General features: G+C 41.4%; 53 protein-coding genes and 1 riboswitch (2 of these 54 cut by a window edge). Of the genes, 37 read left to right on the top strand and 16 right to left on the bottom strand.

The features are described from left to right. The 3 genes in view from BBP83_RS02915 to BBP83_RS02905 are tightly spaced (at most 51 nt apart) and all read right to left on the bottom strand, a layout consistent with a single transcriptional unit that may run on beyond the window. Positions 1-417: the 5' portion of a DUF445 domain-containing protein gene (locus BBP83_RS02915; RefSeq protein ID WP_068885965.1), read on the bottom strand. Its footprint begins 903 nt before the window's first position; only the first 417 of its 1,320 coding nucleotides appear in the window; it begins with the start codon at positions 415-417; the stop codon falls past the left edge of the window. 22 nt (positions 418-439) lie between these two features. After that, a complete protein-coding gene (locus BBP83_RS02910) occupies positions 440-1,006 on the bottom strand; it encodes a CC0125/CC1285 family lipoprotein (RefSeq protein ID WP_068885894.1) in 567 nt (188 codons plus the stop codon). Between the two features lie 51 nt (positions 1,007-1,057). Beyond that, positions 1,058-1,597 (bottom strand): DUF924 family protein, encoded by a 540-nt coding sequence (locus BBP83_RS02905; RefSeq protein ID WP_068885893.1) that lies wholly within the window; start codon positions 1,595-1,597, stop codon positions 1,058-1,060. Positions 1,598-1,809: 212 nt separating this feature from the next. On the opposite strand from BBP83_RS02905, the gene gshA reads away from it, so the two are divergent. Together gshA and BBP83_RS02895 are read left to right on the top strand one after the other, a co-directional pair. Next, on the top strand, positions 1,810-3,387 hold the full coding sequence (gene gshA, locus BBP83_RS02900) for a glutamate--cysteine ligase (RefSeq protein WP_068885892.1): 1,578 nt from the start codon (positions 1,810-1,812) through the stop codon (positions 3,385-3,387). Between the two features lie 18 nt (positions 3,388-3,405). After that, entirely contained in the window at positions 3,406-3,933 is a 528-nt protein-coding gene (locus tag BBP83_RS02895) for a disulfide bond formation protein B (RefSeq protein WP_068885891.1), read from the top strand. A gap of 87 nt (positions 3,934-4,020) precedes the next feature. Here BBP83_RS02895 and BBP83_RS02890 read toward each other — a convergent pair whose 3' ends face one another. Next, positions 4,021-5,352, bottom strand: a complete 1,332-nt coding sequence (locus tag BBP83_RS02890; RefSeq protein WP_068885890.1) for a PGAP1-like alpha/beta domain-containing protein — start codon at positions 5,350-5,352, stop codon at positions 4,021-4,023. 241 nt (positions 5,353-5,593) lie between these two features. Between BBP83_RS02890 and BBP83_RS02885 the strand changes: the two genes are divergently transcribed. The 3 genes from BBP83_RS02885 to BBP83_RS02875 all read left to right on the top strand — a co-directional run bounded on the left by BBP83_RS02885 (position 5,594) and on the right by BBP83_RS02875 (position 9,060). Continuing rightward, the gene (locus BBP83_RS02885; RefSeq protein ID WP_068885889.1) at positions 5,594-6,184 is read left to right on the top strand and encodes a YqiA/YcfP family alpha/beta fold hydrolase; all 591 of its coding nucleotides are present in this window, start codon (positions 5,594-5,596) and stop codon (positions 6,182-6,184) included. A gap of 254 nt (positions 6,185-6,438) precedes the next feature. Next, positions 6,439-8,319 carry a DNA topoisomerase IV subunit B gene (gene parE / locus BBP83_RS02880; protein ID WP_068885888.1) on the top strand — a complete coding sequence of 627 codons (1,881 nt, stop codon included), beginning with the start codon at positions 6,439-6,441 and terminating at the stop codon, positions 8,317-8,319. Positions 8,320-8,568: 249 nt separating this feature from the next. Then, positions 8,569-9,060 (top strand): DUF1877 family protein, encoded by a 492-nt coding sequence (locus BBP83_RS02875; protein WP_068885887.1) that lies wholly within the window; start codon positions 8,569-8,571, stop codon positions 9,058-9,060. A 140-nt stretch (positions 9,061-9,200) separates the two neighbouring features. Here the strand turns inward: BBP83_RS02875 and BBP83_RS02870 are convergent, their stop codons facing one another. Next, the gene (locus tag BBP83_RS02870) at positions 9,201-9,947 is read right to left on the bottom strand and encodes an outer membrane protein OmpK (protein WP_068885886.1); all 747 of its coding nucleotides are present in this window, start codon (positions 9,945-9,947) and stop codon (positions 9,201-9,203) included. 492 nt (positions 9,948-10,439) lie between these two features. Between BBP83_RS02870 and BBP83_RS02865 the strand changes: the two genes are divergently transcribed. The 5 genes from BBP83_RS02865 (at position 10,440) to BBP83_RS02845 (ending at position 14,801) form a co-directional block, all read left to right on the top strand. Continuing rightward, positions 10,440-10,820, top strand: coding sequence for an HPF/RaiA family ribosome-associated protein (locus BBP83_RS02865; RefSeq protein WP_068885885.1), 381 nt, complete (start codon positions 10,440-10,442; stop codon positions 10,818-10,820). Positions 10,821-10,951: 131 nt separating this feature from the next. Then, complete coding sequence (locus BBP83_RS02860; protein ID WP_068885884.1) at positions 10,952-11,497, top strand: ankyrin repeat domain-containing protein; 546 nt, start codon at positions 10,952-10,954, stop codon at positions 11,495-11,497. Positions 11,498-11,510: 13 nt separating this feature from the next. Next, positions 11,511-12,278, top strand: coding sequence for a transporter (locus tag BBP83_RS02855; RefSeq protein WP_068885883.1), 768 nt, complete (start codon positions 11,511-11,513; stop codon positions 12,276-12,278). A 43-nt stretch (positions 12,279-12,321) separates the two neighbouring features. After that, positions 12,322-14,133, top strand: a complete 1,812-nt coding sequence (dsbD, locus tag BBP83_RS02850) for a protein-disulfide reductase DsbD (protein ID WP_068885882.1) — start codon at positions 12,322-12,324, stop codon at positions 14,131-14,133. A 2-nt stretch (positions 14,134-14,135) separates the two neighbouring features. Then, positions 14,136-14,801, top strand: a complete 666-nt coding sequence (locus BBP83_RS02845; protein WP_068885881.1) for a glutathione S-transferase family protein — start codon at positions 14,136-14,138, stop codon at positions 14,799-14,801. On the opposite strand, the gene BBP83_RS02840 is transcribed toward BBP83_RS02845, so the two are convergent. Then, positions 14,798-15,997 (bottom strand): GGDEF domain-containing protein, encoded by a 1,200-nt coding sequence (locus BBP83_RS02840; protein ID WP_068885880.1) that lies wholly within the window; start codon positions 15,995-15,997, stop codon positions 14,798-14,800. The two genes, BBP83_RS02845 and BBP83_RS02840, sit on opposite strands and share 4 nt — an antisense overlap. 250 nt (positions 15,998-16,247) lie before the next feature. Here BBP83_RS02840 and BBP83_RS02835 point away from each other — a divergent pair, with 250 nt between their 5' ends. Then, complete coding sequence (locus BBP83_RS02835) at positions 16,248-16,814, top strand: FMN-dependent NADH-azoreductase (protein ID WP_068885879.1); 567 nt, start codon at positions 16,248-16,250, stop codon at positions 16,812-16,814. Between the two features lie 109 nt (positions 16,815-16,923). Here the strand turns inward: BBP83_RS02835 and BBP83_RS02830 are convergent, their stop codons facing one another. Then, positions 16,924-17,835 carry an alpha/beta hydrolase gene (locus BBP83_RS02830; protein WP_068885878.1) on the bottom strand — a complete coding sequence of 304 codons (912 nt, stop codon included), beginning with the start codon at positions 17,833-17,835 and terminating at the stop codon, positions 16,924-16,926. A 156-nt stretch (positions 17,836-17,991) separates the two neighbouring features. Here BBP83_RS02830 and BBP83_RS02825 point away from each other — a divergent pair, with 156 nt between their 5' ends. Continuing rightward, positions 17,992-18,429: a DUF2147 domain-containing protein gene (locus BBP83_RS02825; RefSeq protein WP_068885877.1), complete on the top strand. Its 438-nt coding sequence runs from the start codon at positions 17,992-17,994 to the stop codon at positions 18,427-18,429. A 98-nt stretch (positions 18,430-18,527) separates the two neighbouring features. On the opposite strand, the gene BBP83_RS02820 is transcribed toward BBP83_RS02825, so the two are convergent. After that, positions 18,528-18,881 (bottom strand): Spx/MgsR family RNA polymerase-binding regulatory protein, encoded by a 354-nt coding sequence (locus BBP83_RS02820; RefSeq protein ID WP_068885876.1) that lies wholly within the window; start codon positions 18,879-18,881, stop codon positions 18,528-18,530. 578 nt (positions 18,882-19,459) lie between these two features. After that, entirely contained in the window at positions 19,460-20,278 is an 819-nt protein-coding gene (locus BBP83_RS02815) for an exodeoxyribonuclease III (protein WP_068885875.1), read from the bottom strand. 39 nt (positions 20,279-20,317) lie between these two features. Here BBP83_RS02815 and pyrE point away from each other — a divergent pair, with 39 nt between their 5' ends. After that, positions 20,318-20,968, top strand: coding sequence for an orotate phosphoribosyltransferase (gene pyrE / locus BBP83_RS02810; RefSeq protein ID WP_068885874.1), 651 nt, complete (start codon positions 20,318-20,320; stop codon positions 20,966-20,968). 412 nt (positions 20,969-21,380) lie between these two features. On the opposite strand, the gene BBP83_RS02805 is transcribed toward pyrE, so the two are convergent. Both BBP83_RS02805 and BBP83_RS02800 read right to left on the bottom strand, forming a co-directional pair. After that, entirely contained in the window at positions 21,381-22,520 is a 1,140-nt protein-coding gene (locus BBP83_RS02805; protein WP_068885873.1) for a catalase family protein, read from the bottom strand. 185 nt (positions 22,521-22,705) lie between these two features. After that, complete coding sequence (locus BBP83_RS02800; protein ID WP_068885872.1) at positions 22,706-22,903, bottom strand: DUF3565 domain-containing protein; 198 nt, start codon at positions 22,901-22,903, stop codon at positions 22,706-22,708. Positions 22,904-23,017: 114 nt separating this feature from the next. Here BBP83_RS02800 and gshB point away from each other — a divergent pair, with 114 nt between their 5' ends. The 8 genes from gshB to lpxC all read left to right on the top strand — a co-directional run bounded on the left by gshB (position 23,018) and on the right by lpxC (position 32,368). After that, positions 23,018-23,962 (top strand): glutathione synthase, encoded by a 945-nt coding sequence (gene gshB, locus BBP83_RS02795; RefSeq protein WP_068885871.1) that lies wholly within the window; start codon positions 23,018-23,020, stop codon positions 23,960-23,962. A 292-nt stretch (positions 23,963-24,254) separates the two neighbouring features. Further along, positions 24,255-25,352, top strand: coding sequence for an undecaprenyldiphospho-muramoylpentapeptide beta-N-acetylglucosaminyltransferase (murG, locus tag BBP83_RS02790; protein ID WP_068885870.1), 1,098 nt, complete (start codon positions 24,255-24,257; stop codon positions 25,350-25,352). A gap of 12 nt (positions 25,353-25,364) precedes the next feature. Further along, positions 25,365-26,813, top strand: coding sequence for a UDP-N-acetylmuramate--L-alanine ligase (murC, locus tag BBP83_RS02785; protein WP_068885869.1), 1,449 nt, complete (start codon positions 25,365-25,367; stop codon positions 26,811-26,813). 60 nt (positions 26,814-26,873) lie between these two features. Next, a complete protein-coding gene (locus tag BBP83_RS02780) occupies positions 26,874-27,803 on the top strand; it encodes a D-alanine--D-alanine ligase (RefSeq protein ID WP_068885868.1) in 930 nt (309 codons plus the stop codon). 3 nt (positions 27,804-27,806) lie between these two features. Next, complete coding sequence (locus BBP83_RS02775; RefSeq protein WP_068885867.1) at positions 27,807-28,661, top strand: cell division protein FtsQ/DivIB; 855 nt, start codon at positions 27,807-27,809, stop codon at positions 28,659-28,661. A gap of 67 nt (positions 28,662-28,728) precedes the next feature. Beyond that, a complete protein-coding gene (gene ftsA / locus BBP83_RS02770; protein ID WP_068885866.1) occupies positions 28,729-29,991 on the top strand; it encodes a cell division protein FtsA in 1,263 nt (420 codons plus the stop codon). A gap of 157 nt (positions 29,992-30,148) precedes the next feature. Further along, a complete protein-coding gene (gene ftsZ / locus BBP83_RS02765; protein WP_068885865.1) occupies positions 30,149-31,342 on the top strand; it encodes a cell division protein FtsZ in 1,194 nt (397 codons plus the stop codon). Positions 31,343-31,465: 123 nt separating this feature from the next. Then, entirely contained in the window at positions 31,466-32,368 is a 903-nt protein-coding gene (gene lpxC / locus BBP83_RS02760; RefSeq protein WP_068885964.1) for a UDP-3-O-acyl-N-acetylglucosamine deacetylase, read from the top strand. Positions 32,369-32,464: 96 nt separating this feature from the next. On the opposite strand, the gene BBP83_RS02755 is transcribed toward lpxC, so the two are convergent. Next, a complete protein-coding gene (locus tag BBP83_RS02755) occupies positions 32,465-32,905 on the bottom strand; it encodes a DciA family protein (RefSeq protein ID WP_068885864.1) in 441 nt (146 codons plus the stop codon). Positions 32,906-33,014: 109 nt separating this feature from the next. On the opposite strand from BBP83_RS02755, the gene BBP83_RS02750 reads away from it, so the two are divergent. The 10 genes from BBP83_RS02750 (at position 33,015) to recJ (ending at position 46,673) form a co-directional block, all read left to right on the top strand. Further along, positions 33,015-33,704 carry a M23 family metallopeptidase gene (locus BBP83_RS02750; RefSeq protein WP_068885863.1) on the top strand — a complete coding sequence of 230 codons (690 nt, stop codon included), beginning with the start codon at positions 33,015-33,017 and terminating at the stop codon, positions 33,702-33,704. 328 nt (positions 33,705-34,032) lie between these two features. After that, positions 34,033-36,735, top strand: a complete 2,703-nt coding sequence (gene aceE, locus BBP83_RS02745) for a pyruvate dehydrogenase (acetyl-transferring), homodimeric type (RefSeq protein ID WP_068885862.1) — start codon at positions 34,033-34,035, stop codon at positions 36,733-36,735. A gap of 2 nt (positions 36,736-36,737) precedes the next feature. Beyond that, positions 36,738-38,696 (top strand): 2-oxo acid dehydrogenase subunit E2, encoded by a 1,959-nt coding sequence (locus BBP83_RS02740; RefSeq protein ID WP_068885861.1) that lies wholly within the window; start codon positions 36,738-36,740, stop codon positions 38,694-38,696. 230 nt (positions 38,697-38,926) lie between these two features. Beyond that, positions 38,927-39,093: riboswitch (yybP-ykoY riboswitch) on the top strand. A gap of 51 nt (positions 39,094-39,144) precedes the next feature. Then, a complete protein-coding gene (locus BBP83_RS02735) occupies positions 39,145-39,723 on the top strand; it encodes a TMEM165/GDT1 family protein (RefSeq protein ID WP_068885860.1) in 579 nt (192 codons plus the stop codon). A gap of 185 nt (positions 39,724-39,908) precedes the next feature. Continuing rightward, positions 39,909-40,706, top strand: coding sequence for an oxygen-binding di-iron domain-containing protein (locus tag BBP83_RS02730; RefSeq protein ID WP_068885859.1), 798 nt, complete (start codon positions 39,909-39,911; stop codon positions 40,704-40,706). Positions 40,707-40,791: 85 nt separating this feature from the next. Beyond that, on the top strand, positions 40,792-41,157 hold the full coding sequence (locus BBP83_RS02725) for a YkgJ family cysteine cluster protein (RefSeq protein ID WP_068885858.1): 366 nt from the start codon (positions 40,792-40,794) through the stop codon (positions 41,155-41,157). A gap of 219 nt (positions 41,158-41,376) precedes the next feature. After that, positions 41,377-42,843, top strand: a complete 1,467-nt coding sequence (gene guaB, locus BBP83_RS02720) for an IMP dehydrogenase (protein ID WP_068885857.1) — start codon at positions 41,377-41,379, stop codon at positions 42,841-42,843. 128 nt (positions 42,844-42,971) lie between these two features. After that, complete coding sequence (gene glmM, locus BBP83_RS02715; protein ID WP_068885856.1) at positions 42,972-44,303, top strand: phosphoglucosamine mutase; 1,332 nt, start codon at positions 42,972-42,974, stop codon at positions 44,301-44,303. 9 nt (positions 44,304-44,312) lie between these two features. Beyond that, on the top strand, positions 44,313-44,969 hold the full coding sequence (gene pdxH, locus BBP83_RS02710; protein WP_068885855.1) for a pyridoxamine 5'-phosphate oxidase: 657 nt from the start codon (positions 44,313-44,315) through the stop codon (positions 44,967-44,969). Next, complete coding sequence (gene recJ / locus BBP83_RS02705) at positions 44,970-46,673, top strand: single-stranded-DNA-specific exonuclease RecJ (RefSeq protein ID WP_068885854.1); 1,704 nt, start codon at positions 44,970-44,972, stop codon at positions 46,671-46,673. A gap of 56 nt (positions 46,674-46,729) precedes the next feature. On the opposite strand, the gene BBP83_RS02700 is transcribed toward recJ, so the two are convergent. The 3 genes from BBP83_RS02700 to BBP83_RS02690 form a co-directional block, all read right to left on the bottom strand. Next, positions 46,730-47,566 (bottom strand): putative porin, encoded by an 837-nt coding sequence (locus tag BBP83_RS02700; RefSeq protein WP_068885853.1) that lies wholly within the window; start codon positions 47,564-47,566, stop codon positions 46,730-46,732. A gap of 172 nt (positions 47,567-47,738) precedes the next feature. After that, on the bottom strand, positions 47,739-48,527 hold the full coding sequence (locus BBP83_RS02695; RefSeq protein ID WP_068885852.1) for a putative porin: 789 nt from the start codon (positions 48,525-48,527) through the stop codon (positions 47,739-47,741). Between the two features lie 322 nt (positions 48,528-48,849). Then, on the bottom strand, positions 48,850-49,683 hold the full coding sequence (locus tag BBP83_RS02690) for a putative porin (protein WP_068885851.1): 834 nt from the start codon (positions 49,681-49,683) through the stop codon (positions 48,850-48,852). Positions 49,684-49,862: 179 nt separating this feature from the next. On the opposite strand from BBP83_RS02690, the gene prfB reads away from it, so the two are divergent. From prfB to BBP83_RS02665, 5 genes are all read left to right on the top strand, one after another. Then, positions 49,863-50,958, top strand: a protein-coding gene (prfB, locus tag BBP83_RS02685; protein WP_141689941.1) for a peptide chain release factor 2 whose coding sequence is annotated in 2 segments (ribosomal slippage) — positions 49,863-49,934 and positions 49,936-50,958 — 1,095 coding nt in all. Because the reading frame shifts where the segments join, the coding sequence is not laid out codon by codon here. A 159-nt stretch (positions 50,959-51,117) separates the two neighbouring features. Beyond that, positions 51,118-51,417, top strand: coding sequence for an ArsR/SmtB family transcription factor (locus BBP83_RS02680; protein ID WP_068885849.1), 300 nt, complete (start codon positions 51,118-51,120; stop codon positions 51,415-51,417). A 27-nt stretch (positions 51,418-51,444) separates the two neighbouring features. Beyond that, a complete protein-coding gene (locus BBP83_RS02675) occupies positions 51,445-52,533 on the top strand; it encodes an alkene reductase (protein WP_068885848.1) in 1,089 nt (362 codons plus the stop codon). 87 nt (positions 52,534-52,620) lie between these two features. Next, positions 52,621-53,901 (top strand): 3-deoxy-D-manno-octulosonic acid transferase, encoded by a 1,281-nt coding sequence (locus BBP83_RS02670; RefSeq protein ID WP_068885847.1) that lies wholly within the window; start codon positions 52,621-52,623, stop codon positions 53,899-53,901. A 31-nt stretch (positions 53,902-53,932) separates the two neighbouring features. After that, positions 53,933-54,643 carry a 16S rRNA (uracil(1498)-N(3))-methyltransferase gene (locus BBP83_RS02665; RefSeq protein ID WP_068885846.1) on the top strand — a complete coding sequence of 237 codons (711 nt, stop codon included), beginning with the start codon at positions 53,933-53,935 and terminating at the stop codon, positions 54,641-54,643. On the opposite strand, the gene BBP83_RS02660 is transcribed toward BBP83_RS02665, so the two are convergent. Beyond that, positions 54,629-55,600, bottom strand: a complete 972-nt coding sequence (locus BBP83_RS02660; protein ID WP_068885845.1) for a mechanosensitive ion channel family protein — start codon at positions 55,598-55,600, stop codon at positions 54,629-54,631. The two genes, BBP83_RS02665 and BBP83_RS02660, sit on opposite strands and share 15 nt — an antisense overlap. Before the next feature lie 698 nt (positions 55,601-56,298). Between BBP83_RS02660 and acs the strand changes: the two genes are divergently transcribed. Then, positions 56,299-57,671: the 5' portion of an acetate--CoA ligase gene (acs, locus tag BBP83_RS02655; protein WP_068885844.1), read on the top strand. It continues 571 nt past the right edge of the window; the window shows 1,373 of its 1,944 coding nt (coding positions 1-1,373); its start codon is at positions 56,299-56,301; its stop codon lies beyond the right edge, outside the window.

Below are 57,671 nucleotides of genomic sequence, written 5' to 3'. Positions count from 1 at the left end.
GGCTAACCATTTCCCTACGGCCAGTGAAAGATCTGTATTTTGTAGACTGCGCTCCACCACTTGTGGCGATAAAAAATTTTCTTGGACAAAACGACCCATAGACTCTGCGATACGGGCCTTATTGCGTGGAATAATTTCCGTATGATCGCGTAAAAATCGTGGAATCGGCATTTTACCGAAGGGATTGCGAAACAATACAGTAATGGCATACCAATCTGCTAAACCACCGACCACACCTGCTTCTGCAGACAGCATTAAAATATGGATCAGCCAAACATGCTCTGGCAATACTTTGGCAACCACCATTAAGGCCAGCCAGGCCAGTACTGCCATTACAAGAGCAATCATGGCAAAGCGTTTACTGCGCTGTAAATTTGGCGAAGTCGTAACGTGATCCTGATCCTGATCCTGATCCATATCCATTTGGTGGTCTATGCTCCTATTTTGATGGCGCTGGGGCAGTGGCAGTCGGGGCAGGTAGAATCTCGCCAGTTGGACTTAACCCATATTTTGGCCCTAAAGATTGTAAGATCAAGCGCGCATCAAAAGCGTCTTTGGGTGCCGTTTTTTCAGTTTTAAAGCACTCAATGGTATAAGCGACTTGAACAGGATCAAGCGTGACCACTTGAGGCATGTCATAAAATGGGTCAGGCCAAAATCCTGGATAACGACGGTAATAGCCATATGGGTAGGGCGGTGGAGAAGGATAAACCACAGCTTGTCTTGGCGGTTGTTGGCTACGATTGCTTGGATCATCCAACACTTTAAAAAACAGAAAACCTTTTTGCACGGTGGTTTGGGCTGCTTTAACCAAGGTGATTTCTTCAGCTGTTCCATAGCTCATATTTGGGCTGGTTTTAAAACCAATCCGGAAGGTCTGGGCATTGAGTGGTGTATTACTGAATTGGCCCAATTGATCAAAAGTTAAAGGTTTAGATGGCGTTGTGGCACATCCTGCAAGCGTTAAGCTGGCAACAACGGCTGTAGCGAGTAATAAATTCTTCATGCTCAACCTCCTAAGAGTGTTTATACGCAAGGGGAGTAGAAATAACATGCCCTAAAAACTGGAATTTGGTTGCATTAAAAAGGCAGTTTCTTCGGCAGTGGAACACCGCCCTAAAATCTGGTTACGGTGCGGGTATCGACCAAAGCGGTCAATAATGACTTTGTGTCTTTTTTCAAAATCCAAGTTAATTGGATTATTCAGTGCTTCGAATAATTTTAACGCATGTTGATGTATTAGAGGGGATTCACTGTGCATAAAAGGCATGTACAAAAATGCACGCTGTTCTGCAGTCAAGGGTTGATCTAGCCCCAAGCTGATGGCTTCTTGGGCCAAGACCACAGCCTGTGCATCTTGTGCAAAGGCCAAGGGTGAATCGCGGTATAAATTTCTAGAAAATTGATCTAACACAATAATTTCAGCCAAACGACCTTCTGGCGTAGTCCGCCAGTGCCAAAGTTCGGCTTTTGAAGCACTGAGTAATGTGGTTTTAAATTGCATTTCAATGCTTTGATCGAACGCATCACTTTGATTAAACCAATTTTTCTGGTTTTCAGTCGCAAACCAAAAGTCTAAAATATCTTGATAATTCATATGTTTTACATGTTGTTAGCATTTATTATTCAATAAGATCACAAATTTTGAATGTCATATAGTGGTACTTTGTGATAAAAATTTGAAAAAATCAAATAGTCGATTGCCTGAACCACACGCAGAGTATAATGTGCAGCAGATAAATCACGTTATACTGCTATAAATTGATGATTTTATTTTATTAGTCGTTCTTCCATTTAAGCGAGATTGCAATGAGTCAACCCGAATCGACCTCTAAAGATACATTACCGGCTTGGGTAGATTCTTCGCATATAAGCGGGATGCTTCGGGGGATTGAGCGTGAAAGCTTACGTATGCAAAGTACGGGTTTTCTATCTCAAGCGGATCATCCAAAGGCATTGGGTGCGGCGTTGACACATTCGCATATCACCACCGATTATTCAGAAGCCTTGATGGAATTCATCACGCCACCGAAAGAAACCATTGGTCAGGCGTTAGATGAATTAAAAGATATTCATACTGTAGCGCATCGTTATTTAGAACATGACGAAAAATTATGGCCGTTATCGATGCCATGCATGTTGGATGATCACGACGAAAATATTCGTTTAGCACAATATGGTTCTTCGAATATTGGTCGTTTCAAAACCTTGTACCGCCATGGTCTTGGTGTGCGCTATGGTCGTCGGATGCAAACCATTTCTGGTGTACATTATAATTTATCTTTCCCTGATCATTTTTTTGAAGCACTACAAGCGCATGAAACGGATGAACAGCTCAAAACACTCAGCTTGCAAGATTATCGTAGCCACCGTTATTTTGGCTTAATTCGTAATTTTATTCGTTTAACCCCGTTGGTGATGTTTGCAGTGGGTGCAAGTCCTTCGGTTTGTCAATGTTTTATGACAGGACGTGAACATCATTTGTTGCCGTTATTGAGGGGCACCTTATATTTGCCTTATGCGACTGCGTTAAGAATGGGGCGTTTTGGTTATCAAAATTCGGCGCAAAAACAGTTGGGTATTCACTACAATAATTTAAATGATTATTTAGATGGTTTGCAAAAGGCCGTGAAAACCCCGTATGCGCCGTTTACTCGTTTAGGTTTAAAGAATGCGCAAGGCGAACCGATTCAAATTAATGATCATGTCTTACAAATTGAAAATGAATATTACAGCTTAGTTCGTCCTAAACAGGTGCCACAAGATGGTGAAACACCTTCAGAAGCCTTGAAAAATCGGGGGGTAAGCTATGTTGAACTACGCGCAGTCGATGTCAACCCGTATAGCTCGATTGGGATTGACGAAAATACGGCAGGCTTTTTAGAGGCGTTGGCATTGTATTGCTTACTCAAAGACAGCCCGAATTTATATGATGATGAACAAGAAGTTATTGAAAAAAATCAGGCTGAAGTGGTTAATCGCGGGCGAGCACCCAATGCTGAAATGCTAGAGAATGGCGAAAAACATTTCATTGAAGACTGGTGTCGTCATTATTTAACAGAACTGCAGCCAATGGGCGCTTTACTGGACAGTGCTTATCAGACAGAGTTGTACCGCAATGCTTTGGAAACCATGCTGAAGCGAGTCAATGACGTTGATACAACCCTATCGGCAAAAATGATTGAAGATACTTTAGCGCTAGGTGGTACATGGAGTTTTGGCAGTCATATGGCGCAGCTTCATGTTGCCGAGTATGAACAACACCAACTCAGTGCTGAAAAATGGGCATATTTTGATGATATTGCTCAACAATCGTTAAAACGCCAGCAACAACTCGAACAAGATAATCAAATTAGTTTTGAACAATATCTTACCCATTTTAGATAATAATTAAGAGGATACGCCATGCAATGGAGTTATCGCTTGGTCAGTGGTTTTTTATTTTTAGCCAGTGTTGTGGGTATGGCATTTGCGCTGTATTTAGAGCATGGTCAAGGTTTAAACCCTTGTCCACTTTGTGTTTTTCAGCGCATTGGTTTAATCGGATTAGGCTTAATTTCACTGATTGCCTTTTTACATAACCCAGTTTCTAATGTTTTGAAACGGCTCTATGCCTTTTTAGGTACGCTGGCAATTTTATGGTCTGCAGGTGTGGCTGCTCGGCATGTTTGGCTACAAAGCTTGCCACCTGAAGAAGTACCCAGTTGTGGTCCTGGTTTAGATTACTGGCTAGATACACTGCCACTGAAGTCGGTATTTCAACAGGTGTTAACAGGGTCAGGCGAGTGTGCTCAAATTGATTGGATGTTGTTCGGTCAGTCTTTACCTGTTTGGTCTTTGGTTTTCTTTAGTGTATTGGCTGTGATGAGTTTATGGCAGTTATTGCGTAAATATCAGAGCGCACCTGTAAAACGCCTCAGAGATAAATACTAAGAAGCGCTGGATTAAAACTAAAAAAAGCTCTACTGTTAGAAAAGCCAGTCCATTTCTAAATGGACTGGCTTTTCTTTTTTAAATTTATTAGGTTAAAGCAATGCCTTCAATGCTGTTTAAATCCATCATAAATTCATGAATCTGTGTGCGTTTTAGGTCTTCAGCGTTTGGATAGAACCAATGCACAATTTGTTCTGCAACCAAGGGATGATGATGAATGTCAAAATGATTGATCCCATAAAAAATGGCTTTATGTGCTTCGGGAACTTTAAGCTGATAGCGTACATTGGGATGTTCACCCAAAGCACTTTTCACACTGACTAAATAGTCGCCAATCGCTTGTCTAGTACGGTTTTTACGATGTGGAAATTCGATGGTTCCCGCCACTAAATAGGTGTTGATGTGAGAAGGCAGTGGGGCAGGTTTACGGTTATCATCAATAAGACCAATCCGAATATTATTGTGTTCCCAATCGTCGTCGCGCACGCTACCGTAACGTAAATCTAAAATACCGTTACTACGAATATTGGCAATATGGCCAAAAATTTTACCAAGAGGAATATGACGTAGGTTCCGTTGCAAACTAAAACCAAGACGTTCTAATACAGCACCATGATGCGGTGAACCTAAACAGACTAAATTTTCTACCCGATGCATCCAACTGTATACGTTCTGCTTACCGTAAAACAACGCACTACGTGAAACAAGCCCGCCCATACTATGCCCAATCAAATCAATGCTGGTAATATCAGGGTTACGTCGCACAAGATCTTCTAAGGTATTCGACAAACTGCGTCCATTTGCAGAAATACGTCGGCCAGTATTGTAGTTCAAATACAGCATGGTGTTATGGTCACGCTGTGCAAGAAGCTTTTCTCCAATACCGCCATATTTTCGAGTTGTCCAATCCAAATGGTTCATACATAAACCATGAACGAGCAAAGTAATACGACCCGTCAATTCACCTTTTTGCACTGCACCATAATGGTCATAGACCACCATAGGTAAGGCCATCGGGCTATGTTGTTCGAGTAAATAGTCTCCCAACACGCCATTCAAAGCACCGACTAAAAAATGTAAAGATGGGGTGAGAGGCTTATCATGCAATTTGGGAAATTTTTCAATAATGCTCCGCAAAACTGGTGCCAACAGATAGTTGCCATAATTGAAAAAAGTTTCATATGAAAACTGATAAAGCTTAGCGATAGATGGAATTTTATGAAATTTTTGTGATCTTTGTTCACTCATGCCAAAAATACTAATCAGCAATTCACGCTGAATATTTTGAATCAGGTCATGGACAACATCACTAAAGCGCATGGTCACCAATTGCGCCAAACCTTCTAAAAGATCGGCTTGGCTGGGTGGCGTGCGGTCCCATTTACAATAGGTCTCATGCAGTGGCGTTAAACTTGGCATTGTTTCCTACCTTATTCTTTCCCATACATATTCAGTTCGTTTTGAATGCTGTATGACATGGGTTTTTTTATTAACATTCTATTATTCGTCTCGAATAATTTTTAAAATACATAGAATTACAGATTTTTTAAGCTTTTTTTGTCTAACAATGTGAGATTAACCAAATTTCAATAAAGTTTCATTAAAATTACCATACCCGCTTGTTGTTGCAAAAAATTTAAATTCCCATTTGGATGGTGAAATGAATATTATTTATTTGCATGGTTTTCAAAGTAATAGCCTCTCTGCCAAAGGACAACTGCTTCAACAATATTGTGAGCAAAAAACGAATTTTCAGGTACATTTACCCGATTTAAACGTGCCTCCGTTGCAGGCACTGCAAGCGATGTCTACATTGATTCAGCAGTTGGAACATCCTGTATTGGTCGGTAGCAGTTTGGGGGGATTTTATGCCATGCAACTGGTGGTTCAGCATGCGCTTCCTGCGGTGTTGATTAATCCTGCCATGCAACCTTGGCACTTGTTTAGACAGCTATTTGCTACGGCACAATTGCCTTATGCAGTGACTGAACACTGGTCATTAGATGAATCTCAGTTGGAAGATTTGGCACACTTGGCTGTTTCAGACGTGCCTAATGCCCATCAAATCTTGGTCTTGCTTCAGCAGGGCGATGAGGTTCTAGATGTAAAAGATGCACAGCGTTTTTTTAGCCAACCGAAGAACTGCGCCATGATTATCAATGAAATGCAGGGCACGCATGGTATGGATAATTTTGCCGAAAAAATTCCCATGGCATTACAGTTTTTATCCGATCATTTGAGAAAAATGTAAGGCTGAAGAAGCCACTTGATCTTAGAGCAAGTGAATTTATTTGTTAGGTCTCGGATGATATGAAGTATTTCAGCCCATTTGCAGTTATTAAAAAAATTGAATAGCCAGTTTTTGAGCATTACGACATGATTTGACGCTTTTCATGGCGAAAGCCAAGATGAGCAAAGCAGGATAGATATGCTTTTTACCGAAAAAGCATATACTGTAGCGCTTGATGTAAAAGTTTTTAACCATAATGCAGGGAATTTGGCAACGTGACGCAATATACGGCTCAATCACTTGAAATTTTATCTGGTTTAGATCCGGTTCGCCGCCGTCCGGGTATGTATACAGACACCTCTCGGCCCAATCATTTGGCGCAGGAAGTGATTGATAATGCTGTCGATGAAGCATTAGCAGGACATGCAAATAAAATTACCGTCAAAGTCTATAAAGATGGTTCATTGTCTGTAGAGGACAATGGTCGAGGTATGCCTGTTGATATTCACCCCGAGTATGGTCAAAGCGGTATAGAAATTATTATGACCAAGCTCCATGCGGGCGGTAAGTTTAGTACAGATAACTATCAGTTTTCTGGTGGCTTGCATGGCGTGGGTATTTCCGTGGTCAATGCATTGTCGACCCGTGTTGAGGTTGAAGTACAGCGTCAAGGCAATCTGTATAAAATGGCCTTTGAAAAAGGCGAAGCTGTTGCCGCACTAGAAGTATTGGAAGGTAAAGCACCAAAACGTGCCAGTGGGACAGTCGTCCATTTTTGGCCTGAAGCAAAATATTTTGACTCTCCTAAATTTGCTTTAAAAGCCTTAAAACACAATTTGAAAGCCAAAGCGGTTTTGGCTGCTGGCTTACAAATTATTTACATTGACGATATTAATAACGAAAAGATTGAATGGCAGTTCGAAAATGGTCTAGTCGACTATTTAATGGACGAATTACAAGATCGTGAAATTTTACCTGCACCTGCTTTTGTTGTAACAGGTGATGCTGAGCGTGCCAGTGCTGAATTTGCCATTTGTTGGAATGTCGAAGGTGGCGAGCAGGTTCAAGAAAGTTATGTCAACTTGATTCCTACCGCACAAGGTGGCACGCATGTGAACGGTCTGCGTTCGGGGGTGACCGATGCAATACGTGAATTCTGTGAATTACGTAATTTGCTCCCTCGTAACCTCAAACTCTCTGCAGAAGACGTTTGGGATGGCGTGAACTACATTTTGTCATTGAAGTTTCAAGAACCACAATTTTCAGGTCAAACCAAAGAACGTTTATCTAGCCGTGAAGCCTCGGGCATTGTGCTTAATATTGCTAAAGATGCCTTTGCTTTATGGCTAAATCAAAATTCAGAGGTTGCTATGCAATTGGCTGAAATGGCCATTTCTAAAGCAGGGCGTCGTCTTAAAGCCGCTAAAAAAGTCGAACGAAAAAAAATCGTAGCAGGGCCAACATTGCCGGGTAAATTGTCCGATTGTGTGGGCCATACCCTTGAAGAGTCTGAATTGTTTATTGTGGAAGGTGACTCTGCCGGTGGTTCTGCAAAGCAAGCCCGAGATAAAAATTTCCAAGCGATTATGCCAATTCGCGGAAAAATTTTAAATACATGGGAAGTCTCTTCAGATGAAGTGCTGACCTCTCAGGAAGTACATAATATTGCGATTGCCATAGGTGTCGATCCGGGCAGTGATGATTTGTCTGAACTGCGTTATGGCAAGGTTTGTATTTTGGCCGATGCCGATTCTGATGGACTGCATATTGCAACTTTATTATGTGCATTGTTTGTCAAACATTTCCCAACATTGGTAGAGGCAGGGCATTTATTTGTTGCAATGCCACCGTTGTATCGGGTTGATGACAATAAAGACGTGCATTACGCCTTGGATGATCATGAACTTGAAGGCATCCTCAAAAAATGCAAAACCAAAAGCCCGCAAATCACTCGCTTTAAAGGCTTAGGTGAAATGAATGCAAGTCAATTACGTGAAACCACACTTGATCCGGATACGCGTCGTTTGGTTCAATTAGATTTAGATGATATGCAATTAACAACAGGTTTATTGGATAAATTGTTGGCAAAAAAACGTGCCGGCGATCGAAAAATATGGCTGGAGCAAAAAGGAAACTTGGCTGAATTAACGGCTTAATTGAACCAATTTTTGCTTAGAAAAACCTGCATTTTTGCAGGTTTTTTATTTTAATTTGGCTAAGTTTTATTTAAAATTCATACGATATTATCCCAATACGAAATTTAAGACTTATAGAAGAATAGCTTAATTATTTACATGAAGAAGTAAGATGGTTTTTAAAATTTACAACGTCTGTATACAATTTTTCAGCATATCTTTCATTCTAAACAGGTTATGTTGAGAGTAAATCATACCAAGAAGATCAAAATGCAAGCCAGCTTATTACTTATTCATCCAAATGACTTAGAAACTTTAATTATAGAAGCCGAGACCATTCAATATGTGCTGGAATCTTCTTTTATTCGACAGTCATTTTATTTAGGAAACGTGTGGGAGGCGCTCAATCAAGTGTTAAACCCTGCGAATCAACAGGCAGAAAATAGCCTGAAATTTATTATTCAGACTGAGCATCCGTTGTCGGACAAAATAAATCAGCCAAGTTTAGTGAGATATAACACAGTGGTTCGCGTTGCTGAAATTCAGAAAAATTTGCAACATTTAACCGTTGATGAAATTAAAAAACGTTATCAGTTTACGGTCGCCAATACTGCACCAGAGGCATTGGAGCAGGAACTTCGGTTGGCAGAATTGAAACTGATTTATTTACAGCTACAAGATTTTTATCGGGAAGCCATACGGAATAATTGGGCAGTAGTGAGTGTTTTTCAAGAGAAAATTCAGCCTGAAAAATTAATCTAATTGTAATTGCATCAAGAGCAGATCATGCCATTCAACACATTTTTGTCCATGTGGCATATAGTTTGTGAAAAATCTGCTTGCTGAGGGCATAAAAAAAGCAAGACTGTTGTCCTGCTTTTTTCGTTTAATTTAATGTGGCATTAGAAGTGGTATTTAACCAATGCACTCACGTTGTTTTCGTCTTGGCCTGAAGCCCCGAATTTATTATTCCAGATTGAATGCTCAATACCCAAATATAAACGGGTTTCTGGAGAAATGTGTTTACCTGCATTCCATTTATATTGGGTTGTCCAGTTTAATTCGCTGGCATGAGACTGAGCAGGATTGCTGTCTTTTTCAGCAGTTGACCAGTCAAGGAAACCATCGACCAAGAAGTCTTCAGAGCCTAATTTAAATGGCACAGCATAAGTGATGGTCATTTGGTAATCATCAGCAGTCTTTTCATTGCTTGCGCGGTAGAAATTGACACTGGCATATTGTGTATAAGGAATAGCAAGGTCAAAACCGATACCGTATAAGAAGTTGTCAAAATTATTGCCAAAATTATCTTGATTGCCTTCCCATGTTGTCGCAATTAAAACATCTTTAATTGGGCCAACAGAAAGCTTCTTACCTGATACTTCACTTAGGCTTAAACGTGGTGCCAACTCAAAGTAAGTTACTTTGTTATCATCGCCACCGCGCATACGGTCCATAAAGAAGAATACATCTGCATATTTTACTTTCGCTGCATATTCAACAGTTAAAGTGCTTTGCTGGTCATGAACAATTTCATAGTTCTCACCATAAAGGCCTGTAAGACTAAAATCTTGCCAGATTGGTGCAGCTTGTGTGAAGGTTGCTGTTGTAGCCAATGTACATGCAGTTACTAATTGTGTAAGTTTCATTAAAAAATATCTCCCCCGAGAAGGACTGAAAGCATACAGATTCTTTAGCAAAAATAAAGCCAAAAGTGATTGCTGGTAGAAAAAATTCGAGGGTAGTAGCAGATGTCTTACATTTTTTTAATGAGCGCACATCTCAAAAAGTAAATTTTGTCTTAAAAAACAGATTTATTATAAATAGTCGTATTTTTACAAGAAAATTCACGTGGTGTAATTAAATCAATTTGGCGAATACAGTAAAAGACTTAGTTTTTATAAGACATTTCAAAAAATATAAAAAATAGCACTTGCATATTTTTCTATTAGGCCCGATATTCGAAGTATAAGGACACAGTTCTGCAGACTATAAAGTGTTCATCGTTCAAGGTGGAGGACAGCGTTCCAAACTAAATTGAAGATGTTCTAGCTGTATAAAACAGCAAGTGTGAGTGTGCCAACATAAGAAAGTTTTGCACAATTTTTGATAGATAATCCAGATGGTTAGAGGATGATATTATGAACATAGAAATCCGTACAGATAAAAACATTCAGAATAATGAGCGCCTAATAGAATACGTTCGTGCAGAACTCAATGAGGAATTTCAGCGCCACAGTGAACGTATTACTCACTTTTCGGTGCATTTAAGTGACGAAAATGGGGACAAAGGCGGTAGCGACGATATTAAATGTATGATCGAAGCACGTCCAGCTGGCTTAAAGCCAGTGGTAGTCAATCATAAAGCTGGAAAGGTTGATCTTGCAATTCATGGCGCGATTGACCGCTTAAAACGTAGTTTAGAGCATGTTTTTGAGAAGAAAGAAAATCCTCGTGCTGTTCAACCTGCATTTGCTGATGCAGATGTGAATGATGCTGACCTTGATGATGATGACGCTTAAAAATGTGTGTAAAAAAAGCCCATTATGGGCTTTTTTTTATGCGTAAAAAATTAACGTTGTTTTACATTATGATAAAACAAATGTCCGTTTATTCGGCATAATACTGATTAATCATTTAAAGAGAATTTCCCATGTTAACAGCACAGCAGCAAGTTTTTGTGCAAGCCTTAGAAGAACTGAATCTTGCTCAGGTGAAACAGCTTTTAGCAACTGGTTTAAATCCAAACTTTGTTGATTTTGAAAAAGGGCCTGCTGTTTCTGTTTGGTCCGATGGGTTGTTTAAATGGTGGGAAGAGATTTGCGAAGCCTATGAGGCAGGTACACCTTTGTCGAATGAGCAAAAGCAGGAGCGTTTGGCAGTTCATTTAGAGATTTTAGAAGCCTTAATTGAAGCCAAAGTCAATTTAAATTTATGGGATGCAGAAGAATTATATGGCCCATTATGGGATGCCGCCAGTTCTGCATGTGTGCCAGTAGTAAAGCGCTTATTAGATGAAAAAGTAAATCCGAATACCAAAGATGGCGAAGGCTTGACCATTCTTTCATCGATTAGTGATTTGTTCTTTGATTGTGATTTTGATGAAGTTGATTGGTCAGAGTCGCTAGATGAAGAAAAGCAAACCTTAGAATTGCTCCGTAGCCATGGCGCAAAAATGAGTAAAGAATTAGATGAATAATAAGGGGTTTTGCATGACTATGATCAAAATTTTAGGATTCGCAACTTTAGCAGGGCTGAGTTCATATACGCTGGCTGCAGATTTTTCCTTTGACCGTCCAGGTGCAGGCTTTGGTACGGGTATTACTCCTGTAGGTCAATTGGCATGGGAACAAGGTTTACCAAGTGCCTCGTATCAAGAAAGCCATGAAAATGGTCAAAAGATCAAACAACTGACGCTCAATGGTGACATGTTATTGCGTACGGGTTTGGCAAAAAATCTTGAATTACAATTGGGCTGGCAAGGCCCAGCGTGGACAAAAACTAAAGTTGGCGGACGTAGTGTTGAAGAAGATGGTTTAGGCGATGTCAGCATTGGTTTGAAAAAAGCCATAGACCTTGATGATGAGAAACTATCGATGGCTATTTTAGCGGAAGCTATTTTAGCCACAGGCAATGATGGTTTTACGAACGAAGATGATATTTATAGTCTGAGTTCAGCAGTTGCTTATGATTTTAATGACTTACTGGCGACATCAATCACGATGCGCTACGAAGTGCAAAACAGCGATTGGGCCGTTTCTGCAATTCCAACTCTGGAATATAAAATTGCAGGCAAGCTTTCAGGCTATTCAGAATTTGTATTTCACAAAGCTGAAAGTGAAAATAATGAATATGCTTTGGGTACGGGTTTAGTTTATGCGGTTAATGATCGTATGCAGTTAGATGCTAGCATCGGTATAGATTTAAATGGTAAAGATAAAGGCTATCAGTCAGGTCTAGGTGCATCTTTCTTATTTTAATGCGTTGTTTAACATTTGATTTTCTTAGGATAAGTTGATTGGTATGAAAATATTTGCTTATGGCGCAGTGGTTGCAGTGCTTTCACTTGGGACTGCGCTAAAAGCAGAATCTGAATTGCTTTCTCCAGAGAAAGCTTTTCCTTTAACGGTGGTTTCCAGCAGTGATCAGGAAGCTGAACTCAGCTGGAAAATTCCGCCTCAATATTATCTGTATCAACACAAAATTGAAGTTAATCAAGGCAATCAGCCTGTGACCTTCAAGTTACCTCCTGCTGAAAAATTGCATGATGAAAATTATGGTCAGGTACAGGTTTATTATCAGCAATTAACTTTGCATGTTCCAACTCAGGCATCACAACAGTATCAAGTGACTTGGCAAGGCTGTGCACAAGACCGTGTGTGTTATCCACCACAAAGTATGACTTTTCAGACCGATATCAATGGTTTGGTGAGTGTACAAAATCAGGCCAATGGGACGAAACGTCTGCTTGATTTAGCTCAAACTGCACCCTTAGGTGCAACATCTATACAAAAAAATGCGGAAGAACCAAGCCAAGGGCAATCGTCTTTATCGGCTGATGGTTCTACAGCGTCAGTCACTGCGCAAGATCAAATGTGGTCTGAAAAACTAGCAGAAAGCTCATTACTGTACGGATTATTGCTGTTTTTTGGTTTGGGTTTATTACTGGCATTTACCCCGTGTTCATTGCCCATGTTACCCATTTTAACTTCGCTGATTGTTCGTGAAAGTAAAGGTTTAAAAGCATGGATGATTGCTCTGACCTTTGTTTTTAGCATGGCAATGGTGTATGCAATATTGGGTCTGATTGCCTCATCGGCAGGACTGAATTTTCAGCGCTGGTTACAACAACCTTCGACATTAATTGCCTTTAGCTTACTGTTTGTGGTTTTTGCTTTAAATCTTTTTGGACTTTTTGAAATTAAGTTGCCTCAACGTCTGGTACAACATTTAGACCATGCCCAGTCCATGCAAAAAGGGGGCAGTCTGGTCGGTGCTGGGGTTATGGGGATGATTTCAGCGTTGCTGGTTGGCCCATGTATGACTGCGCCACTGGCAGGTGCTTTGTTATTCATTTCACAAACGCAGAGCCAATGGCAAGGTGCATTGTTGCTGTTTACCCTTGGTTTTGGTATGGGTACACCCTTATTGCTGGCCAGTGTATTGGGTTCCAGTATTTTACCCAAAGCGGGTATGTGGATGAATCAAATAAAAGTGTTATTTGCTTTTATTATGTTGGGATTGGCCTTGTATTTTGTTCGACCATTGCTGAGTGAAGCCTGGATGCAATGGCTATCTTTGGCGCTAGAACTGAGTTTTGTAGCCTATGTGTTTTGGCAAGTTTTACGCGGACGTACCCAATTAAAATGGCTGTATATTTTTGTACTCTGTTTGGCTATACCTTATGTGGTGTATAGCCAATATCAGCAAAGTCAGCGATTCTTTTTTGAGACCAGTGCAACGCAAGCGGTTTGGCATCATGCGCAAACAGCCACAGAGTTTCAGCAACTTTTACAGCAAATTCCAGTGGGTCAAAAAGCAGTCATTGATGTGTATGCCGACTGGTGTATTGCCTGCCAGCCGATTGAACATCGTATTTTAAAATCGGCCAAAGTCCAGCAAAGTCTGGCGTCGTATTATTTAATTAAATTAGATTTGAGCCATTATGATGCCACGCATCAGGTATTACTAAATGAATGGGATATTTTGGGGCCTCCGACGTATTTGTTCTTAGATGCCTCGCATCAGGAAATTCGTGGACTGCGCTTAACAGGGGCATTTACCGAGGCAGAGTTACTCCAACAATTACAACGTTTTGATGCGTCAGGAGAATAGTTATGCAACTGTTTATTGCCAATAAAAATTACTCTAGTTGGTCAATGCGACCGTGGTTGGTATTAAAAGCATTTGATCTACCTTTTGAAGAAGTCATGATTGCTTTTTCAGAACAGCCTTATGGTGGTGCATTTAAACAAAAAGTGTTGGCGGTTAATCCGAATGGCAAGGTACCCGTACTATTAGATGAAGGTCAGTTGGTTTGGGATTCTCTCGCGATTTGTGAATATTTAGCTGAACAATACCCCAATTTAGCTCTATGGCCAGTCGATAATGCCATGCGTACCCGCGCACGCTGTATTACTGCAGAAATGCATAGTGGCTTTATTAGTTTACGTAATCAATGTGGCATGAACATTCGTGCAGACTTAACCGCACTGGGTCAGAAACTTTGGCAGGCGGATGAAAGCTTACGTCAAGATGTTGCGCGAATTGAGCAAATTTGGACAGCACGTCCGCACCCAGATGGTTTTTTGTGTGGAGACTTTAGTATTGCAGATGCATTTTATGCACCCGTGGTCACTCGATTTATCACCTACGGTTTACCACTGAGCAAGTCAACACAACAATATATGCAGACCCTGTCGGCGCACCCTGCGGTAAAGGCATGGGTAGCAGATGCACATGCAGAACAAGCACGTGTGGCATTTTTAGAGGCGCAACTTTAAATTTCTGTAAGTAAAATTGGACTCGAATGTGCCGAGTAAGTTTTTACGATATTTCGCCCACAAGCTTTGGCTTCATACAGTGCTTTATCTGCGCGACTGAGCAATTGTTGCGGTCGTAATTCAGTGGTCGAAATGGCAATACCAAAACTGGCAGTAACTAAAATAGTTTGACCGTCATCGTCTTGTAGCTGAATGTTTTGAATGGCCTGACGGCATCTTTCTGCAATGTGCTGTGCTTGAGTTAGAGTTGAATGATACAAAATTAGAATAAATTCCTCACCGCCAAAACGCCCCACGACATCATGATCTCGCAAGTTTTGATTGAGTATATTGCTTACCTTAATTAAAGCTTCATCACCTTTATGGTGTCCATATTGATCATTAATTTGTTTGAAATGGTCTAAATCGAGCAAGATGAGGGCATAGCTTTCATCGGTTTTTTGCCCCAATTGCTCTAAGCATTGATTAATCCGGCGCCGATTAAATAAATTGGTGAGTGGATCAATTTGACTTAATTTTTGAATCAAGCGTTCACGGTGGCGCCACTGGCTCAGTAAAATTTCAAACAGTGCCAAACATGTCCCCAAAATAGGCACCATGAAAAATAGTATGGATAAAATCCAAAAGAGGTTGCTATAGCTCTCGTTGTTTATTTGAAACAATGGGGCATAATCTAAAACACCCAAATAACTGAAATAGCTACAACCAATCAAATACAGTGTCGCGGGGATAAATGCACTATAGACAATCACACGTGGCAGAAGCACCAAGCCGACTGTGACCAAGCTGATATATGAAATGAGGGTGGCTGGACTGAGGATACCAATTAAGTAGCCTTCACGGCAAAGTGCAATGACAAAGAGCCCAACGGCTAAATAGGGCAATATGACTTTAACCCAGCGCTTATTACTCCATACATAACAGGGCCAAATGAGACAGATTAAAAGCACCAAAAAAAAGCTATTCAGCATCAACTGAGATTTAAGTAAAGGAAGATTGACCCAAGGCCATAGGGCTGGCGTAAAGAGAATAAATGACTTCCAGATAATCCAAGTGAGATGAACCATTGCCCCTAAAATGAGCATCAACATACATTTTTTCAGGATATTCCAGTTCATTACGACTTCATCTTCAATCAGATACTTGCCCAAGTTTTTCTTGAGTATCGTTTCATGAATGGTGAGCTTTTTCTTCATACCTTCAGCTTTGCCTTTTTATCTTTATGCTTATTTTTAATATGATGATGTTATCAAAGGGTCGGTTCTAAAATATCATGCTTTTATGGGTTTGATAATGGTTGAATTTCACTCAATACATCAGGTGAGATCAATGCAATCTTGAAGTGTTCTATTTTTAAAACAGTACGTTTTAGAATTGATGATTATTTCATTTATGCAATTAAGTAAACTGTGTCTAATCAAGAAATAATAGCCATAGGTTTTAAGCATGAAAGTTTTACATATTGATTCAAGCATTATGGGTGATGCTTCAGTATCGCGCCAACTGAGCCAAGCGATTGTGACGCAATTAAAGGCAAAGCATAACAACGCACAAGTTGAATATTTAGATTTAGCACAACAGACCATTCCTCATTTAACTGCTGAAATTCTCATGGGGCAAAATGTTGAACAAACAGCACTGAGCGAAAAATTGATTCAGCAGTATTTAGATGCTGATGTGGTTGTGATTGGGGCTGCAATGTATAACTTTGGTTTATCATCAGCGTTAAAAGCATGGATTGACCGGATTAGTGTGGCGGGTAAAACCTTCAAATATACTGAAAATGGCCCTGTGGGTTTAGCTGGTGATAAAAAAGCCTATATTGCCAGTAGTCGCGGTGGGGTTTATGGCGAAAATAGTCCAGTCGATTTTCAAGAAGGCATGTTGAAAACCGTCTTTGGTTTTACAGGTGTCAATGATGTAGACGTGATTCGTGCTGAAGGCGTCAACATGGGTGCAGAGATGAAAGATAAAGCCATGGCAGATGCGATGGCTAAAATTCAAGTGATTTAATATCTAGTTTTATTTTTTCAGGCTGAAGTTTCCTTCAGATGATTTCTCCCAATGGTCAGCTTCGGCTGGCCATTTTTAATCACAGTAGCAATATGTGAGAAGATTGAGCTTAGTCTTGATCTAAACGATGAGCAAAATCAGATAAATCGGCAAGTGCGCGCCGACCTTCTTCAAACCATGTGCTGAACATTTGAAAGTTATGCCACATGCCCGTATAAATCTTAAATTCAACATGAAGTTTTGCTTCTGCTGCTTTGTCTTTAAAGCGCTGTGCATCATCGAGCAAAATTTCTTTCGAACCGACTTGTAGATGAATAGGGGGTAGGCCAGATAAATCAGCAAAAAATGGTGATACTTCAGGATCTGCACGATCGACCGATTTCGGTACGTAATAATCAATCCCAGTCTCCAGTGCTTCAATACTGAGCAATGCATCATGCTTACGGTTATAACGTAAAGATTCACTGCTAAGCGTTAGGTCGAGAAAAGGCGACATTAAAATGAGGCCACTGACTTGCGGTAAGAGTTCTTTTTTAATTCGCAGTGCCAAGGCCAAGGCTAAGTTTGCGCCACAAGAATCTCCCGATAAAATAATATCTTTGGCTTGAATTCCTTGATCTAATAACTGGCAGTACACATCAAATAAAGCATCTAGTGCTTCGGGGTATGGATGTTCAGGTGACAGTGGATAATCTAAATGTAAGACCTGCATTTGAGTACGGGCTGCCACTTGGGTCAAAAAACCACGATGAGTCTTCATCGAACCCAAAAAAAAGGCACCGCCATGAATATGTAAAATCAACTGTGTTGATTTTTGTTGTGGTTTGAGTTCTTCTGCCCGTAGACCTGCTAGGCGTAAAGGACGAATCTGAATATCAGGGTTTTTAGGAATTGCACGACACAGTTGCTCTAGGGCAAAACGTAAGGTGTTAGGAGGTAAATTAAACTGGCTCGGTGCACGCACGGCAGTTTTCAAAAAATGTTCTGTAATTAATTGTTTTGTCAGTGGTGATATCTTCATACTGCTTCCATCTTTTTCTGTTTTTTAGTGTGTATTTGCTTATTTACCAACACAAGTTACAAGGTTACACTAAATGGTCACATTCAAAAATTGCAAATTTGTTGTGAGTTTTTAATACTGTAAACTGTCTATACCAGACTAGGGAAATAAACAAAAATGAAAAAAATTGCATTAGCATTAGGATTGCTGGGATTAACTGCGTTGGCAAATGCCGCAGACCCTTTAAATGGCACATCGTGGAAGACAATTGATGATAAAACCAATCAGCCAAAAGCCATCGTTAAATTCACTGAACAAAAAAATGGCACATTGACAGCAAGTATTCAACAAATTTTAACCAAGGGCGAAGAAAATGCCTGTACCAAATGTGAAGGGCCGTATCACAACAAATCTTTAAAAGGCTTACGCATTGTAAGTGGTTTGAAAAGTGCGGGCGATACTCACTATGACAGCGGTACGATTCTAGATCCGCAATCAGGTAAAACTTATAAACTTAAAGGTAATATTGTTGAGGGCGGTAAAAAGCTTGAACTACGTGGCTTTATTGGTTTTGCTGCGCTAGGCCGTAACCAAACGTGGATTCGTGCTAACTAAGTTTATTGGATGTGGCGAACGCGTTAAATAGACTTTGAATAAAAAAGCCTGACCGATGTCGGGCTTTTTCATATTAATATTTTGAAATTATCTGCTAATTAAGCAGATTTTAATGTGCGATAAGCATTTTCATCAAAGCCAACAATTAACCCTTGTGCTGTTTGTAAGACGGGGCGCTTGATCATACTGCTGTGTGTCGTGAGTGTTTCAATCAGGTGTTCTTCACTGGAAAGAGCCGTTTGCTGTTCGTTTTCACTGAGTTTTTTCCAGGTTGTGCCTTTTTTATTCAAAATAACGTCTTGGCCTTTGCTGTCTAACCATGTTTTAACCGTTTTGGCATCAATACCTTGTTTTTTATAATCATGAAATTCATATACCAAGCCTAATTCATTCAGCAAGTCGAAAGCTTTTTTCATGGTGCTACAGTTTTTAATACCGTAAATTTTAAGCATAAGATAAATCCTGAATGATATTGAAATGGGACAATGTGCAATAGGTTAACGAAAAATGTCGGAAAGCTCTATGGTTGGTATCGACAGGTTTTAATACTTTCATCATCTTACTGTCACGAAATAGACATGAAGTCTGCTTAGTGAGCTTAAAGAACAGCAGTTGAAGAAAAATTGCAGAATAAAATTAAAGATCATTTAATCAAAAAAATAAATAAAGCACAAAATATGCACAGTATTAAAATATAAAAAGAACAGTAGAAAATAAAAAAAGCTGTGCCACTTTATTTTTTATAAAAATAACGATTTAGAAAAAGAGAAAACCCGCATTTAATCATCCTGATCATGCGGGTCTCAGTATAACGTCCAATGTCACATCCTTGAGAAACAAGCTAAATCTTTTAGTTTGTTCCCGTTTTCTTCCTACGGCGTCCTATCCTTTTATGTCATCCTGACATGTCCCTGTGCCGTGGAAACATAATGCGCTACATTGGATTTGAGATAAATCTACAAAAACGCCATGTATTGTAAGAAATTGTCGTTAATTAAGTGAACGATTGTTCACTCAATAAGCAATTTTCTTATAATTTATAGTCAATAATGACAGGTGCATGGTCGCTAAACCAGGTCTCTTTATACACCCAAGCATTGACAGTACGGGCTTTCCAGTCTGGTGAACACGCTTGATAGTCAATGCGCCAGCCAACATTCTTCGCGCGCGCTTGACCGCGGTTTGACCACCATGAATACAGTTCAGCTTCTTGGCGTACCTCACGGAACGTATCGACATAACCCAAATCATCATAAATATGATCAAGCCATGCGCGTTCATGCGGTAAACAACCAGACGATTTTTGGTTGCCCGACCAGTTTTTAATATCAATGCGTTTATGCACAATATTGTAGTCGCCACAGACAATGACTGATTTATTTTCTTCGCGCCATTGTTTTAATATTTGCTTATATTGATCTAAAAAGTGGTCTTTGCGTGCTTGCGCTTCGTCACCAGATGAACCAGAAGGTAAATAGAGTGAACAAATGTGCACATTCTGTTCTAAACCTAAGTCAAATTCGGCACTGATAAAGCGACCTTGAGAATCCGCCAGTTCAAAGCCCAAACCGTCTTTGACAGAAACAAAGGGTAAGCGGCTGTAAATGGCTGTACCTGCATAGCCTGGACGTTCTGCGGGAAAGAGATGGGTATACCAGCCTTCAGGTTTGAATTTATCTGTCCATTGGGTATGTGTAATACGACTTTCTTGCATGCAAACCACATCTGCATCGGACTGTTCCAGCCATTCAAGCAAGCCTTTGGTCACAGAAGAACGTAAACCATTGACGTTAATTGAAACCACTCTTAGAATTTTTTGATCACTTGGATAGCTAGTCTTTGGTATCATGCTCAGGTTTAACCTCAACTTTAAAAAATGGAGCACCCCATGACAACGCAAGCGGCATTTAACCCTCAGGCTTTTATCGAACTCGCATTATCACGTGGTGTGCTTAAATTTGGTGAGTTTACTTTAAAATCGGGCCGTGTGAGTCCTTATTTTTTTAATGCAGGCTTGCTCAACGATGGTGAGGCATTGTCATTATTGGCTTCGGGCTATGCAGACAAATTAACTCAGTGCGATCACGTTGAAGTGGTTTTTGGCCCAGCTTATAAAGGGATTCCATTTGTAGCTGCAACGGCAGTGGCTTTGTCACAAAACCATGGTGTGAGCGTGCCTTGGGGGTTCAACCGTAAAGAAGCCAAAGACCATGGTGAAGGTGGCGTTTTGGTTGGCGCATCGGTTGAAGGCAAAAAAGTTTGGATTATTGATGATGTGATTACGGCAGGTACGGCCATTCGTGAAGTTGTGACTATTTTAAAAAATGCAGGCGCACAAATAGCAGGTGTTTTGGTTGCATTAGATCGTCAAGAAAAGGGACAAGGAAGCTTGTCTGCAATTCAAGAAGTGCAACAAGAATTAGAAATACCAGTGCATGCTTTAATTACCATGAAAGATTTGATGGACTTTTTAGAAGCCAAAGGTGAAACAGAAGCTTTGGCAAAAATGGAAGATTATCGTGTGAAATACGGCATCTAATATTTTTTAGATTTAAAAAAGGAAGCGTAAGCTTCCTTTTTTAGTTTAGGCCCAAGCAGAACTGTTGAGTGTAAGGAATGAAAAGCGTGGAATGTGAATAAGTAAAGGAGCCATGTGATCGACTTATCCACTGCTTAAATGATCCCGTATTTTTGCGGATAAACCGTGGGATGGAATTTAAGCGACTTTGTACGCTGTGGCGTACATGGATTCAAGCGCTTTGCATCTATGCCACCTTGTTGTAATTGCTTATGATGGGGACATAGAGAGCAGGATGCTCCAGCAGAATAACAATAAAGATCAGCACAAGGATGAGTAAGGTACGACAGGAGTTATACCGAAGCATCAAATACGAAAAACCCCGACAGGATGTCGGGGTTTTTTTATGTATGAAGATGAAGAGCAATGAACATTAATACGGTTCTGATCGATGGATAGAATTCATTTCATGTCTGACTTGACTGATACGGTCATAAATAACTTTGCGCATACGGTTGATTGCACCAAGCGGTTTATGTTCTAGCTGTGCATGCCAAGGGGTAAACGAAAGATTTTCACAAAATTTATTTTGATCAGGCGTATCAAAAATTTGTTGCGGAATACGAATAGTTGCCACCTTGTAGAAAGGCGCTTGGCCTTCTTTCCATTCAGTCATGGAGTCTTCAATAGACATTGCGTTTGATGTTCTGGGCTGTACTAAAAATTCCATACAGGCATCCGCTTTTTGCAAATCACTTTGCATGGTTTCTCTTAAAAAATTAGGATGAGGCGCATGTGGCATAGGCGTTGTAATCGTTGAACAGGCACGGGCAGAGTATTTAACGGCCTGACGCTCAGTGCCTACCCCTAACTGATAAGGCACCATCGACCAATATCGTGTTTGCAGTGGATTTGAAATTTTGCTCTTGGAATTGAAGGCAATCCAAGTGCCTTTCATCCCTAAGGCAAAAGGAAGATGAAGTTTTTTTAAAAATCCATCGCTATTGATATCCTGCATGAACGAGATATATCGATCTGGATCATTCACAAAAAAAACCGGATGATTAATCATTATGAAATCTTGTGTCGCGGGTGCATCTGCCAAAAGCTTTTTCCCAGGCACATCTAATAATTTGATGGCCATGCCTCGGGCATCGCTTTTGATGTCTGCCTGTGTCGCGTCACGAGATGCATTCGAGAAACGAATCCATGCTTGATAGGTTTTTCCAGGAACAAAGACCCCTTGAGCCAAATTTTTAGGCAGTGTTTCATTGATCTTGAATTCTGCACGGACACAGCCATGTGCTTTAGGGTGCGCATCCCGTAGGGCGAGGCTGGTGGCATATTGTTTCCGAATGGACGCTTCAATGATGTCGGCAATTTCTGTAGCTTTGATGGCTTCATTGGGGGGAAGTCGTTCACCTAGATCATGGTCAACACTGGGATACACGATATTATTTGTTGTCTTTAGTGCGATAGGTGGCGTATTGGCATGTACCACCGTGCAAACACTAATCGCCATGAGCGTCTGGAGTAGCGGGTTTAGGCACATAGGCCGTATTAGGTTCGGCATTGATTGTCTCCTTGCCCGAAGGCGTGCATCCATTTTAGTTTTGATGAGGTGATAGCGCTTAAACGTATTCTTCAATACACATCATCATTAGACGATCTGTGATGTTTTTCATTCCTTGTTCATTTTTTGAAATAGCGGGTAATTTCATGAAAATTTAAAAAAGATGCCCGCTCATATAAATCATTTTATATCAGGCCATGTTCTTCACATTTCTTGCACTCTAATCGTACGCCTAATTTTTCTGTACGCCCTTGCTCAGTCATCACCCAAGGGCGGTTTTGCCAAGGTGGATTATGCCGAACATGTTGCCCGTGTCCGCAGGCAAGGTCAGCGACCCAATGGTTTTCATCATCTAAATGAAACCCAATTATGGCTTGTTGCATAAAGAAGCCTCATTCAAGTTAAGAGAACCGGTAAAGCTTTAGCGAAATTCAGAAAAACAAAAAGAATAATCTCCGTTATACTCCCAAACAGATCATTTTTAAAAGAGCGAAAATATGCGCGTACTTGTTGTGATGGATCCCATCGAAAGTGTCAATCTAAAAAAAGATAGCTCTATGGCAATGCTGTGGGCTGCATCTCGTCGCGGTCATGAATTGGGTTATGCATTACAGCAAGATTTATATATAGACCAAGGCAAAGCTTTTGGTCTGATTTCACCGCTCAAAGTTTTTGAAGACTCGAACCATTACTATGAGCTGGGCGAAAAAAATAAAGAATCAATCGCCAGTTATGACGTGGTATTGATGCGAAAAGACCCACCATTTGATATGAATTTCGTTTACACCACCTATATTTTGGAACAGGCAGAACGTGAAGGCGCATGGATTATTAACAAACCGCAAAGCCTGCGCGATTGCAACGAAAAATTATTTGCGACACAGTTTCCAGAGCTACAAGTGCCGACTTTAGTGACCTCACAAGACAGTTTGATTCGTGAATTTCTGAAAGAGCAAGTGGATGTGATTGTCAAACCATTGGATGGGATGGGCGGTACAGGCATTTTCCGCCTCTATCAAGATGGTATCAACATCGGCTCTACGATTGAAATGCTGACCAATAATGGGACGCAACCGATTATGGCACAGCGCTATATTCCAGAAATTGTTGAAGGTGACAAACGCATTTTAATGATCAATGGCGAACCTGTTCCCTATTGTCTTGCACGTATTCCACAAAATGGCGAAGTCCGTGGTAACTTGGCGGCCGGTGGCTTGGGTGAAGCCCGTCCTCTGACTGAAAATGATAAAGCCATTGCAGCCAAAGTGGGCCCATTCCTACGTGAAAAAGGTTTGGTTTTTGTGGGGTTAGATGTCATTGGTCATTATGTGACTGAAATTAATGTGACTAGCCCAACGTGTATACGGGAAATTGATGCACAATTTGGCACATCAATTGCCGATGATTTATTTGATGTGCTGGAAGCCGGTTATCAAGCCTAATAGGTAACAGATAAAAAAAGGGCTGAATCAGCTCTTTTTTATCATTTGAAAAAACTCAGCCAGTGAGCAAAAAAAATAAATTTTCTGGTTTTAAGGTTTCAAAATGTATAAATTTTGACAATTTAGCCCGATTCATAATAAAACTAGTTTAAACTCCAGTTTCTGCAGAAAAAAACAATGATGCGACCAGTGAAAAAAAGTAATTAAACTTTCACGGCAATGCGTTTGTGATTACAATTGTCTGCTTATAAAAGAAGTTTCACTAGCCTTATTTAAATTGAAGAATTAGACCGTGACTGATGCACAGCAAAAACAGCCTAAACGTGTAATGATGATGGCCGCAGGTACGGGTGGACATGTTTTCCCAGCGTTGGCCGTAGCAAAAGAATTACAGCAAAAAGGAATTGAAGTGTCTTGGTTGGCAACACCGACAGGCATGGAAAATCGTTTGCTTAAAAACCATAATATTCCAATTTATCAAATCGATATTCAAGGTGTACGTGGTAACGGTATTTTACGCAAAGTATTGGCGCCATTTAAAATTTTGAAAGCCACTCTTAGCGCTATGCGCTATATGAAACAATTGAAAGTTGAGGCTGTAGTCGGGTTTGGCGGTTATGTTGCAGGGCCTGGTGGTTTGGCTGCGCGTACGCTTGGTATTCCTGTCATTATTCATGAACAGAATGCCATTGCTGGTTTTACCAATACCCAATTGTCACGTGTCGCCACAGTGGTTTGTGAGGCATTTCCGCAGACTTTCCCTGCGCAACAAAAAGTAGTTACAACGGGTAACCCTGTACGTAAAGAAATTACTGAAATTTTAAATCCATCTTGGCGTTACCAAGAGCGGGAAAAAGCGGGTCAACCCCTGCGTATTTTAATTGTGGGTGGTTCATTGGGTGCGCGTGCGCTGAATGAATGTGTGCCGGAAGCATTAAAGCAATTGAATGTACCGTTGCATGTGTTTCATCAATGTGGTCAAGACAATACAGAAGCGACGCAAGCACGCTATGCCGATGCTTCGGATGGTCTTCAAGTTGAAGTGTCGCCGTTTATTGATGATATGGCGAAGGCTTATTCAGATGCTGACCTAATTATTTGTCGGGCAGGCGCGTTAACGGTTACAGAAATTGCGACAGCAGGTCTGGCTGCCGTGTTTGTTCCATTACCATCTGCCGTCGATGACCACCAAACGGCCAATGCTAAATTCTTGGCAAATATCAATGCTGCGAAAATTTGTCCGCAAGCGGAAATGACACCAGAAAGTTTATCTACACTGTTGATGCCTCTTATGAACCGCCAGTTATTGCAAGAAATGGCAGTGAAGGCACGTCGACAGGCACAACCAGATGCCACACAGCACGTGGTTCGTTTAATTCAAGAATTGTAAACCGAGTAATCTATGTCTCTTTCAACGCCTGCTGATCAAGCGAAAAAGTTAATTAAAGTGCCTGAAATGCGCCGTATCAAACACATTCATTTTGTGGGGATTGGCGGTGCGGGTATGTGCGGTATTGCGGAAGTCTTAAAGAACCAAGGCTACAAAGTGTCGGGTTCGGACATTAAAGCGTCTAAAACTACCGCTCAGCTTGAAGAAAATGGCATTAAAGTTCATATCGGGCATCGTTCTGAAAATATTCAGGGTGCCAATGTTTTGGTGGTGTCTACTGCTATTGATGCTGAAAATCCCGAAATTAAAACTGCAATTGATACCCGTATTCCAGTGGTACGTCGTGCAGAAATGTTGGGCGAGCTCATGCGTTACCGTCATGGTATTGCTGTGGCAGGAACACATGGTAAAACCACGACCACCAGTTTAATCACGTGCATGTTGGCAGAAGAAAATTTAGATCCAACTTATGTGATTGGGGGGTTGCTGAACCGTACTGGCGTGAATGCCGCTTTAGGTGCGAGTCGCTATATTGTTGCAGAGGCGGATGAGTCTGATGCAACTTTCTTACATTTACAGCCAATGGCTGCCATTGTCACCAATATTGATGCCGACCATATGGATACCTATGGCGGTAGCTTTGATGTTTTAAAAGATACTTTTATACAATTCTTACAAAAACTACCATTTTATGGTTTGGCCGTCGTTTGTGGCGATGATGCGAATATTCGTGAAATTATGCCCCGTATTGGCCGTCCATTACTGACCTATGGTTTTAATGAAGATAACGATATTCGTGCCATTGATGTTAAACAAGATGGTATGCAGTCGCACTTTACGGTATTGCGTAAAGACCGCGAACCATTAAATTTAACCATTAACATGCCAGGTGCACACAATATTTTAAATGCTTTGGCTGCTATTGGTATTGCAACAGATGAAGGCGTTTCAGATGCCGCTATTGCACGTGCATTAGAAGGTTTTAGTGGTGTCGGTCGTCGTTTTCAGGTGCAGGGTCAATATGCGCTGGAACATGGTGATGTGAAGTTGGTCGACGATTATGGTCACCATCCCAAAGAAGTGGAAGCAACCATTAAAGCGGCTCGAGCAAGTCATCCAGATCGTCGCCTTGTGATGATGTTCCAACCTCACCGTTTTAGTCGTACCCGTGACTGTTTTGACGATTTTGTTGACGTATTGTCACAAGTCGATCAATTGCTCTTGTTGGAAGTTTATTCTGCGGGAGAGAAACCCATTGTTGGTGCAGACAGTCGTGCTTTAGCGCGTAGTATTCGATTGCGTGGCGAAGTTGAACCGATTTTGATTGATCCTGTAGAAGGCAATCTTCAGAACGTCATGAAAAAAGTGTTACAGCCGGGTGACTTGTTATTAACACAAGGCGCAGGTAATGTGGGTGCTATCTCTACTGAGCTTGCTCAGAACAACTTATATTTAAAATAAGCATCATTTTTGATGTGAAATTAGATTGATCGACCAGTTTTAAAGTTTAAGGATATAAACGTGTCAAATGCTTCAAAGTTCGGCAAAGTTGCCGTGTTGCTTGGTGGTAAATCTGCTGAGCGAGAGGTTTCTCTAGATAGCGGTAAAGCGGTACTTGAAGCATTAGTCCGCTCAGGGGTAAATGCAGAAGGATTTGACCCGCAGGAACGCAGTGTAACGGAACTGGTTGGTTATGATCGTGCATTCATTGTTTTGCATGGTCGTGGTGGAGAGGATGGCCAAATTCAAGGCGCTTTAGAATGGCTGAATATTCCCTACACAGGGACAGGCGTTCAAGGCTCTGCCATTGGTATGGATAAAGTCAAAACCAAGCAAATTTGGCAAGGTTCTGAACTTCCAACTGCGCCATATCGCATTATTGCCAAAGATACGAATTTAGATGAAGTGATTGCCAGTCTTGGTCTGCCTTTGATTATTAAACCTGTCCATGAAGGCTCAAGTGTCGGCATGAGTAAGGTTGAAAAAGCCGAAGATTTGGCAGGTGCTGTTGAAAAAGCAACTTTGCATGATGCTGTGGTGATGGCTGAACAGTGGATTACAGGTCGTGAATATACTATTTCATTTTTGAATGGTCAGCCTTTACCTGTGATTCGTTTACAACCACCTGCAGATGTCGCATTTTATGACTATGAAGCCAAATACAATCGGAATGATGTGGAATACGGCATTCCTTCTGGTTTAGCGACAGACGTTGAAAAACAACTGCAAGAGTTGTGTTTGCGTGCTTTTCAGGCAGTGGGCGCTAGCGGTTGGGGACGTATTGATGCCATGCAAGATGAGCAGGGGAATTTCTGGTTGCTGGAAGTAAATACAGTGCCAGGCATGACCAGTCATTCTTTGGTGCCTAAAGCTGCCAATGCAGTGGGGTATAGTTTTGATGATCTGTGTCTAGCAATTTTAGAACAGACTCTAAATGGTGTGGCTCACTAAGATATGGCTCAACTCCCTGCCTCTATGCGGCGTAAGCGAGCTGCAGTGACTTCAATCCATGACAAGCTTCCGACACGAAAGGAGAAGCTTGCAAATGCGGGTGGCTGGCTTTTGCTACTGGTTGCTGTCATTGTTTTGGCAGTGGGGTTGTTTGGCCTTTATCGGGTGATGACGGATGCACAAATTGCGACTTTGGATGTGGTGGGCACTCGTTCAGATGCAGAGCGCAGACAAGTATCGACGCATGTCGCACCGACAGTGACAGCAAATTATTTCACCTCAGATTTAAAAACCATACGTGATCGTGCTCTAGAAATGTCTTGGGTTGATCGCGTGGTTGTATCTCGTGCTTGGCCAAATGCCATTCGTGTGCGCGTGATGCCTCGTAATGCAATTGCACGTTGGGGAACAGGGCGATTGCTAAGTGATAGCGGCGATGTGTTCACAGAAGTGACACCTCGGAATTATCAAAATTTACCGCTACTGCATGGGCCTGTCAGTCATTCTAAAATGATGATGCGCCGATACAACGAAATTAATCAGTTATTCCTTCCAGTTGGCGTTCGATTAAAAGAATTATATTTAACAGAGCGCATGACTTGGTTTATGCAGTTTGACTCAGGTCTACGAATTATTGTCGATCAAGATCAAACCATGAGTAAACTTCAACGCTTGAGTCATCTGGCAAATAGCGATTTAAAACCAGTATGGTCTAATATTTCAGCAATAGATTTGCGCTATCGAAATGGTTTGGCAATTCAATGGAAAAATTCCACAGCACCTAAAATAGTAAATGGTCATTTTGTTGTAACGATTAATGACACAAGCATTGCAGATGGAAGCACTGTAAAGCCATAATGTTTGGCTATACACCTAGAGGCTTCGAGCCATAAATTAAACGAACAGTGAATGGTAGTAGTAAATAATGAATGAAGCTGTTCCCTCGGTTGTTGCGATTGACATTGGGACACATAAAGTTTCAGTTTTGATTGGTAAGGTACATGCGCCAGATAATATCCAAGTAATCGGCATGGCTACCGCTCGTAATCGAGGCATGAATAAAGGGAAAATTGTCAGTCTCGATAAGGTGATTACTGCCATTAAAAATGCAGTACAGGAAGCTGAAGATATGGCTGAGTGCCGTGTGCATTCCGCCTGGATTTCGATTCCAAGCGCAGAATTAAAAAGCTTTTATGCTTCTGGTCGCACGCCTGTAGAAAATACAGAGCATACTATTACAACCAATGAAGTGGTGCGTGCATTAGAGCTGGCAAAAGCCAGTCATTTAACTTCTGACCATTATTTAGTCAGTGCTGTGCCCCTTGGTTTTGAATTGGATGATGCACCAGAGTGGGTGTTAAATCCTATTCGTATGTCTGCGCAGAGTATGACGGGGCATTATCATTTAATGATGTTACCGATTAGCACCATGCAAAATATTGACCGTGCATTAAAAGGCGCCAATATTGGTGTTGAACGGATGGTCATCTCAAGTTTGGCAACAGCTGAAGCCAGTCTGCTGAAAGATGAACGTGAATATGGTGTATGTTTGGTCGATATTGGTGCTGGTACAACCAATGTTGCGGTATATTTAGATGGTCGTTTAGCCATGACACATACCTTGCAACGCGGTGGTGAGCATGTTACTCGTGATATTGCCGCAGTTTTGCAAACGACCACTGAAGAAGCTGAACGAATTAAATTATTATATGGTTGTGTCGATTTAAAAGTTGTAAAACCTGATCATATGATTCAGTTTCAAGGGATTGATGGTCCACAAACCATGAGTCGGATTGAGCTCACTGAAATTATTATTGCGCGTTATGACGAAATATTTGGCATGGTGCGTGAAGTGCTTGAACGTAATGGTGCAATTCATGGTCTGTATCATGGTGTGGTTTTAACTGGCGATGCTTGCCAGATTGAAGGCATGGTGAGCTTTGCTCGGAAGACTTTAGGTGTTTCTGCACATTTGGGTAATCCACCAGTAGAAGTTTTTGCAGAAGAACAAAATCAGGCAGCATTACGTCGTTCGCAATATGCGACAGCTGCAGGTTTGCTGATGTTTAGTCAGGGCGATACGCAAGACACCATTGTCGAACAGGATGATCCAGAGCGATTGTCGTTGGTGCAACGTGTTAAGCGCGCATGGTCTGGCTTTAATGAGACACTAAAATCCATCTTTTAAGTGGAATTTTTTGGGAATATTGTTGGGAAGTTGTACGGAATTTTGCTTGGACTTGACAAGCTCGGGCTTGGACAGCATTCTAAAAAACAATTTTATTAAGATCAAGGCAGTATACGGGCTGAAGTGACTGCCGATTAGGATTAGGAATTTTACAGGCATGGCCTCATTTGAATTTTTAGAAGATGATCAGAGCGATAGCATCGGTCAAGCCCGTTTCACTGTATTCGGTGTAGGCGGCGCAGGTGGTAATGCTGTACAGCATATGCTCGAGTCAGATATTCAAGGCGTAAAATTTGTTTGTGCAAATACAGACAAACAAGCCTTAGACCGCATGAATGCACAGTTTAAAATCCAGTTGGGTGAGCAAGGTACCCGTGGCTTAGGTGCAGGTGCCAATCCTCAAGTAGGACAATCGGCTGCCGAAGAAAGTCGCGAACTGATTCGCCAACATCTTGAAGGTACAGACATGGTGTTTGTCACTGCAGGTATGGGTGGCGGTACGGGTACGGGTGCAGCACCTGTGGTTGCTGAAATTGCCAAAGAAATGGGTATTTTAACGGTTGGCGTGGTGACTACACCTTTTAATTTTGAAGGCAAGCGTCGCCAGCAATCTGCAGAAAAAGGCATTGAAGCTTTAGAAGCGCATGTGGACTCGTTAATTATTATTCCGAACCAACGTTTGCTGAAAGTATTCCGCGATATTTCAATGAAAGATGCGTATAAAAAAGCAGACGATGTTTTATTGAATGCTGTACGCAGTATCTTTGATTTAGTGGTTCGCCCAGGTCATATTAACCTTGACTTTGCGGACTTAAAAACCGCAATGAGCACACGTGGTTATGCCATGATGGGTGCGGGGTCTGGTCGTGGTGAAAACCGTGCGCGTCAGGCAGCTGAACAGGCCATTCGCAGTCCATTGCTTGATAACGTCACCATTATGAATGCCAAGGGGATTCTAATTAACGTAACAGGTGGTGATGACGTAACTTTCGGTGAAATTGAAGAAATTACCGATGTTGTGAATCAAATTGTTGATCTAGATGAAGGCCAAGTTTTCTACGGTACAGTGTTCGATCCAGATGCACGAGATGAAATTAGCGTGACCGTGATTGCAACAGGCTTAACGCGTAATTCTGCAGACTCTGTAGAACCAGTGAAACGCCCAACTGCGCAGACGATTCGTCAGCAAAGTACACCAACAACTGTCGATGAAGATGATGTTCCTGCAATTCAACGTCAGCAGGCTGATGGTACAACAGGGATGCCAGCGCCGACAACAGCGTCTGTTTCAAATTCTCGTCCTACGCCAATGAGTATTCAAGATTATTTGAAAAACCAGCAACGTAAATAATCAAAATCTTTTGATTTTCAAATAAATAATATAAAAAGGTGACAGCAATGTCGCCTTTTTTGTTTTTTATCAATAGCTAAATATGCTAACGTATAATGGTTTTATATACTGATGAACGAAAGCATGTTGAAACAGCGTACCCTACAACGTATCGTGAAAGCGAGCGGAATTGGTCTTCATAGTGGGCAAAAAGTCATGATTAACTTTGTGCCGCATCATGCAGATGGGGGGATTGTGTTTCGTCGTATTGACTTGGATCCACACGTGGATATTCCTGCGGATGCGATGCTGATTCAAGAAGCTTTTATGTGTTCCAATCTGGTGCAAGAAAATGCCAAGGTGGGAACTATTGAGCACATTATGAGTGCGATTGCAGGTTTAGGAATCGATAATTTAATTATTGAAGTATCCGCCTCAGAAGTTCCCATTATGGACGGCAGTGCTGGGCCATTTATTTATTTATTGATGCAAGGCGGTCTTGCTGAGCAAAATGCTCCGAAAAAATTCATTAAGATTTTAAAACCAGTTGAAGCTTTAATTGATGATAAAAAGGCTACATTTAGCCCACATCAAGGCTTTCAGCTCAACTTTACCATTGATTTTGATCATCCTGCATTTAAAAAAGAAGATCAGTCCGCTTCTATTGATTTCTCTACAGAAACTTTTGTTTATGAAGTCAGTGAAGCACGTACTTTTGGCTTTATGAAAGATTTAGATTATTTAAAATCGAATAATTTAGCTTTGGGAGCGAGTTTAGATAATGCGGTTGGATTAGATGATACGGGTGTGGTCAATGAAGAAGGTTTACGTTTTGCCGATGAGTTTGTTCGTCACAAAATATTAGATGCGGTGGGCGACTTATATTTACTGGGTCACCAGATTATTGCCAAATATGATGCATTTAAATCGGGTCATGCCTTAAATAATCAGTTACTACGCAATGTTAAAAGTGATCCAAGTAGCTACGAAATTGTAACATTTGATGACATAGATTCATGTCCAATTTCTTATGTCAGTGTGACATAAGTCATTGTCTTTTGGTTGTTGTGTTATAATATAACAAAATAAAATGATAGATTCGTCACAAAAATAATCAATCTAAAAATTCTGTTGAACCCACAGTTACTTTTTTTTGCTTGCCAAACGCATCATGGCTTGGCTAAGCTTGGGGTCGCTCACAAAGTCAGCAGCATTGCGTAACATATCCTGTGTTTCTGAACTAAGTGATCTAGAAAGCTCTTCAGGAGCCGAAGGTGTTTGATAGGAAACTCTTAAACGAACTTGGATCTTGTTTAGTTCTTTCAATTCATGTAATTGTGAAAGTTGGGCAATGTATTGCTTTTGAAGATAAGCCAGCTGGCTCACCAGCGCTTGATTTTCGCCAGTTAGCATGAGTACACCATTTTGATAACAAACGACTTGCCATTGCTCTGGTTGGGGCAATATAGGTTGAATAAGTTTCGTAAGCTTCTGCCAAGCCACAACTTGTGCAGAGAGAAACGACAAGTTTCCTGTTTTTAAGTGTTTTCTTGTTTGTTGAAAGACGTTCATTGGTTCTGACATACATCATTCCTTCATGTTTATGTTTTAATCTTATGCGCTTCTTTTAGTGAATATCAAGGAAGAGATCACTCAAGGAATTCGATTAAGAACAGTTTTGATGAGGTTTTTTATGCATTTGCGCCGTATTTTATTGGCATTTTCACTTGCTGCTTCAGCAGCATCAGTTGCTTTCGCGGACTTGGTTGAGTTGAATCAGGATGGTTCATCTGACCGTATTGAGCAATTGACCCGCACTTTAGCTCAAGGTGCTTATTCTGAATCCAATGACATGGATATTCCTGCCGAAACGAAATTGAATGTGAAATTGCGTGAGAAGACTGTTGAACTCAACAACGCCTCACTTGCAAAAAAATACGGTTCAGGTAGCACAACTCAATATTCTACATCTTCTGCTAACCCTTATTCTTGGTTAATTACACATCCACTGCCAAATTTGAAGCGTGTGAGCTCAGACTTTGGTGGTCGTACCATGGGTGGCCGTGCCGAAAACCATTCAGGTTTGGATATGTCAGCACCGAGTGGTACGCCTATTTATGCGACAGGTCCTGGTATTGTGACCAAATCGGGTTGGGGTACAGGTTATGGCCAATATGTCGAAATTAATCATGGTAATGGTTATTTAACTCGCTATGCACATGCGTCGCGCTTAATTGCCCGTGTGGGTGACAGCGTTCAGGCGGGCGAGCAAATTGCCAATGTTGGCTGTACAGGTCGTTGCACTGGCCCACATTTACATTATGAAGTGGTGAAAGACGGTCAACGTAAAAATCCATCGACCTATTTAGCAATGTTGCCTTAAGCATCTAAAATATTAAAACCTTGTATTCTGCATAGCCTCATAAAAATATAAAATTGTTTCTTTGAAAAAACCATTGTGAGAGTTTAGCTCTTGCCTTGGTTTTTTACATTTCAGTACTACACCTCTCGCTCTATCATTCTATAGAATAATTTTTGATGAATATTTAAACATTATTCGCTATTTTTGTACTTTTGTGTGGTAAATGGTCAATAGCTATTTATTTACTAAATAATGATCCATTGTCGTATTCATCTGTGACCATAACCGAGCTTGCAGAAAATATGATACATATATAAGTATAAAATTAGGCACATAGGATAGGTGAAACATGGCGTTCTACAGCGATACAGATGCGCAAGAAACCCAAGAATGGCAAGAAGCATTTGATTCAGTTTTACAGCATATGGGAACAGAGCGAGCTGCGTTTTTGCTTGAAAAACTTTATCAGCGCGCAATTGCTAAGCATGTTCCTATTCAGCGTCTAAATACTCCTTACAACAATACAATTTCTGTTGAAGAACAACCTGCAATGCCGGGCGACCCAGATATGGAACGTCGTATTCGTGCGTTGATTCGTTGGAATGCTTTGGCGATGGTGCTTCGTGCCAATAGAACAGGCGATGATTTAGGTGGTCACTTGGCCAGCTTTGCATCTTCTGCAACGTTATATGATGTTGGTTTCAACCATTTCTTCCGTGCCAATAGCGACCACTTTGGTGGCGACATGATCTATTATCAAGGTCACTGTGCACCAGGTATTTATGCGCGTTCATTCCTTGAAGGGCGTTTGACTGAAGAGCATTTAAATAATTTCCGTCGTGAAGTCGGCGGTATTGGTCTTCCAAGTTACCCACATCCGTATTTAATGCCAGACTATTGGCAGTTCCCAACGGTATCTATGGGCCTAGGTCCAATCATGTCAATTTATCAAGCACATATTCAAAAGTATTTGATGAACCGTCGTTTGATTAAAGAAGAAGACCGTAAAGTTTGGGCTTATTTGGGCGATGGTGAGATGGATGAGCCAGAAAGTTTAGGCGCAATTTCACTGGCAGGTCGTGAAAAGCTAGATAACCTGATTTGGGTGGTGAACTGTAACTTACAGCGTCTAGACGGCCCTGTACGTGGTAACGGTAAGATTATTCAAGAACTTGAATCATTATTCCGTGGTGCAGGCTGGCGTGTGATTAAAGTGGTTTGGGGTCGTCATTGGGATCCGCTACTAGATAAAGATGAAACTGGCGCGTTACAAGCGATTATGGAAGAAGCCGTTGATGGCGATTTCCAACGTTATCAAGTGAAAGGTGGCGCATATACACGTGAGAAGTTCTTTGGTAAGTATCCTGAAGCTGCGGAACTGATAAAAGATTTAAGCGATGAAGATATTGATAATCTAAACCGTGGTGGTCATGACCCATACAAAGTTTTTGCAGCTTATGCGGCAGCAAGCACAGCCAATGGTCAGCCTACGGTAATTCTTGCGAAAACAGTTAAAGGTTATGGTTTATCTGAAGAAATTGAAGCGGTGAACAAAACGCATCAAATTAAAAAGATGCAGATTGAATCATTAAAATATGTGCGTGATCGTTTCAACTTGCCATTTAACGATGAGCAATTAGAAGAAGTACCTTTCTATCGTCCAAGCGAAAACTCGCCTGAAATGAAATACATGAAAGCACGCCGTGAAGCGCTGGGTGGTTACTTACCTGCACGTCGTAAAGAAAGTGAACAACTGGCTATTCCTGAGTTGTCTGTATTTGATGCCGTGTTGAAAGGCAGTGGCGGTAAAGAGCAATCTACGACTATGGTAATGGTGCGCTTAATTTCAGCATTGTTGAAAGAAAAAGCCATTAAAGACCGCGTTGTGCCGATTGTTCCTGATGAAGCACGTACTTTCGGTTTAGAAGGGATGTTCCGTCAGTTGGGTATTTATGCTGCGCATGGTCAAAAATATACCCCTGAAGACCAAGAACAATTGATGCATTACCGTGAAGCAAAAGACGGTCACATGTTACAAGAAGGGATTAACGAAGCTGGTGCGATGAGTGCATGGGCAGCGTTGGCAACCAGTTATTCAACCAATAACTTGCCAATGATTCCAATGTACATGTACTACTCGATGTTTGGTTTCCAACGTATTGGTGACATTGCATGGGCAGCAGGCGATGCACAGGCGCAAGGTTTCTTGTTAGGCGCAACCGCAGGTCGTACTACGCTCAATGGTGAAGGTTTACAACATCAAGACGGTCACTCGCACATTCTTGCCAACACCATTCCAAACTGTATTTCGTATGACCCATGTTTTGGTTATGAACTCGCGGTGATTGTACATGACGGTTTACAACGTATGTATGTTAATCAAGAGCGTGTGTTCTACTACTTAACCGTGATGAACGAAAACTACGAGCATCCTGAAATGCCACAAGGCGCTGAGGAAGGTATTAAACGTGGGATGTACTTGCTACAAGAAGATGAAAAAGCCACTGTTCAGTTGATGGGTTCAGGTGTGATTCTTCGTGAAGTCATTAAAGCAGGACAAATTTTACGTGATGAATATCAAATTCATTCTAACGTTTGGAGTGTGACCAGCTTCAATGAGTTGGCACGTGATGGTATGGCGTGTGAAGAATATAACCGCTTACATCCACTGACAGAAAATGCCAAGCAATCATGGGTTGCACAGCAACTTATTGGTAAAGAAGGTATTGTTGTTTCGGCAACAGACCATATGCGTGCTTATAGCGAACAGATTCGTGGTTACCTTCCAGACAATCGCCCATTTGTTGCACTTGGTACAGACGGTTATGGTCGTTCAGATACTCGTGGTAATTTACGTAGCTACTTTGGTGTCGATGCCGCGCACATTGTGGTTGCGACCTTGAAAAAATTAGCAGATGAAGGCGAAGTCGATGCACGTTTGGTGAAAGATGCCATCTCTAGCTTCGAGTTGGATACAGACCGTCCAGTGGCTTGGTTGCCACAAACGCATCCAGAACTTCATCCAGTTGCTGACTACAAAGAGGAGAACTAATCATGCAAATTACGACTCCAGATATTGGTGTAGATAAAGCAACAGTGGCTGAAATTTTAGTCAAAGTTGGCGATACCATTGCGGTAGATGACAGTATTGTATTGCTCGAGTCCGATAAAGCCTCTGTTGAAGTGCCTAGCACTTCGGCAGGCGTGGTTAAAAGTATTTTAGTTAATTTGGGTGAAGATGTTGCCGAAGGTGCGGTTTTAATCGAACTTGAAGCAGAAGGTCAAACTGAAGCACCAGCTGTGGTTGCAACACCTAAAGTGGAAGAGAAATCTGCCCCTGTTGCAACAAAAGTAGAGGTAGCACAAGCTACTCCTGTAACGGCTTCACAAGTGGTCGATGTACAAGTGCCAGACATTGGTGTTGAAAAAGCGATCGTTGCTGAAATTTTAGTGAATGTTGGCGATGTGGTCGCGGTCGATGACAGTTTGGTCTTGCTTGAGTCGGACAAAGCATCTGTTGAAGTGCCTAGTCCTGTGGCTGGAACTATTGAAGCGATTGAAATTCAGGCCGGTGATAGCGTTAAAGAAGGTGTGGTGATTCTGAAAGTCAAAACTGCAACTACAGCACCAGTCGTAGAAGCACCCAAAGCTGGGGCCGTATCTGCATCAGCACCAGTAAAAACTGAAATTGCTCCTCAAGCGACTGTTGCTGTACAAACCGGTGTAATTGAGATTGCTGTGCCTGATTTGGGTGTAGACAAAGCCACGGTTGCAGAAATTTTAGTACAAGTGGGCGACACGGTTGAAAAAGACCAAAGTATTGTGGTTGTTGAGTCAGATAAAGCGACTGTAGAAGTACCAAGCACAGCAGCAGGCGTGATTAAAGCCATTCATGTTCAGCTTGGACAAAGCGTTAGCGAAGGCATTGCTTTAGTAACTATTGAAGGTCAATCATCTGCACCAGTTGTGGCTCCTGTCCCAACAGAAGCACCGAAAGCCAGTGTGAAGGCGCAACCTGCACCGATGGCATCTGCAAGTAAAGCAATTGAAGTTGTTGCTTCACAGGGCGCGGATAAGCTGACCAAAGCGCAAAATGATGCAAATGCGAAGGTCTATGCAGGCCCAGCTGTCCGTAAATTGGCGCGAGAATTGGGCGTGGTACTGTCTGAAGTAAGCGCTTCTGGCCCACATGAACGTCTGATGAAAGAAGACTTGGTTGCTTATGTAAAAATGCGTTTGACCGCGCCTCAGGTTGCTCCAGTCGCTCAAGCTGTTGCTCAGGTTTCTGGTTTGCCAAAACTGCCTGATTTCAGCGCATTTGGTGGCGTAGAAGAGAAAGTGCTGACACGTTTACAGCAAGTGTCAATTCCACAATTATCTTTAAATAACTTTATTCCACAAGTGACCCAGTTTGATGTGGCAGATATTTCTGAGCTTGAAGCATGGCGTAATGATCTTAAAGGCAACTTTAAGAAAGAGGGCATTAGCCTGACCATTATGGCATTCATTATTAAAGCGGTGGCGCATCTACTGAAAGAAGAACGTGATTTTTCAGGGCACTTGGCCGATGACGGTAAGTCAGTCTTGTTACGGAATGAAATTCATATGGGCATTGCAGTGGCAACCCCAGATGGCTTGACCGTACCGGTATTACGTCACCCTGACCAAAAATCAATTAAGCAAATTGCAGTTGAGCTGGGTGTACTGGGTCAAAAAGCCCGTGACAAAAAACTGTCTCCGAAAGATCTTCAAGGCGCAAACTTTACCATTACGAGTTTGGGTTCTATTGGTGGTACAGCGTTTACTCCATTGGTCAACTGGCCTCAAGTGGCAATTTTGGGTATTTCACCAGCAACCATGCAACCGGTTTGGAATGGCGAAGGTTTTGATCCGAAACTGATGCTTCCATTGTCATTGTCTTATGACCACCGTGTGATTAACGGGGCAGATGCTGCGCGTTTTACCAATAAATTAACCAAATTGTTGAAAGATATTCGTTCATTATTAATCTAATGGCATCGCATTATCTTTGACTATGAAATAAACCCTGCTTTGGCAGGGTTTATTGTTTTATGGGGGCTACTGAGACCAATATTGATTTCAATAGAATGTTGTGCGGTCTTTTCTTTGCAGAACACGACGAATAAAGTTTTTCAGGTTTCGCTATTCAAAATACTGTTTGTTATATCTTTTTTAGCTTAGTTCAAGGTGTTTGCTTTATTTTCATAATGCCCTTAAAATGACTACACTTCATTGGGGAGTAGCCGCTGTTTACGCACAGTAAACAGGTGATGGTCAACATATTTGCTCAACAGAGCATGGTCATCATAGCAAAAAACCAAGTGAGCTTTTCTTAAAAAGTTTTCTTTTGTTGGCAAGACCTTTGATTTACCACTCTGCAGATTTGGCTAGCAGGAGCGGTGAGTCATTGGTATTTATTTGCTAGCCAGAGAAACACATCATGCTTTCAGCTTTTCTGATTTCTTTAGCAGTTGTTGCCTTATCTGAAATGGGCGATAAAACTCAGCTTCTTGCATTACTTCTGGCGGCTAAATTTCGTAAGCCTGTTCCTATTTTAATTGCTATCTTCCTTGCCACACTGGTCAATCACGGTGTATCTGCTGTATTGGGTCAGTGGATTACTACGGTACTGAGTCCAATTGTACTGTTATGGATTGTTTCTTTGGGCTTTATTGCAATGGCTGTCTGGATGCTCATTCCCGATGAGTTGGGCGATGAGTCTGAAAGTATCAATAAATGGCAAAAATATGGGGTCTTTAGTGCAACCTTTGTTTTATTCTTTTTGGCCGAAATTGGTGATAAAACCCAAATTGCGACAGTGGCATTGGCTGCGCGTTTTGACAGTATTGGCTGGGTAACTTTGGGTACAACTTTGGGTATTATGCTGGTTAATGCCCCTGCGGTGTTTATTGGTAATAAATTGGCAGAAAAACTCCCTATTTCCCTCATTCATAAAATTGGTGCACTGGTCTTTTTAGTGATTGGCTTAGCGGCATTGGCACAACATTATTTATTCTAAAATAAAAACAGAATTTTGACTAAAACCTGAGTATTTTGCTCAGGTTTTTTTATGTCAATTGTTTTACAATTAATTGATATTTCTAATGATATTTGTCTTAAATTCATTGTAAGTTTGTGTAAATCCATATATGTTGTAGGGTAATAAAAGTCTTTTAAGAAAAACAGAATTTCTGGGGAATAGGTATGGCATTTGACCGCACGACGTCGCAGGTTTTATTCGATAATGGCATTCATAAATGCATCAGCTTTACCAGTTTAGTAAAGGGTGAAGGTGTTCAAGCCAACCAATTTTTGATTATCGATAATAATCGAGCTGCGGTGTTAGATCCAGGAGGCGACTTGACCTACGTGCCTCTGACCATGGAGCTGAATAAGTACACGCGACTGACCAACCTTGATTATGTGATGGCATCACATCAAGACCCCGACATTATTACTTCTATGCCACGTTGGTTGGTGTATACCGAAGCCAAAGTGGTTGCATCTAAATTATGGGCGCGCTTTCTGCCACATTTAAACTCAGCGTTTATGAGTGACCGGATGAAAGGCAACTGGCTCGATCGTTTGGTGGAATTGCCAGATCATGGCCAAGTGATTCACTTGGGGGAAAGTAAAATTATTGCAGTACCTGCGCATTTTTTACATTCTGTGGGTAATTTTCAATTTTATGACCCGATTGCAAAGATTTTATTTTCTGGTGATATGGGGGCATCAATGGTTGAGGATGCATCGAAACCCTTAGAGAATTTTGCAGCACATATCCCTAAAATGAAAGCGTTCCATCAGCGTTATATGTGTAATAACAAAATTATTCGCTTATGGGTCAACATGGTGCGTAGCATGGATGTTGAAATGATTGTGCCACAGCATGGCACACCCTTTATTGGTAAAGAGCACATCAACCAATTTTTAGATTGGATTGAAACTTTAGAATGTGGCACGGATTTGATGGATGAAGGTGTATTTACTTTCCCCACTTAATTAACTGAAAAAAACCTTGTTTGAGATTACAATTTTTTTTAATATTTTCGTTCAAAAACTAGTTTAGATAACGAGAAAACTAAGAATGTTGTCTCAAGTTCCAACAGAAGATGCATGTTTAAGCTGCGGCGCATGTTGCGCCTTTTTTAGAGTCTCATTTTATTGGGCGGAAGGCATTCATATGCCAGAGCGCTATACTGAACCTGTGACTCCAGTGTATTCATGTATGGTTGGAACCAACCAAGCCAACCCTCGTTGTATTGTGCTAGAAGGGACGATTGGGCAACAGGTGAGCTGTGGTATGTATGAGCAACGTAGCTCATCTTGCAAAGAAGTCCAAATTGCAGATGATCAATGCAACAAAGCGCGACATGCACACAATATGATTCCTTTTGTGCAATTGGATGTAGGCCCATCTACGAATGATGAGAATTTTGACCAAGTGTGTTAATCAGTAAAGGTAGAGTTTAGGCTCTGCCTTTTTCCCAAAAGGAATGAGCTATTTTATCGGCCAAAGAGACCGTATGCGGGTCAATCAGCCGATTTCAACTTCAGTTACGCCGTTGTATCTCTTTATTTTAAAAAATATAAAAATATATTTTGTAATTGCAATGAAATTTTGACTTAGATTTGTTTATAATAACGCACGGAAATTACCAGTGAGACTGTTATGTTGACCATCGTTCAAGAAGCGCTAACCTTCGATGATGTCCTATTACTGCCTGCCTACTCAACTGTTCTCCCAAAAGATGTCTCGTTAAAGACACGTTTAACACGCGGAATTAATCTTAATATCCCTCTCGTTTCTGCTGCCATGGATACTGTGACTGAATCACGTATGGCAATTGCAATGGCGCAGAATGGCGGTATTGGTATTCTGCACAAAAACATGGATATTGCACTGCAAGCTGCAGAAGTACGCCGTGTGAAGAAATTTGAAGCGGGTATGGTCAAAGATCCTATTACCGTGACACCAGAAACCACAGTTCGTGAACTAATCTCAATTACCCAAGCCAATAATATCAGCGGTGTACCTGTTGTAAAAGACGGTAAAGTTGTTGGTATTGTGACAGGGCGTGATACACGTTTTGAAACCAATCTTGAACAGCCTGTTAGTAACATTATGACTGGCCAAGATCGTTTGGTGACTGTTCGCGAAAACGAATCAAAAGAAAATATCCAAGCACTTTTACAAAAAAATCGTATTGAAAAAGTGATTGTTGTTGGTGCAAACAACGAACTGAAAGGCTTAATTACGGTCACAGACTTCCGTAAAGCTGAATTGTATCCAAACAGTTGTAAAGATGATTTAGGTCGCTTACGTGTTGGTGCTGCCGTGGGTACAGGTGTAGAAACACCAAGCCGTGTGGAAGCATTGGTAGAAGCGGGTGTAGATGCAATTGTGGTTGATACTGCACATGGTCACTCTGCTGGTGTTATTGAACGTGTTCGTTGGGTAAAAGCCAACTATCCACAAGTTCAAGTTATTGGCGGTAACATTGCAACAGGTGATGCTGCATTGGCTTTACTTGATGCGGGTGCAGATGCTGTGAAAGTGGGTATTGGCCCAGGTTCAATCTGTACAACTCGTATTGTTGCGGGTATTGGTATGCCACAAATCTCTGCGATTGACAGCGTTGCCAATGCACTGAAAGATCAGATTCCACTCATTGCAGATGGTGGTATTCGCTTCTCTGGCGATATTGCTAAAGCGATTGGCGCAGGTGCAAGTACCATCATGGTGGGTTCATTGATGGCCGGTACTGAAGAAGCACCGGGCGAAGTTGAATTTTTCCAAGGTCGTTACTACAAAGCATACCGCGGTATGGGTTCTTTGGGCGCAATGGCGGGTGCAACAGGTTCTGCGGATCGTTATTTCCAAGACGCTAAAGCGGGTGCTGAAAAACTAGTGCCAGAAGGCATTGAAGGTCGCGTACCTTATAAAGGCCCAATGGGCAATATTGTGCATCAGATGATGGGTGGTTTACGTTCATCTATGGGCTATACAGGTTCTGCGGTAATTGAAGATCTTCGTCAAAATGCGAAGTTTGTAAAAATTACCTCAGCAGGAATGTCTGAGTCTCATGTGCATGATGTGACGATTACCAAAGAAGCACCGAACTATCGTGTAGGTTGATTTTTAGTCACCACGACACTGAAAAGGCCGTCATTTATATGACGGCTTTTTTGTTTTTGGTGTAAAGTAATTCTAGTTTGAATCGGATGATGAATATCACCGCACGTTAATAAGAAAGTGAGTAGAAGATGAGTTATTTTGGTACGGACGGCATTCGCGGAAAATTTGGGGAACTTCCGATTACACCTGATTTTGCTTTAAAGCTAGGTTTTGCTGCAGGTAAAGTCTTAAAACGCACCAGTAAAAAAAGTAAACCCATTGTTGTTTTGGGTAAAGATACCCGTCTGTCTGGCTATATTTTAGAAGCCGCTTTACAAGCAGGTTTAAATGCTGCTGGGGTGTATGTCCATTTATTGGGGCCGTTACCGACACCTGCCATTGCTCATTTAACCCGTGCTTTGCATGCCAGTTTAGGGATTGTGATTTCGGCATCGCATAATCCTTATTTTGATAATGGGATTAAGTTCTTTTCGAGCGAAGGCAAAAAATTACCCGATGAATTGCAAGATGCTATTAATCAAGAACTTGAAAATGATATGGTGATTGAAGACACCGCAAACTTGGGTAAAAGTGTGCGTGTGAAAGATGCCAATGGGCGTTATATTGAATTCTGTAAATCAACTTTCCCCTACCATTTAGATTTGTCACATTTAAAAATTGTGGTCGATTGTGCCAATGGCGCGGCGTATAGCGTTGGCCCTTCAGTGTATCGTGAACTTGGTGCCAAAGTGGTGGCGCTATACAACGACCCAGATGGTTTAAATATTAATAAAGACTGTGGTTCAACGCATCCTGAAAGTTTACAGAAAGCTGTGGTTGAACATCAGGCCGACTTAGGCATTGCTTTCGATGGTGATGCAGACCGTGTGATTTTGGTCGATAAAAATGGCGAGCAAGTCACTGGCGACCATATTCTGTATATCTTAGCCACACAAGGTCGTCAGAAGCCTGTGGGTATTGTGGGTACAGTCATGAGTAATATGGCTTTGGAAATTGCGTTAGACAAAGCGCAGGTGCCCTTTGTCCGTGCCAGCGTGGGTGACCGTTATGTTTTACAAGCCTTAGACGATAAGGGTTGGGTGACTGGTGGTGAACCTTCTGGTCATATTTTAACTTTAGATAAGAGCACCACGGGTGATGCTATTATTGCATCATTACAAGTGCTTACGGTTATGGTTGAACAGCAAAAAGCCTTACATGAGTTGACGGATGGTTTCTATTTATTGCCAAATGTTTTAGTGAATGTTCGTTTAAGTCAAATGTTTGACCCTTATACTGTCCCTGCACTGGTTGCTGAATTTGAAAAAGCTGAACAGCAATTAAAAGGCCGTGGTCGTTTATTGATTCGTAAATCAGGTACGGAACCGGTCATTCGCGTGATGGTTGAAGGGGATGACCTAGCAGAAGTGACGCAACTTGCAAATTCATTGGCGGATGCCGTTCGCGCAAATGCAATTTAAGGTGATGCAATGAGTGATGTAATTCAAGATTTAAGTGAGCTACGCCTGAGTTATCAAAAGGGTGAACTTCGTGAAGACCAAGTGAATACCAACCCACATGTGCAATTTTTAAATTGGTTTAATTTGGCTTTAGAAGCCAAATTACATGAGCCCTACACAATGTCTTTGGCGACTGCCAATGCACAAGGCCGTCCGCATGTACGCACGGTACTTCTACGGGGCGCTACCGATGCAGGTTATGATTTTTACAGCAATTATGATAGCCAAAAAGGTCTAGATTTAAGCGAAAATCCCTTTGCAGAATTATTGTTCTATTGGCCTGAATTAGAGCGTCAAGTTCGTGTTAGCGGTCGGGTAGAACGCATTTCTGAAAGTGAGTCGACCGAGTATTATCATAAACGACCGCGTGACAGCCAAGTTGCGGCCCATATTAGTACGCCACAAAGCGGTGTGATTGCCAGTCGTGAAGAGTTACAAAGTCGCTTTGAGCAGTTATATGCTTCTGTTGCAGATAAAGCTGAATTGAGTAAACCAGTATTTTGGGGCGGTTATCGCTTAGTTCCTGATTATTATGAATTTTGGCAAGGCCGTCCAAATCGTCTACATGACCGCTTATGTTATGAAAAAACAGATGGGCAGTGGAACATTCAGCGATTAATGCCTTAAATGTCTAAAACTCTAATTCAACAAAGACCGTTTCTGACCCGCCCTGAAATTTTTCAGGGCGTATCGCCTTTTATTGCGCAAATTTTAGCGCGACGCGGAGTGGAATCTGAGCAGGAACTTGAGCTTAAACTCAAGCACTTACTGGCCCCGACAATGAAAGGTCTAACTGAGGCAATTCAGCTGATCGATCAGGCCATTGATGCTCAAAAAAAAATAGTCATTGTCGGCGACTACGATGCGGATGGTGCAACCAGTACCGCGTTAATGATTTTAGTGCTTCGCGATTTGGGTGCTCAGGTTGATTATTTGGTGCCAGACCGTTTTAAGTATGGCTATGGTCTTACGCCTGCCATTGCTGATTTAGCTTTTGTGACCTTTTCGCCTGATTTACTGATTACTGTCGATAATGGTATTTCCAGTCATGCAGGTGTCGCGCAGGCGCAAGCACATGGCATGCAAGTGATTATCACCGATCATCACCTGACCACCAAAGAAACCCCTCAGGCTGAGGCAGTGGTTAATCCAAATCAATTGGGTTGCGAATTTCCAAGTAAGGCTTTGGCAGGTGTAGGAGTGGCTTTCTATGTTTTGGCAAATTTATCGAGTTTGCGTGCAAAACAGGGTAAATCTTCCGCCAAGATGGTTCAGTATTTAGACTTAGTGGCTTTGGGTACGTATGCCGATGTTGCCAGTTTAGATTATAACAACCGTATTTTAGTTGATGTGGGTTTGAAACGTATTCAGCAGGGGCTTTGCCGTGCAGGGATGAGTGCTTTGCTTGAGATTGCTGGTCGTGATCCTGCACAATTAAAAGCGCAAGATTTGGGTTTTGTCTTAGGGCCACGTATTAATGCGGCTGGTCGCATGGAAACCATGGACATTGGCATTGAGTGTCTAATTGCGCCTGATTTGCACACCGCTTATCCTTTCGCGACGCAGCTAAACCAACTAAACGTTGAACGTCGTCAAGTCGAAACACAGATGAAGCAAGAAGCTTTGGTAGCGTTAGAGCATCTACAATTAGATCAAGAGAACATTCCTTCTGCTTTAATTTTATTTGAACCGCATTGGCACCAAGGGGTCATTGGAATTGTTGCAGGGCGATTAAAAGAACAGTTCCATCGCCCCGCAATTGTGTTTGCTGCAGACGAAGATGGTCAACATATTAAAGGTTCAGCCCGTTCTATTGAAGGCATTCATATTCGTGATTGTATTGAACAAATTGCAGAACAGTATCCGCATTTGGTCAGTCATTTTGGTGGACATGCGGCTGCGGCAGGTTTAACTCTTTTGAAAGAAAGTTTTGAAGAATTTAAAGCCAAGTTTGGGCAATTAATCGCAAAGCAAGATGACAGTCTATTTCAAGAGGTATTATGGACTGATGGTGATTTACCCGATGATGCCTTTCAAATTCATACGGTTGATACACTGCAACAGTTGACACCTTGGGGACAAAAATTTCCTGCGCCAATTTTTGAAGGTCAATTCAAATTATTGGATTACCGTTGGTTAAAAGACGTGCATTTAAAACTTCGCTTGGCGCTGGCTTCGGGACAGATTATCGAGGCCATTGCATTTAATGCAGCTGATAAATACACGTTTGATCCGTTGCAAGATCAAGTTCGTCTGGTTTATGAATTGGATAAAAATACCTTCAACGGCACAACCAGTTTGCAACTTCGTATTCTGTATTTAGAACAGTGAAATGATCATAAAAAAACCGCTCATGTGAGCGGTTTTTTTATTCATTTTGCTATGTGTTAGAAACGGAAAGTACCGTTAATACCAAATGAATCAGCACCATCTGTCGTCGTATAGTTTAAACCGACCGCAAGGGCGGGCGTAAAGAATTTTTGCGCACGAATAGACCAAACTGTGTCAAATTCATTTAAAGTTGTATCCATGAATGACACACCAACACTTAATGTTGGATCGATATACAGATCTGCACCTAAGCGATATGCAGTTTCATCCCCGAAGTATGTCGCACCTTCAAAATTAGTAAAATGATTACCAATTTGCGTTACATATTTAGCGCGTAATGTCACAGCAGTCTCGTCTGCTACAGATGAAATATTTGAGAATGTATCAATGAAACCATTCTGTGATAAGTAGACTGGATCAAGATTTTCTTTGGCAACACCAGCGGCAATGAGGAGCCCATCGACTGGAAGATAACCCGCTTCTAATGCATAGCCCACATTATCATCTGATACCTTTCCAAACTCACCTTCAATAGTCGCTTCAGAGCGATTTAAGCTACCAGAAACATAAAACTGAGAATTTGGGATGAAAAACTCACCATTTAAACCGATGGTGTCAATTTCTAAGTCAGCTCCGTCCTCATCAATACTTGAGTTTGCATAAGCTAGACCAATATTGCTGGCTTTGCCTAAAAATGCTGCTTCAGCAAGAGGACTATTTTGACGCTGTACACCATTTAGGTAATATTTGCCGCTGATGCCAAAAGTATCAAGATCTTCATTATCGCCATCAAAGCTTGTATTCTCGTAACTTGCCTTGATTTCTGCTTGGTAAGCGTGTGCAACTCCAAAAGTAGCAACTAAAGTAGTTGCGAGCGCAATTTGTTTTAACATTTTAAAGTTTCTCTGTTTATTATAAAATGATAACTGTCAGATGACAGCTGAAAGCGATTATACAGATAACAGACGAATTTTTAATGGGAAAAAATACCGAAATACGTTTATTTAGGTCAATAAAAAAGCCCATCCGAAGATGGGCTTTCATTTAATTGTATTCAATTAAGAATTAGAAACGATACTTCGCAGCAACACCAAATGAGTTGTAATCATTGTTGCCTTGCTCACCAAAGCCGACACGGCCTTCTAAGCTTACTTGCTGATTGAAGAATTTACGTGCATTAATACCGACTTCACTTTGATCATTTAAATCATTGTTGTAGTAGTCAGCACCCACGCTAAATGTTTTGTCGATGAAATAATCCGCTTTTAGATTGTACTCATCTAGATCGCCGAATGCTGCACCGGCTTCTAAGTTAATGTCTTTGCCATTGCTTAGCGTCGTTACATATTTAGCGCGAAGAGTTGGGTCTACGCCATCATCGTTGTCGTTGTCATAACCTTTTAAACCGGCTGCAATTAAGAAGCCAGGCGCTGCCAGATAACCTACTTCTGCTGCGTAGTAAGTGGTATCAAAATCGTGCTTATTACCAAAGACATCACGTACTTCAGTGTTGTTACGGCTAACATCACCGCTTAAATAAAAATCTGAATTTGGCACATAATATTCTGCGCCAATTCCATAATTATTGTCATCTACATTACCGCGGTCAGCAAAGTTTGCATGTGCACTGACGTTGCTAGCACGGTCAAGGAATGCTGCTTCTGCAAGCGGTGCATTACGGGTTTGTACTGGGTTAAAGTAGTAAGTACCATTCACACCGAATTCACTACCAGAGCTACCGTTATCTGGGTCGATATATCCTGCTGAAGCACCAACTTCTGCTTGGTATGCGTGTGCTGTGCCTGTGATGGCTAAAGCAGACAATAATGCTGAAGCGATTGCTAATTTTTTCATGGATCATACCCCTCTGAAGCTTGGTTTAATAAATACATTTTTTGTTACAACTTTTAGTCTAGAGTAAAAAATGCCCACGTCAATTTTTAGAAAGTTACAGAAATGTGTCTAAGGTAACTTTGTGTAAGTTTTGGTTTGTAATGAATTGAAATAAATCATAATAATTTAAATGTTATGTTTTATTAAAACTGTGTGGATATTATGGATTTATTAAAATTTGCTTAATTTTTCGTCTTAATTTGAAACAAATATGAGCAGTCAGAAAAATGACATCTAGCGTTGATATGCCATTTGACCCAGAAAATGTTGAATTTCGATTACATTAAAAGCGCAATGTGCCATTAATATTCAGTAGGGTCATATCACCAAATCCAGCTGAAGCGCCAACCGCAATATTGGGCTGAAAGAAATATTTTGTGCGTACTGTGAATAGGTCTGCATTATCTTGACCATTGTTTATAATTTCATAAATAAGACCTGCGCTAAATGTCGAATTAAAATAATAATCGGTGGCAATAACCAGATTGTCGGTATGACCGAGTAAGGCATTTGCTTCTATATTAATGTATTGGCCTGTACTCAGGGGAGCCACATATTTGGCTTTTAAGAGAAGGCGATTGTCGTCATTATCTTCATGGTCGCTTTGGTAACTAGAGGTTCCAGTAGCCAACAATAAGTTGGACATTGGCATATAACCTGCCACTGCACGGTAGGTATAAATATCTTCTTGAGCCGTGTTACTTAAAGTGCCAATGGGCATGGCTAAACGATCTTCGACTTCAAGTTGGCCGAAACCCAGTTCAGCATTCAGATAAAATTTTTCTAGGTAATATTCAAGGCCAGCATTGAAATGATGGGATGTCACATCGCGCGATGCGGTTCCTGCCTGAATGGAAATATCTTGGCTTTCTACATAATTATAGCTGTAATCCGCATAGACATTGCTGTTATGACCTAAAAATGTAGCTTCATTGAAAGGGCCTTTGATGAGGACAGGACTAAAATAATAAGTGCCTGTCACATCTGCTTGACCGTTAGAGTCAATGAAATTGTTGTCATGTTCGAAGTTGGTAAAACCCGCCTCTATTTGAGCATTATAAGCAAAGCTTGTAGATGAGATGGCCAGAAGACTGAATGCAAAAAAAGATAATTTCATGTATTTAACCTGATGTTATTGTAAAGAAAATGTAATATTTATTATGAGTGAACATATTTTTCATCAAGTATGTATTGGTGTCGATTGCTCTAGCGTCGTAAACAGGCTGAAATTGCGCAAACGGTCTGTGATATAATTATCGGCTATTTGAGCCAAATTTTTGTTTGAGAGAATTTCACGTGGAAATTAATCCCTATCTAAACCAATTAAAAGACTTAAACGACCGTGGTCAAACACTACGGGGGTATCTTTGACTACGATCTAAAAAAAGAACGTTTAGAAGAGGTTCTCCGTGAGCTTGAAGATCCAACGATTTGGAATGACCAAAGCCGTGCGCAAGCCATGGCCAAAGAAAAAGGCGAGCTTGAAAACGTACTGAATGTTTTAGAGGGTTTATCGGCGCAACTTGAAGATGCGCAAGCGCTATTAGACTTAGCTGTTGAAGCTGATGATGAAAGTTTGTTGGAAGATGTACAAGCTGAATTGACCACTGCTGAAGAAGAATTAGCAAAACTTGAATTCCGTCGCATGTTTAGCAATCCAATGGACCCGAACCCATGTTACGTCGAAATTCAGGCGGGTTCAGGCGGTACAGAAGCACAAGATTGGGCGTCAATGTTACTGCGTATGTATTTGCGTTGGATTGAGCGTCATGGCTTTAAGGCCGAATTGATGGAAGAATCAGACGGTGATGTGGCAGGGATTAAATCTGCAACCATTCGTGTCGAAGGTGAGTATGCCTATGGCTGGTTACGCACTGAATCGGGTGTACATCGTCTAGTCCGTAAGTCGCCGTTTGACTCAGGTAATCGTCGTCATACCTCATTCTCTGCGGTGTTCGTATCGCCAGAAGTCGATGATAATATTGAAATTGATATTAATCCTGCGGATGTTCGTACCGATACTTACCGCGCGTCAGGTGCAGGTGGTCAGCACATTAACAAAACTGACTCTGCGGTGCGTTTAACGCATGCGCCAACAGGTATTGTGGTGGCGTGTCAAAACCAACGTTCACAACATGCCAACCGTGATCATGCGTGGAAACAACTCCGTGCAAAATTGTATGAACGTGAAATGCAAATTCGTAATGATGCTGCTAAAGCGCTGGAAGATACTAAATCTGATATTGGTTGGGGCAGTCAAATTCGTTCATATGTTTTGGATGACTCACGCATTAAGGACTTACGTACCAGTGTTGAAAGTTCAAATACGGGTGCAGTACTTGATGGCGATTTAGATAAATTTATTGAAGCCAGCTTAAAGCAAGGTCTTTAATTTAAATTTCATTTAAAAACAAAGCACTATTATTATTTTGATGATATATCTAAAATAATCGATATTGAAATCGTAAAAATACGATATATTGGTTCTCAAGATGTTGAATAGTGCTTTGTGGTTTATTTTTTATCATATTGGATTAAACCTGTCTGAATTATGGATATCGATTTAATTTTTAAAGCCTTAGCAAATCCGACTCGTCGGCAGATTTTGGAATGGTTGAAACATCCCAAACAATTTTTGTCTGAAGAGCAATGTGGTGGCTTTAATCGTGGTGTGTGTGCAGGAAATATCGAAAAGCTCGGTAGTGTTTCGCAGTCGACCATGTCTAATCATTTGTCTGTGTTGCAACAGGCCGGTTTAATTCAAGCCGAAAAATATGGTCAATGGTCATATTTTTCTCGCAACGAAGCACTTATTCAGCAATATATCGATTATTTACAAAACTCACTTTAATCCATTATGGTGAGCAAAGAGACGACGATGGCTGAACTAAATTCTCCTTTGATCCTTGGCGATCTACACTTAAAAAATCGTGTCATTATGGCACCGTTAACCCGTAGCCGTGCGACGGCTGATCGTGTACCAACTCTCATGATGGCTGAACATTATGCACAGCGTGCAAGTGCTGGCTTAATCATTTCTGAAGCGACGGTCATTTCTGAAGAAGCCAATGGTTATTTAAATACCCCTGGACTTTTTACCGACGCGCAAGTTGAAGGTTGGAAAGCCGTGACCAGTGCGGTACATGCCAAAGATGGTTTGATTGTGGCGCAATTATGGCATGTAGGTCGTGTCTCGCATCCAGATTTATTACAGGGTGAAACACCGGTTTCTGCCAGTAATGTTCAACAGGCAGGCCAAGTGAGTTTGTTGCGTCCAAAACGTGATTATGTCGTGCCTCGTGCTTTAGAAGTTACTGAAATTAAAGCCATTGTTGAACAATTTAAGCAGGCGGCGATTCGTGCCAAAGATGCAGGCTTTGATGGTGTGGAATTACATGGTGCCAACGGTTATTTAATTGATCAATTTTTACAGAGTTCAACCAATCAGCGTGAAGATATATATGGTGGCTCGGTCGAAAATCGTGCGCGTTTGTTATTAGAAGTAGTTGATGCTTTAATTGACGTGTGGGGCGCGGGCCGTGTTGGTGTGCATTTAGCACCGCGTGGTGATGAGCATGATATGGGCGATGTGGATCCACGTGAAACATTTGGCTATGCTTTAGAGCAACTTGGTCAACGTCAAATTGCGTTCTTTTTTACCCGTGAATATTTAGCCGATGACAGTATTTCTGAATATATGAAAGAACGTTCGAACGGGGTGCCTTATATTGCCAATATGAAACTGAGCCGTGAAGATGCAATTGAATTGCTCCATTCAGGTAAAGCAGATGCCGTGTCTTTTGGTAAGGCTTATATTGCCAACCCAGACTTGTATGAACGCTTGATTGCAGATGCTCCTTTGAATGAATTGGTGTTTGACAATATGATTGGTTCACAGACCGCTGAAGGTTATATTGATTATCCAAGCCTAGAACAACTGGCTGATGCAGGCGTAATCGACGCTTAATCTGAGTATTAGCATGCATTATCCATTTAACATGTGGATAATGCTCTGATATATTCTGCCGAGAGAATTTCGATCAGAGCAAATTATTTGGCCACTCCTTTTTGGTATAACGTTGCACTTGCACTTCTTAAGCCTGTATATCAAAGGCGGATCAAGCAACGTGCGGAAAATGAAGCGCAATATCAGCAAGAATGCCTTGAGCGTTTTGGGCCATTTCAACCTGTTAAAAATTCGAATGCTATTTGGTTTCATGTGGTTTCTGTCGGTGAAACCAATGCAGCCCAACCTTTAATTGAACATTATTTAAAAGCAGGCCATGCCGTTTTGGTGACCAATACCACCAAGACAGGGCAAGCACGCGCCAAATCATTATTCTTAAAAGCACCGTATGAGCATTTATTTCAAGCGGTGTATTTACCCGCCGATCAAAAAAAATTAGTCCGTACATTTATTGAAAAATATCAACCTAAACTTTTAGCTTTGGTCGAAACTGAATTATGGCCAAATTTAATTGATCAAGCCAAACAGTTATATGTGCCGTGCTTATTAATTAATGCCCGAATGTCTGAAAAATCGGCTAAGGGATATAGTAAAGTTCCAAGTTTAACTCGCCCGATGTTGCAAGGTTTAGATCAGCTCTTGGCGCAGGATCAGGCAACGTTATCGCGCTTTATTCAATTGGGTGCAAATGCGCGACAGAGTCAGGTCGTCGGCAGTATTAAATTCGATATTCATGCCCCTGAGCAATTTATCAATCAAGCTCAACAGCTTCAGCAAGATTGGTCACTGGCAGACCGTAAAATTATGACCCTTGCCAGTACGCATGCCCCAGAAGAGCAAAAGTTACTTAGCGTTTTAAAGCCGTATTTATTACAGCATCCTGAATTACTGTGTATTGTGGTGCCTCGTCATCCAGAACGTTTTGATGAGGTTTTTGCCGAAGCACAGAAATTGAATTTACGTACACAGCGCAGAAGTTTAGAGCAAAACATACAGGCTGATACGCAAGTGTATTTGGCTGACAGTATGGGTGAATTGTGGTTGTGGTTGGCGTTGAGTCAGGCTTGTTTTGTTGGTGGTTCACTGAATGAACCCGGTGGCGGACATAATATTTTAGAACCTATTGCTTTGAATGTAGCGACGGTGGTCGGGCCAAATTATTTTAATTTTCAAACTATTATTGATGAGTTTGTACAGGTCGATGCCGTTTGCGTGGCCACAGATGCGCAACAAGTGGCTGAACAGCTGATAAAATTTGTGTTTAAACCTGAAATGGCTGAACAGGTGAATGCGCGTGCACAGAAAATTATGCAGAAAAATACTGGATCACTTAAAAAGCATATTCAAGTGATCAATCAGTATCTTTGATATTTTCAAGCTTTTCATTTTTGGTTTTTCTATGAATATTGTGCTTTTAGACCCACGTCAAACTGAATCGCCTATTTGGATGATTAGTGCCAAACGTCAGTTGGAGCATTTACGCACCCATGTCAATGTACAGGTGGGGGATTCGCTTAAAGTGGGGATTCGCGGAGGCAAACGCTATTTAACTGAAGTGCTTTCAGTCACTGAACAACAGATTCAGCTACAGCCGATTCATGAAGAAACTGTACCTAAAAAACTACCTGTGACACTCATTGTTGCCATGCCTAGGCCGAAAGTATTGCGTCGCTTGGTGATGGATAGCGTGACTCTCGGGGTAGAAAAAATTATTTTACTACACAGTTACCGTGTCGATAAAAGTTATTGGCAAACGCCTTTTTTACAGCAATTGAATCAATATATCGATTTAGGACTAGAGCAGGCAGGCGACACCATAGCGCCCAAAATAGAAGTGTATAAGCGTTTTAAACCTTTTGTTGAAGATATCTTACCCACACTGATCCGTGCAGATTGTCCGGCTTATGTGGCCCATCCTTATGTTGAAATGAAAATGCCAGCAGGTATTCAGCAGGGCTGTACGGTGGTCATTGGCCCAGAAGGGGGCTTTATTCCTTATGAGATTGATTTACTGATAAAAAACGGCTGCCAAGCAGTCAGCTTAGGCAACCGTATTATTCGAACTGAAACAGTGATTCCTTATGTGTTGGGACGCTTATTTAGTCACTGATGCTTCTACTGGCGATGTTTCACCGCGGAAAATTTTAACTTCTTGTACAGGGTAAGGAATAGAAATGCTCTGGTCATTGAAGGCGTGAATAACGCGCTCTTGAATCTCACTGATAGACCCTGACGTACTGGTTTCTGAGGTGTTCACCCACCAACGTACAGTGAGGTTAATCGAGAAATCTGCAAGTGCGCTGACATTTACGCTAAAACCGGGCTGACTTAAAATAGTCGGGTCACGGTCTAAAATATTTAAAATCACGTCTTTGGCTTTTTGCACATCATCTTCGTAGCCAATTCCGACTACAAACTCACAACGACGACGCGGATAAGCGGTATTTACAGTCACAGCACTGGTGTAGACGGTGGCATTTGGAATAACAATACGACGACCATCTGGAGAGCGGAGAAAAGTTGCGCGAATTTGAATATCTTCAACGGTGCCTTCCATACCAGACACAATAATGTCATCGCCAATTTTAAAAGGTTCGCTCAGTAAAATTAAAATACCTGACAGCAAGTTCTGGAAAATATCTTTAAATGCAAAACCGATAGCGACAGAACCAATTCCCAGTGCGCTCATCAGCTGAGCGGGAGTAAAGCCTGGAATGGCAATGACCATGGCAATCAGGAAGCCGAAAAAGATGATGGCGGAGCTACCAACACGGTTTAACACCAGAACGAGGTTTTGTTTGGTGTAGCTTTTATCAGCCAGTGTTTTACGCACAAAAAATTTAAATAGTTTTGCCAATAAAACAAAAATGGTAAATACAACCAAGGCAATGCATAGATAGGGAACACGTTCCCAAAATCCATCCACAAATTTGTCGATGGTGCTATAGGCATCATTATATTTTGCCGTATGTGCAATGACAGTTTGTGCCGTCTTTTCAGTTGCTTCTTGTAAAAGATGGGTGGTGCCTTGAGTTACTTCATTCAAAGCGTTGTCTTTTTCAGCCACGAGGGTTCCGAATAATAATAAAAAATTTGCGCTATTTTGCCTGAAAATGGACTAAGTTTTAACAAACAAAATACAGTGAATTGAAGTGTTTTGTACAAATGAGTCCCATTGTTTTAAAAATGCTCAGAAGGCTAATGATAAGATCAAAATACAGGGAACACCCTGAATACGACATAAGCTAGTCCCGCTAGTCCTGAAAGAACACTGATAAATTGGTGATCGAAAGGCAGGGTACTCAGGTTAAAGGACCGAACAAGCCCAGTGTAATGGCAGTAAAGAAGCTCGTAATATTTAAAAAAGCATATCAAATAATAAAGTTTAAGCATCCGAAACGGCCACTAAAAAGGCAGTAGATGATCTGAGGCTGGTACAGGATGATATGAAAAAAATGGCGCAGAATCTGGTGATTTTATCGATGAAGCCGGTCCAAAGGAGGAAGGTCATTGAGGCCTCATTGTACGCACGCCGAAATTTGAGCTTTAGTGTAGAAGTAAATTGTAGACCCAGATACGCAAATAAGACAGGAAATTCTTGAATTTAACCTCAAGTCTAGTTTTAAATAGAATGATTAAAATACGACCAAAGCATGATTGTTATGCTGAAAAAATAATCGCCATACTGGCGCTATGCAAAAAATATAAAATCAAAAACGTGGCATACATCTCGTGATGGGATGAAGAACATAAGGAAGTAGCATTATGAATGAAATTTATCCTGTACCTGAAAGTTTTAAAAAAACCGCGCGTATTACTGAAGCCGAGTACTTCGAACGCTATCAAAAATCTGTCGAGCAACCTGATGCGTTTTGGGCAGAGCAAGCCCAAAAAATTGATTGGATTAAGCCTTTTACTCAAGTCAAAAATACCAACTTTAACAAAGATAACTTTAAAATCGAATGGTTTGCAGATGGCGAACTGAATGTGAGTGCGAATTGTTTAGACCGCTATTTAAAAGAGCATCCGCATAAACCCGCTATTATTTGGGAAGGGGATCATTCATCACGGCATAAAATTATTTCTTTTGAATCATTACATGATGAAACCTGCCGTTTTGCCAATGTATTGAAGAAAAATGGTATAGGTAAAGGGGATCGTGTGGTGTTGTATATGCCAATGGTGCCCGAAGCAGCCATTGCCATGTTGGCATGTGCTCGCATTGGTGCGGTACATTGTGTTGTTTTTGGAGGGTTTTCACCCGATTCATTGGCCAGTCGGATTGAAGACTGCCAAGCCAAAATGGTGATTACCGCTGACTCAGGCATGCGCGGCGGGAAACCTATTCTGCTCAAAGCTAATGTAGATCAAGCACTCACTGCTACAGGAACTGAAACGGTTCAACATGTCATGGTTGTCCATCGGACGGGGAATCCCATTGAAATGAAGCCAAATCGGGACTTGTGGTATCACATGGAAATTATGTCAGTCAATGATATTTGTCCACCAGAGCCGATGAATGCCGAAGACCCTTTATTTATTTTGTATACCTCGGGTTCAACAGGTAAGCCAAAAGGGGTGTTGCATACGACAGGGGGCTATTTAACCTATGTGAACTGTACATTCCGTGAAGTCTTTGACCTAAAACAAGATGATGTTTTTTGGTGTACCGCAGATGTGGGCTGGATTACAGGACATTCTTATGTACTGTATGGGCCATTATCTAATGGTACAACAACCGTGATGTTTGAAGGAGTCCCCCAATACCCATCATGGGCGCGTACAGGACATATTGTTGATAAACACAATGTGACAATCCTTTATACAGCGCCGACGGCTATTCGCGCGATGATGCGTGAGGGAGATGCTTTTGTCCGCGAAAGTGACCGCAGTAGTTTACGTCTCTTGGGTTCAGTGGGTGAGCCGATTAACCCAGAAGCATGGAATTGGTACTACAGTGTGGTGGGTGAAAGCCGTTGCCCAGTTATAGATACATGGTGGCAAACGGAAACGGGAGGTCACATGATTACCCCATTACCCGGTGCCATAGACATTAAACCCGGCTCTGCTACTCGACCTTTTTTTGGTGTGCAGCCTGCAATTGTTGATGCTGACGGAAATGAGTTAGAGGGTGTCGC

This window comes from Acinetobacter celticus (assembly GCF_001707755.1).
GTDB lineage: Bacteria > Pseudomonadota > Gammaproteobacteria > Pseudomonadales > Moraxellaceae > Acinetobacter > Acinetobacter celticus.
The sequence above is the reverse complement of the archived record's forward strand: the minus strand, read 5'-3'. Positions and strand labels throughout refer to the sequence as shown.

Excerpts from the sequence above, each read along its gene's own strand:
- BBP83_RS02910 (WP_068885894.1), bottom strand. The coding sequence starts at position 1,006 with ATGAAGAATTTATTACTCGCTACAGCCGTTGTTGCCAGCTTAACGCTT.
- BBP83_RS02905 (WP_068885893.1), bottom strand. The coding sequence starts at position 1,597 with ATGAATTATCAAGATATTTTAGACTTTTGGTTTGCGACTGAAAACCAG.
- gshA (WP_068885892.1), top strand. The coding sequence starts at position 1,810 with ATGAGTCAACCCGAATCGACCTCTAAAGATACATTACCGGCTTGGGTA.
- BBP83_RS02895 (WP_068885891.1), top strand. The coding sequence starts at position 3,406 with ATGCAATGGAGTTATCGCTTGGTCAGTGGTTTTTTATTTTTAGCCAGT.
- BBP83_RS02890 (WP_068885890.1), bottom strand. The coding sequence starts at position 5,352 with ATGCCAAGTTTAACGCCACTGCATGAGACCTATTGTAAATGGGACCGC.
- BBP83_RS02885 (WP_068885889.1), top strand. The coding sequence starts at position 5,594 with ATGAATATTATTTATTTGCATGGTTTTCAAAGTAATAGCCTCTCTGCC.
- BBP83_RS02875 (WP_068885887.1), top strand. The coding sequence starts at position 8,569 with ATGCAAGCCAGCTTATTACTTATTCATCCAAATGACTTAGAAACTTTA.
- BBP83_RS02870 (WP_068885886.1), bottom strand. The coding sequence starts at position 9,947 with ATGAAACTTACACAATTAGTAACTGCATGTACATTGGCTACAACAGCA.
- BBP83_RS02865 (WP_068885885.1), top strand. The coding sequence starts at position 10,440 with ATGAACATAGAAATCCGTACAGATAAAAACATTCAGAATAATGAGCGC.
- BBP83_RS02860 (WP_068885884.1), top strand. The coding sequence starts at position 10,952 with ATGTTAACAGCACAGCAGCAAGTTTTTGTGCAAGCCTTAGAAGAACTG.
- BBP83_RS02855 (WP_068885883.1), top strand. The coding sequence starts at position 11,511 with ATGACTATGATCAAAATTTTAGGATTCGCAACTTTAGCAGGGCTGAGT.
- dsbD (WP_068885882.1), top strand. The coding sequence starts at position 12,322 with ATGAAAATATTTGCTTATGGCGCAGTGGTTGCAGTGCTTTCACTTGGG.
- BBP83_RS02845 (WP_068885881.1), top strand. The coding sequence starts at position 14,136 with ATGCAACTGTTTATTGCCAATAAAAATTACTCTAGTTGGTCAATGCGA.
- BBP83_RS02840 (WP_068885880.1), bottom strand. The coding sequence starts at position 15,997 with ATGAAGAAAAAGCTCACCATTCATGAAACGATACTCAAGAAAAACTTG.
- BBP83_RS02835 (WP_068885879.1), top strand. The coding sequence starts at position 16,248 with ATGAAAGTTTTACATATTGATTCAAGCATTATGGGTGATGCTTCAGTA.
- BBP83_RS02830 (WP_068885878.1), bottom strand. The coding sequence starts at position 17,835 with ATGAAGATATCACCACTGACAAAACAATTAATTACAGAACATTTTTTG.
- BBP83_RS02825 (WP_068885877.1), top strand. The coding sequence starts at position 17,992 with ATGAAAAAAATTGCATTAGCATTAGGATTGCTGGGATTAACTGCGTTG.
- BBP83_RS02820 (WP_068885876.1), bottom strand. The coding sequence starts at position 18,881 with ATGCTTAAAATTTACGGTATTAAAAACTGTAGCACCATGAAAAAAGCT.
- BBP83_RS02815 (WP_068885875.1), bottom strand. The coding sequence starts at position 20,278 with ATGATACCAAAGACTAGCTATCCAAGTGATCAAAAAATTCTAAGAGTG.
- pyrE (WP_068885874.1), top strand. The coding sequence starts at position 20,318 with ATGACAACGCAAGCGGCATTTAACCCTCAGGCTTTTATCGAACTCGCA.
- BBP83_RS02805 (WP_068885873.1), bottom strand. The coding sequence starts at position 22,520 with ATGCCGAACCTAATACGGCCTATGTGCCTAAACCCGCTACTCCAGACG.
- BBP83_RS02800 (WP_068885872.1), bottom strand. The coding sequence starts at position 22,903 with ATGCAACAAGCCATAATTGGGTTTCATTTAGATGATGAAAACCATTGG.
- gshB (WP_068885871.1), top strand. The coding sequence starts at position 23,018 with ATGCGCGTACTTGTTGTGATGGATCCCATCGAAAGTGTCAATCTAAAA.
- murC (WP_068885869.1), top strand. The coding sequence starts at position 25,365 with ATGTCTCTTTCAACGCCTGCTGATCAAGCGAAAAAGTTAATTAAAGTG.
- BBP83_RS02775 (WP_068885867.1), top strand. The coding sequence starts at position 27,807 with ATGGCTCAACTCCCTGCCTCTATGCGGCGTAAGCGAGCTGCAGTGACT.
- ftsA (WP_068885866.1), top strand. The coding sequence starts at position 28,729 with ATGAATGAAGCTGTTCCCTCGGTTGTTGCGATTGACATTGGGACACAT.
- ftsZ (WP_068885865.1), top strand. The coding sequence starts at position 30,149 with ATGGCCTCATTTGAATTTTTAGAAGATGATCAGAGCGATAGCATCGGT.
- lpxC (WP_068885964.1), top strand. The coding sequence starts at position 31,466 with ATGTTGAAACAGCGTACCCTACAACGTATCGTGAAAGCGAGCGGAATT.
- BBP83_RS02755 (WP_068885864.1), bottom strand. The coding sequence starts at position 32,905 with ATGTCAGAACCAATGAACGTCTTTCAACAAACAAGAAAACACTTAAAA.
- BBP83_RS02750 (WP_068885863.1), top strand. The coding sequence starts at position 33,015 with ATGCATTTGCGCCGTATTTTATTGGCATTTTCACTTGCTGCTTCAGCA.
- aceE (WP_068885862.1), top strand. The coding sequence starts at position 34,033 with ATGGCGTTCTACAGCGATACAGATGCGCAAGAAACCCAAGAATGGCAA.
- BBP83_RS02740 (WP_068885861.1), top strand. The coding sequence starts at position 36,738 with ATGCAAATTACGACTCCAGATATTGGTGTAGATAAAGCAACAGTGGCT.
- BBP83_RS02735 (WP_068885860.1), top strand. The coding sequence starts at position 39,145 with ATGCTTTCAGCTTTTCTGATTTCTTTAGCAGTTGTTGCCTTATCTGAA.
- BBP83_RS02730 (WP_068885859.1), top strand. The coding sequence starts at position 39,909 with ATGGCATTTGACCGCACGACGTCGCAGGTTTTATTCGATAATGGCATT.
- BBP83_RS02725 (WP_068885858.1), top strand. The coding sequence starts at position 40,792 with ATGTTGTCTCAAGTTCCAACAGAAGATGCATGTTTAAGCTGCGGCGCA.
- guaB (WP_068885857.1), top strand. The coding sequence starts at position 41,377 with ATGTTGACCATCGTTCAAGAAGCGCTAACCTTCGATGATGTCCTATTA.
- glmM (WP_068885856.1), top strand. The coding sequence starts at position 42,972 with ATGAGTTATTTTGGTACGGACGGCATTCGCGGAAAATTTGGGGAACTT.
- pdxH (WP_068885855.1), top strand. The coding sequence starts at position 44,313 with ATGAGTGATGTAATTCAAGATTTAAGTGAGCTACGCCTGAGTTATCAA.
- recJ (WP_068885854.1), top strand. The coding sequence starts at position 44,970 with ATGTCTAAAACTCTAATTCAACAAAGACCGTTTCTGACCCGCCCTGAA.
- BBP83_RS02700 (WP_068885853.1), bottom strand. The coding sequence starts at position 47,566 with ATGTTAAAACAAATTGCGCTCGCAACTACTTTAGTTGCTACTTTTGGA.
- BBP83_RS02695 (WP_068885852.1), bottom strand. The coding sequence starts at position 48,527 with ATGAAAAAATTAGCAATCGCTTCAGCATTATTGTCTGCTTTAGCCATC.
- BBP83_RS02690 (WP_068885851.1), bottom strand. The coding sequence starts at position 49,683 with ATGAAATTATCTTTTTTTGCATTCAGTCTTCTGGCCATCTCATCTACA.
- BBP83_RS02680 (WP_068885849.1), top strand. The coding sequence starts at position 51,118 with ATGGATATCGATTTAATTTTTAAAGCCTTAGCAAATCCGACTCGTCGG.
- BBP83_RS02675 (WP_068885848.1), top strand. The coding sequence starts at position 51,445 with ATGGCTGAACTAAATTCTCCTTTGATCCTTGGCGATCTACACTTAAAA.
- BBP83_RS02665 (WP_068885846.1), top strand. The coding sequence starts at position 53,933 with ATGAATATTGTGCTTTTAGACCCACGTCAAACTGAATCGCCTATTTGG.